The 55,800-nt window shown below is 71.4% G+C and carries 59 protein-coding genes, 1 tRNA gene and 1 riboswitch (2 of these 61 cut by a window edge); of the genes, 26 read left to right on the top strand and 34 right to left on the bottom strand.

Annotation, left to right across the window (positions count from 1 at the left end):
• Both OVA28_RS02125 and OVA28_RS02120 read right to left on the bottom strand, forming a co-directional pair.
• Positions 1-588, bottom strand: the 5' portion of a protein-coding gene (locus tag OVA28_RS02125) for a MalY/PatB family protein (protein WP_268095594.1). The gene continues 582 nt to the left of window position 1, outside the view; only the first 588 of its 1,170 coding nucleotides appear in the window; it begins with the start codon at positions 586-588; its stop codon lies off the left edge, out of view.
• Between the two features lie 5 nt (positions 589-593).
• Complete coding sequence (locus OVA28_RS02120; RefSeq protein ID WP_268095593.1) at positions 594-1,169, bottom strand: TetR/AcrR family transcriptional regulator; 576 nt, start codon at positions 1,167-1,169, stop codon at positions 594-596.
• 78 nt (positions 1,170-1,247) lie between these two features.
• Between OVA28_RS02120 and OVA28_RS02115 the strand changes: the two genes are divergently transcribed.
• Positions 1,248-2,138 carry an SDR family NAD(P)-dependent oxidoreductase gene (locus OVA28_RS02115; protein WP_268095592.1) on the top strand — a complete coding sequence of 297 codons (891 nt, stop codon included), beginning with the start codon at positions 1,248-1,250 and terminating at the stop codon, positions 2,136-2,138.
• Between the two features lie 166 nt (positions 2,139-2,304).
• Positions 2,305-4,770, top strand: a complete 2,466-nt coding sequence (locus OVA28_RS02110; RefSeq protein ID WP_268095591.1) for a GH92 family glycosyl hydrolase — start codon at positions 2,305-2,307, stop codon at positions 4,768-4,770.
• Between the two features lie 110 nt (positions 4,771-4,880).
• Here OVA28_RS02110 and OVA28_RS02105 read toward each other — a convergent pair whose 3' ends face one another.
• Entirely contained in the window at positions 4,881-5,582 is a 702-nt protein-coding gene (locus OVA28_RS02105) for an SDR family oxidoreductase (RefSeq protein WP_194661527.1), read from the bottom strand.
• A 94-nt stretch (positions 5,583-5,676) separates the two neighbouring features.
• On the opposite strand from OVA28_RS02105, the gene OVA28_RS02100 reads away from it, so the two are divergent.
• The 3 genes from OVA28_RS02100 to OVA28_RS02090 all read left to right on the top strand — a co-directional run bounded on the left by OVA28_RS02100 (position 5,677) and on the right by OVA28_RS02090 (position 7,595).
• Complete coding sequence (locus OVA28_RS02100; RefSeq protein ID WP_268095590.1) at positions 5,677-6,075, top strand: MerR family transcriptional regulator; 399 nt, start codon at positions 5,677-5,679, stop codon at positions 6,073-6,075.
• 12 nt (positions 6,076-6,087) lie between these two features.
• Complete coding sequence (locus tag OVA28_RS02095) at positions 6,088-6,597, top strand: AAA family ATPase (RefSeq protein WP_268095589.1); 510 nt, start codon at positions 6,088-6,090, stop codon at positions 6,595-6,597.
• Positions 6,598-6,710: 113 nt separating this feature from the next.
• Positions 6,711-7,595 carry a DUF3761 domain-containing protein gene (locus OVA28_RS02090; RefSeq protein WP_268095588.1) on the top strand — a complete coding sequence of 295 codons (885 nt, stop codon included), beginning with the start codon at positions 6,711-6,713 and terminating at the stop codon, positions 7,593-7,595.
• Positions 7,596-7,688: 93 nt separating this feature from the next.
• On the opposite strand, the gene OVA28_RS02085 is transcribed toward OVA28_RS02090, so the two are convergent.
• The 10 genes from OVA28_RS02085 to clpS form a co-directional block, all read right to left on the bottom strand.
• Positions 7,689-8,039 carry a hypothetical protein gene (locus tag OVA28_RS02085; protein ID WP_268095587.1) on the bottom strand — a complete coding sequence of 117 codons (351 nt, stop codon included), beginning with the start codon at positions 8,037-8,039 and terminating at the stop codon, positions 7,689-7,691.
• The gene (locus OVA28_RS02080; RefSeq protein WP_268095586.1) at positions 8,006-8,233 is read right to left on the bottom strand and encodes a hypothetical protein; all 228 of its coding nucleotides are present in this window, start codon (positions 8,231-8,233) and stop codon (positions 8,006-8,008) included. Before OVA28_RS02080 ends, OVA28_RS02085 begins: the two co-directional genes overlap by 34 nt.
• Positions 8,234-8,259: 26 nt before the next feature.
• A complete protein-coding gene (nagA, locus tag OVA28_RS02075) occupies positions 8,260-9,381 on the bottom strand; it encodes an N-acetylglucosamine-6-phosphate deacetylase (protein WP_442780818.1) in 1,122 nt (373 codons plus the stop codon).
• Between the two features lie 59 nt (positions 9,382-9,440).
• On the bottom strand, positions 9,441-9,845 hold the full coding sequence (locus tag OVA28_RS02070; RefSeq protein WP_268095584.1) for a YrdB family protein: 405 nt from the start codon (positions 9,843-9,845) through the stop codon (positions 9,441-9,443).
• A gap of 5 nt (positions 9,846-9,850) precedes the next feature.
• Positions 9,851-10,720, bottom strand: coding sequence for a formyltetrahydrofolate deformylase (purU, locus tag OVA28_RS02065; protein ID WP_267423041.1), 870 nt, complete (start codon positions 10,718-10,720; stop codon positions 9,851-9,853).
• 71 nt (positions 10,721-10,791) lie between these two features.
• Entirely contained in the window at positions 10,792-12,270 is a 1,479-nt protein-coding gene (locus OVA28_RS02060; RefSeq protein ID WP_268095583.1) for an MFS transporter, read from the bottom strand.
• A gap of 18 nt (positions 12,271-12,288) precedes the next feature.
• Entirely contained in the window at positions 12,289-12,714 is a 426-nt protein-coding gene (locus OVA28_RS02055) for a MarR family winged helix-turn-helix transcriptional regulator (RefSeq protein WP_194661517.1), read from the bottom strand.
• A 49-nt stretch (positions 12,715-12,763) separates the two neighbouring features.
• The gene (locus tag OVA28_RS02050) at positions 12,764-13,693 is read right to left on the bottom strand and encodes a GNAT family N-acetyltransferase (protein ID WP_268095582.1); all 930 of its coding nucleotides are present in this window, start codon (positions 13,691-13,693) and stop codon (positions 12,764-12,766) included.
• A complete protein-coding gene (locus tag OVA28_RS02045) occupies positions 13,690-14,154 on the bottom strand; it encodes a DUF2017 family protein (RefSeq protein ID WP_268095581.1) in 465 nt (154 codons plus the stop codon). The genes OVA28_RS02050 and OVA28_RS02045 overlap by 4 nt, the downstream gene beginning before the upstream one ends.
• A gap of 8 nt (positions 14,155-14,162) precedes the next feature.
• Positions 14,163-14,480, bottom strand: a complete 318-nt coding sequence (gene clpS, locus OVA28_RS02040) for an ATP-dependent Clp protease adapter ClpS (protein WP_268095580.1) — start codon at positions 14,478-14,480, stop codon at positions 14,163-14,165.
• A 37-nt stretch (positions 14,481-14,517) separates the two neighbouring features.
• A riboswitch (ZMP/ZTP riboswitch) is annotated at positions 14,518-14,603 on the top strand.
• 172 nt (positions 14,604-14,775) lie between these two features.
• Here clpS and glyA point away from each other — a divergent pair.
• The 3 genes from glyA to OVA28_RS02025 all read left to right on the top strand — a co-directional run bounded on the left by glyA (position 14,776) and on the right by OVA28_RS02025 (position 17,509).
• On the top strand, positions 14,776-15,990 hold the full coding sequence (glyA, locus tag OVA28_RS02035) for a serine hydroxymethyltransferase (protein ID WP_442780817.1): 1,215 nt from the start codon (positions 14,776-14,778) through the stop codon (positions 15,988-15,990).
• Between the two features lie 38 nt (positions 15,991-16,028).
• The gene (locus OVA28_RS02030) at positions 16,029-16,940 is read left to right on the top strand and encodes a tetrahydrofolate dehydrogenase/cyclohydrolase catalytic domain-containing protein (RefSeq protein ID WP_268098138.1); all 912 of its coding nucleotides are present in this window, start codon (positions 16,029-16,031) and stop codon (positions 16,938-16,940) included.
• A 65-nt stretch (positions 16,941-17,005) separates the two neighbouring features.
• Positions 17,006-17,509, top strand: a complete 504-nt coding sequence (locus OVA28_RS02025) for a hypothetical protein (RefSeq protein WP_268095579.1) — start codon at positions 17,006-17,008, stop codon at positions 17,507-17,509.
• Between the two features lie 316 nt (positions 17,510-17,825).
• Here the strand turns inward: OVA28_RS02025 and galK are convergent, their stop codons facing one another.
• Both galK and galT read right to left on the bottom strand, forming a co-directional pair.
• Entirely contained in the window at positions 17,826-18,962 is a 1,137-nt protein-coding gene (galK, locus tag OVA28_RS02020) for a galactokinase (RefSeq protein WP_268095578.1), read from the bottom strand.
• Positions 18,959-20,056: a galactose-1-phosphate uridylyltransferase gene (gene galT, locus OVA28_RS02015; RefSeq protein WP_194661511.1), complete on the bottom strand. Its 1,098-nt coding sequence runs from the start codon at positions 20,054-20,056 to the stop codon at positions 18,959-18,961. Before galT ends, galK begins: the two co-directional genes overlap by 4 nt.
• A 64-nt stretch (positions 20,057-20,120) precedes the next feature.
• Here galT and OVA28_RS02010 point away from each other — a divergent pair, with 64 nt between their 5' ends.
• Both OVA28_RS02010 and OVA28_RS02005 read left to right on the top strand, forming a co-directional pair.
• Positions 20,121-20,960 (top strand): DeoR/GlpR family DNA-binding transcription regulator, encoded by an 840-nt coding sequence (locus tag OVA28_RS02010; protein WP_268095577.1) that lies wholly within the window; start codon positions 20,121-20,123, stop codon positions 20,958-20,960.
• Positions 20,957-21,889: an aldose 1-epimerase family protein gene (locus tag OVA28_RS02005; protein ID WP_268095576.1), complete on the top strand. Its 933-nt coding sequence runs from the start codon at positions 20,957-20,959 to the stop codon at positions 21,887-21,889. Before OVA28_RS02010 ends, OVA28_RS02005 begins: the two co-directional genes overlap by 4 nt.
• A 93-nt stretch (positions 21,890-21,982) precedes the next feature.
• On the opposite strand, the gene OVA28_RS02000 is transcribed toward OVA28_RS02005, so the two are convergent.
• From OVA28_RS02000 to OVA28_RS01990, 3 genes are all read right to left on the bottom strand, one after another.
• Entirely contained in the window at positions 21,983-22,303 is a 321-nt protein-coding gene (locus tag OVA28_RS02000) for a hypothetical protein (RefSeq protein WP_194661508.1), read from the bottom strand.
• Between the two features lie 178 nt (positions 22,304-22,481).
• Entirely contained in the window at positions 22,482-23,465 is a 984-nt protein-coding gene (locus tag OVA28_RS01995; RefSeq protein ID WP_268095575.1) for a helix-turn-helix transcriptional regulator, read from the bottom strand.
• A 170-nt stretch (positions 23,466-23,635) separates the two neighbouring features.
• A tRNA-Lys gene (locus OVA28_RS01990) sits at positions 23,636-23,708 on the bottom strand.
• A gap of 62 nt (positions 23,709-23,770) precedes the next feature.
• On the opposite strand from OVA28_RS01990, the gene OVA28_RS01985 reads away from it, so the two are divergent.
• The 3 genes from OVA28_RS01985 to OVA28_RS01975 all read left to right on the top strand — a co-directional run bounded on the left by OVA28_RS01985 (position 23,771) and on the right by OVA28_RS01975 (position 26,351).
• Positions 23,771-24,400 (top strand): DNA-directed RNA polymerase subunit beta, encoded by a 630-nt coding sequence (locus OVA28_RS01985; protein WP_194630306.1) that lies wholly within the window; start codon positions 23,771-23,773, stop codon positions 24,398-24,400.
• 500 nt (positions 24,401-24,900) lie between these two features.
• Positions 24,901-25,500 carry a sigma-70 family RNA polymerase sigma factor gene (locus OVA28_RS01980; RefSeq protein ID WP_071273485.1) on the top strand — a complete coding sequence of 200 codons (600 nt, stop codon included), beginning with the start codon at positions 24,901-24,903 and terminating at the stop codon, positions 25,498-25,500.
• Positions 25,497-26,351, top strand: coding sequence for an anti-sigma factor (locus OVA28_RS01975; RefSeq protein WP_268095574.1), 855 nt, complete (start codon positions 25,497-25,499; stop codon positions 26,349-26,351). Before OVA28_RS01980 ends, OVA28_RS01975 begins: the two co-directional genes overlap by 4 nt.
• A gap of 94 nt (positions 26,352-26,445) precedes the next feature.
• On the opposite strand, the gene pstB is transcribed toward OVA28_RS01975, so the two are convergent.
• The 8 genes from pstB to OVA28_RS01935 all read right to left on the bottom strand — a co-directional run bounded on the left by pstB (position 26,446) and on the right by OVA28_RS01935 (position 35,585).
• Positions 26,446-27,225, bottom strand: a complete 780-nt coding sequence (gene pstB / locus OVA28_RS01970; RefSeq protein WP_194661504.1) for a phosphate ABC transporter ATP-binding protein PstB — start codon at positions 27,223-27,225, stop codon at positions 26,446-26,448.
• Positions 27,226-27,244: 19 nt separating this feature from the next.
• The gene (gene pstA, locus OVA28_RS01965; RefSeq protein ID WP_194661503.1) at positions 27,245-28,324 is read right to left on the bottom strand and encodes a phosphate ABC transporter permease PstA; all 1,080 of its coding nucleotides are present in this window, start codon (positions 28,322-28,324) and stop codon (positions 27,245-27,247) included.
• Positions 28,325-28,338: 14 nt separating this feature from the next.
• Positions 28,339-29,289, bottom strand: a complete 951-nt coding sequence (gene pstC, locus OVA28_RS01960) for a phosphate ABC transporter permease subunit PstC (protein WP_194661502.1) — start codon at positions 29,287-29,289, stop codon at positions 28,339-28,341.
• A gap of 88 nt (positions 29,290-29,377) precedes the next feature.
• Positions 29,378-30,487, bottom strand: a complete 1,110-nt coding sequence (locus tag OVA28_RS01955) for a phosphate ABC transporter substrate-binding protein PstS (protein ID WP_194661501.1) — start codon at positions 30,485-30,487, stop codon at positions 29,378-29,380.
• 372 nt (positions 30,488-30,859) lie between these two features.
• Positions 30,860-31,807, bottom strand: coding sequence for an NUDIX hydrolase (locus tag OVA28_RS01950; RefSeq protein ID WP_268095573.1), 948 nt, complete (start codon positions 31,805-31,807; stop codon positions 30,860-30,862).
• Positions 31,804-33,969, bottom strand: a complete 2,166-nt coding sequence (locus OVA28_RS01945) for an RNA degradosome polyphosphate kinase (RefSeq protein ID WP_268095572.1) — start codon at positions 33,967-33,969, stop codon at positions 31,804-31,806. Before OVA28_RS01945 ends, OVA28_RS01950 begins: the two co-directional genes overlap by 4 nt.
• A gap of 90 nt (positions 33,970-34,059) precedes the next feature.
• Positions 34,060-34,899: a mycothiol synthase gene (mshD, locus tag OVA28_RS01940; protein WP_268095571.1), complete on the bottom strand. Its 840-nt coding sequence runs from the start codon at positions 34,897-34,899 to the stop codon at positions 34,060-34,062.
• Between the two features lie 2 nt (positions 34,900-34,901).
• On the bottom strand, positions 34,902-35,585 hold the full coding sequence (locus OVA28_RS01935) for a response regulator transcription factor (protein ID WP_194661497.1): 684 nt from the start codon (positions 35,583-35,585) through the stop codon (positions 34,902-34,904).
• 85 nt (positions 35,586-35,670) lie between these two features.
• On the opposite strand from OVA28_RS01935, the gene OVA28_RS01930 reads away from it, so the two are divergent.
• The 3 genes from OVA28_RS01930 (at position 35,671) to ygfZ (ending at position 37,776) form a co-directional block, all read left to right on the top strand.
• Positions 35,671-35,952 (top strand): hypothetical protein, encoded by a 282-nt coding sequence (locus OVA28_RS01930; protein WP_194661496.1) that lies wholly within the window; start codon positions 35,671-35,673, stop codon positions 35,950-35,952.
• 136 nt (positions 35,953-36,088) lie between these two features.
• Positions 36,089-36,709 (top strand): FABP family protein, encoded by a 621-nt coding sequence (locus tag OVA28_RS01925; protein WP_194661495.1) that lies wholly within the window; start codon positions 36,089-36,091, stop codon positions 36,707-36,709.
• Positions 36,709-37,776, top strand: a complete 1,068-nt coding sequence (gene ygfZ / locus OVA28_RS01920) for a CAF17-like 4Fe-4S cluster assembly/insertion protein YgfZ (RefSeq protein WP_268095570.1) — start codon at positions 36,709-36,711, stop codon at positions 37,774-37,776. The genes OVA28_RS01925 and ygfZ overlap by 1 nt, the downstream gene beginning before the upstream one ends.
• 114 nt (positions 37,777-37,890) lie before the next feature.
• Here the strand turns inward: ygfZ and OVA28_RS01915 are convergent, their stop codons facing one another.
• A complete protein-coding gene (locus tag OVA28_RS01915) occupies positions 37,891-38,664 on the bottom strand; it encodes a class I SAM-dependent methyltransferase (RefSeq protein WP_268095569.1) in 774 nt (257 codons plus the stop codon).
• Positions 38,665-38,707: 43 nt separating this feature from the next.
• Between OVA28_RS01915 and OVA28_RS01910 the strand changes: the two genes are divergently transcribed.
• The gene (locus tag OVA28_RS01910) at positions 38,708-39,454 is read left to right on the top strand and encodes a phosphoglyceromutase (RefSeq protein ID WP_194661492.1); all 747 of its coding nucleotides are present in this window, start codon (positions 38,708-38,710) and stop codon (positions 39,452-39,454) included.
• Positions 39,455-39,522: 68 nt separating this feature from the next.
• Here OVA28_RS01910 and OVA28_RS01905 read toward each other — a convergent pair whose 3' ends face one another.
• Positions 39,523-40,062, bottom strand: a complete 540-nt coding sequence (locus OVA28_RS01905; protein ID WP_268095568.1) for an AAA family ATPase — start codon at positions 40,060-40,062, stop codon at positions 39,523-39,525.
• Positions 40,063-40,145: 83 nt separating this feature from the next.
• Positions 40,146-40,811, bottom strand: coding sequence for a phosphate signaling complex protein PhoU (phoU, locus tag OVA28_RS01900; RefSeq protein WP_194661490.1), 666 nt, complete (start codon positions 40,809-40,811; stop codon positions 40,146-40,148).
• A gap of 157 nt (positions 40,812-40,968) precedes the next feature.
• Here phoU and OVA28_RS01895 point away from each other — a divergent pair, with 157 nt between their 5' ends.
• Both OVA28_RS01895 and OVA28_RS01890 read left to right on the top strand, forming a co-directional pair.
• Positions 40,969-42,135: a sensor histidine kinase gene (locus OVA28_RS01895; protein ID WP_194661489.1), complete on the top strand. Its 1,167-nt coding sequence runs from the start codon at positions 40,969-40,971 to the stop codon at positions 42,133-42,135.
• Positions 42,132-42,812, top strand: coding sequence for a response regulator transcription factor (locus OVA28_RS01890; protein WP_071273435.1), 681 nt, complete (start codon positions 42,132-42,134; stop codon positions 42,810-42,812). The genes OVA28_RS01895 and OVA28_RS01890 overlap by 4 nt, the downstream gene beginning before the upstream one ends.
• Before the next feature lie 97 nt (positions 42,813-42,909).
• Here the strand turns inward: OVA28_RS01890 and OVA28_RS01885 are convergent, their stop codons facing one another.
• Positions 42,910-43,563: a hypothetical protein gene (locus OVA28_RS01885; RefSeq protein WP_268095566.1), complete on the bottom strand. Its 654-nt coding sequence runs from the start codon at positions 43,561-43,563 to the stop codon at positions 42,910-42,912.
• A 163-nt stretch (positions 43,564-43,726) separates the two neighbouring features.
• Here OVA28_RS01885 and OVA28_RS01880 point away from each other — a divergent pair, with 163 nt between their 5' ends.
• The 4 genes from OVA28_RS01880 to rlmB are packed head-to-tail and all read left to right on the top strand — an operon-like array spanning position 43,727 to position 48,029.
• Positions 43,727-44,209, top strand: coding sequence for a CarD family transcriptional regulator (locus tag OVA28_RS01880; RefSeq protein ID WP_017888066.1), 483 nt, complete (start codon positions 43,727-43,729; stop codon positions 44,207-44,209).
• Between the two features lie 23 nt (positions 44,210-44,232).
• Entirely contained in the window at positions 44,233-45,516 is a 1,284-nt protein-coding gene (gene ispD, locus OVA28_RS01875) for a 2-C-methyl-D-erythritol 4-phosphate cytidylyltransferase (RefSeq protein WP_268095563.1), read from the top strand.
• 32 nt (positions 45,517-45,548) lie between these two features.
• Positions 45,549-46,958 (top strand): cysteine--tRNA ligase, encoded by a 1,410-nt coding sequence (gene cysS / locus OVA28_RS01870; RefSeq protein WP_268095562.1) that lies wholly within the window; start codon positions 45,549-45,551, stop codon positions 46,956-46,958.
• 60 nt (positions 46,959-47,018) lie between these two features.
• Positions 47,019-48,029: a 23S rRNA (guanosine(2251)-2'-O)-methyltransferase RlmB gene (gene rlmB / locus OVA28_RS01865; protein ID WP_194661485.1), complete on the top strand. Its 1,011-nt coding sequence runs from the start codon at positions 47,019-47,021 to the stop codon at positions 48,027-48,029.
• A 216-nt stretch (positions 48,030-48,245) separates the two neighbouring features.
• Here the strand turns inward: rlmB and OVA28_RS01860 are convergent, their stop codons facing one another.
• Positions 48,246-49,556, bottom strand: coding sequence for a DUF4032 domain-containing protein (locus OVA28_RS01860; RefSeq protein WP_267422816.1), 1,311 nt, complete (start codon positions 49,554-49,556; stop codon positions 48,246-48,248).
• A 135-nt stretch (positions 49,557-49,691) separates the two neighbouring features.
• On the bottom strand, positions 49,692-50,792 hold the full coding sequence (locus OVA28_RS01855) for an ABC transporter ATP-binding protein (protein ID WP_194661483.1): 1,101 nt from the start codon (positions 50,790-50,792) through the stop codon (positions 49,692-49,694).
• 263 nt (positions 50,793-51,055) lie between these two features.
• Here OVA28_RS01855 and OVA28_RS01850 point away from each other — a divergent pair, with 263 nt between their 5' ends.
• Positions 51,056-51,997 carry a DsbA family protein gene (locus OVA28_RS01850; RefSeq protein ID WP_268095561.1) on the top strand — a complete coding sequence of 314 codons (942 nt, stop codon included), beginning with the start codon at positions 51,056-51,058 and terminating at the stop codon, positions 51,995-51,997.
• A gap of 413 nt (positions 51,998-52,410) precedes the next feature.
• On the opposite strand, the gene ypfJ is transcribed toward OVA28_RS01850, so the two are convergent.
• Positions 52,411-53,304, bottom strand: coding sequence for a KPN_02809 family neutral zinc metallopeptidase (ypfJ, locus tag OVA28_RS01845; protein WP_268095560.1), 894 nt, complete (start codon positions 53,302-53,304; stop codon positions 52,411-52,413).
• A gap of 114 nt (positions 53,305-53,418) precedes the next feature.
• Here ypfJ and OVA28_RS01840 point away from each other — a divergent pair, with 114 nt between their 5' ends.
• Positions 53,419-54,564: a glycerol dehydrogenase gene (locus OVA28_RS01840; RefSeq protein WP_268095559.1), complete on the top strand. Its 1,146-nt coding sequence runs from the start codon at positions 53,419-53,421 to the stop codon at positions 54,562-54,564.
• Positions 54,565-54,645: 81 nt separating this feature from the next.
• Positions 54,646-55,587 (top strand): 2-deoxy-5-keto-D-gluconate 6-phosphate aldolase domain-containing protein, encoded by a 942-nt coding sequence (locus tag OVA28_RS01835; protein ID WP_268095558.1) that lies wholly within the window; start codon positions 54,646-54,648, stop codon positions 55,585-55,587.
• 7 nt (positions 55,588-55,594) lie between these two features.
• On the opposite strand, the gene OVA28_RS01830 is transcribed toward OVA28_RS01835, so the two are convergent.
• A protein-coding gene (locus OVA28_RS01830; protein WP_268095557.1) for an NAD(P)H-hydrate epimerase crosses the window boundary here: on the bottom strand, positions 55,595-55,800 show its 3' portion. Its footprint extends 565 nt past the window's final position; the window shows 206 of its 771 coding nt (coding positions 566-771); its start codon lies beyond the right edge, outside the window — the gene reads right to left on this strand; its stop codon occupies positions 55,595-55,597.

Genomic DNA, 55,800 nt, shown 5'->3' with positions numbered 1-55,800 from the left:
CTCCGCGGCCAGCCGGGCCAGTGCGGCGAGCGACTCGCGGTCGTGCACGAGCCCGAGCGGGTTGTGCGGGTTGCACAGCAGGACGGTCCTGGCGCCGTCGGCGAAGGCCTGCGCGACACCGTCGAGGTCGATCCGCCACCCGGCCGTCGTGTCGAACGGGTCGGCCGGGCCGGCGGGTGCGACGAGCGGCACCTCGGTCGCGGTGCCGCCGGCCTCGGACACGTACTCCCAGAACGGCGCGTACACGGGCGGCATGACGACGACCTGGCCGCCGGGCTCGATGACCCGGCGCAGCGTCTCCACGGCGGCGACCGAGACGTCCGTGGTCGTGCGGACCAGGTCGGGGTCGACGTGCCAGCCCCACCGGTCGGACGCGAACGCGGTGAAGGCCTCGGGGAGCGCCCGACCGTGCCCGACGTACCCGGTGTCGCCCGCGCTGACGGCGGCGGCGAGGGCGTCCCGCACGGGCTCGGCGAGCATGCTGTCCATCTCCGCGACGAACATGGGCAGCACGTCCGGCGGGAAGGCCGTGTACTTCTCGCTGGTGCGGGTGCGGCGTGCATCGAAGAGGGAGACCATGACGCTCATGCGCCTCATCCTCGCAGGGGTCGAAGCCCAGCGAGCAGGATCTCGACGTACCGGTCCGGATCGTCGACCTGGACCCCGCCGGCCGTCGCCGCCTGACGCATCCCGCAGACGAGTCGACGGAGGTCGTCGGGCCGCACGTCGGACCGCACGACACCGGCTGCAGCGCCCCGCTCCAGGAGGGCGCCGATCGAGTCGACGAGGTCCCCGGCCAGCGCGGCCGTGTCGGCGCACGAGAACGTCCCGCCCGTCAGCAGGTCGCCGAGCGCCGGGTCGCCCACGAGTCCCCGGAAGGCCTCGGTGACCAAGCCGCGGACCGCCGCTTCGACATCGGGCACCGCGACCGCGTCCCGGACCCGGTCGAGCATGGCCTCGAACGCGTCGATCGCGAGTGCCTCGAGCAGGTGCTGCTGTGTGGGGAAGTGCCGGTAGGCGGTGCCCACCCCCACGCCGGCCTCCCGCGCGACCGTGTTCAGCTGGGCGGGTTCGCCCCGGTCGAGGTGCTCGCGCGCCACGGTGAGCAGTGCTGCACGGTTGCGCAGGGCGTCGGAACGGAGGGAGTCCGGGCGGGCGAGGTCGACCATGCGGACAGTGTATCCGCTTGTGCTACCGTTCCGGATGAATCATCCGATTCGCCTCGACATGCCAGAACAGGAGCACCGATGCCGTCCTTCACGTGGGAACCCGACCAGATGCCCGACCAGCACGGACGGACCGTGGTGGTCACCGGGGCCACCGGCGGCCTCGGGCTCGCCGTCGCCACCCGGCTCGCCGCAGCCGGGGCGCACGTCGTCGCCGGGGTCCGCGACCTCGACAAGGCAGCACGCGTCCTGCCCGCCGGCCTGGAGGCCCGGGTCGTCGACACCGCGTCCGTCGCCTCCGTCAGGGCCTTCGCCCGGCGCCTCGCCGAGGACGGCCTCGTGGTGCACGCCCTGGTCAACAACGCGGGGATCAGCGCGCCACGGTTCGCGCTCGGCGTGGACGGTGTCGAACGGACCTGGGCCACCAACGTCGTCGGCCCGGCAGTCCTGGCCGACGAGATGCTCCCCGTGCTCGGCGGACCGTCCCCGCGGGTCGTCCTGGTCGGCTCCAACCTCTCGCAGCGCACCGCCCGCGTGCCGGACCTCGACGCGATCGACGACCCTCGCGCCCACCGCCAGTTCGCCGCGTACACCGCCTCGAAGACCGCGGCGGCAGCCATGGCGGTCGACCTCGGCGAGCGCCTCCGTGCGTCCGGGTCGGCGGTCCGGTCGGTGATCGCGCACCCGGGCATCGCCGCGACGGGCATGAACGGCCAGGCGGAGACCCTGGTCGCGACGCTCGCGGGGTCGATCGCCCGGCTCGCCGCCCGCACGGTGGAGGACGGTGCCCGTGCCGTCCTCTGGGCAGCGACGGCAGCGGACGTCGAGGAAGGCGTCTTCGTCGGGCCCGCGCTCCGCCGCTCGGACCGTCGTCTGCACGTCGTGCAGGTCCGTGGGGCCGCTGCCGACCCGGTGTTCCGAGCCCGGGTCCGCGCCTTCGTGGACCGGACGGCCGAGTACGCCGGTCGCTGACGACGACCGCGTCGCCGACGACGACCGCGCCGCTGACGACGACCGCGCTGCTGACGACGACCGGCATCGCCGACGACGACCGCGGACGGGAACCCGACGTGAACTCCGCGCGACCGATCGGTGACCCGGTGCACGGCCCCCGACCGAGGGGGCTAGCGTCGCGGACGTGACTCGTTCTCGCGTGCAACGCCGCCCGCTCCTCCGTCCGGTCCCGCTCGCCGCGGCGGCCACGATCGCCGCACTGCTCGGCACGGGGGTGGTCGCGGCCCCGGCCACGGCGGCCACCGCGACCGGCACATCGGCGGCGACCACGGCCTCCCGGCCGGTCACCGACCCCGCCGCGTCCGTCGACCCGTTCATCGGGACCAGCCACGACGGCAACACCTGGCCGGGCGCGACCGCGCCGTTCGGGATGATGCAGTGGAGCCCGACCGGCACCGCCGGCGACCAGACCTCGACCCCCGTCGCGAACGGCTACTCGTACGACGTCAACCGGCTCCGTGGCCTGAGCCTGACGCACCTCAACGGCGCCGGCTGTGCCCCCGGCGCCGCCGGCGACGTGCCGATCATGCCGGTCACGACGGCCGTGACGACCTCGCCGTCCGCCGACACCACCGACGTGGTCTACGCCGCGGGCTACTCCCACGACCAGGAGTCCGCCAGCCCTGGCCGCTACGGCGTCCAGCTCGACAACGGCGTCCGGACGGACCTCGCGGTCACGACCCGCGCCGGCATCGGCGAGTTCGCCTTCCCCGCCGGGAAGGCCGCCAACCTGCTCTTCCGCACCTCGAACTCGATCAACGGCAGCGAGGACGCCACCACCAGCGTCGACCCCCGCACCCGCACCGTCAGCGGCAGCGTCCTCACCGGCGGCTTCTGCAGCCGCCGCGCCAACGGCGGCGGCGCGACGAACCCCGACCGCCGCAGCTACTACCGTCTGTTCTTCACCGCCACCTTCGACCGGGCCTTCTCGAGCACCGGCACCTGGAAGGACGACACGGTCCAGCCGGGAGGCACGCGCGTCTCCGGTGGGGAGGGCTACCTGACCGGGGCCGACCGTGCCGGACGCGGCTCCGGTGCCTGGGTCGGCTTCGACGCGCGTCGCGGTGCGACGGTGCACGCCCGCATCGGCATCTCCTACGTCAGTGCCGCTGGTGCCGTCGCGAACCGCGACGGCGAGGTGCGGGAGCACGCGACGGTGGCCAGCGTGGCGGCGGCGACCCGAGCCTCCTGGAACCGTGAACTGTCGCGCATCCGCGTCGGAGGCGGCACCGCCGACCGGACCACGCAGCTGTACACGTCCGTGTACCACGCGCTCATGCAGCCGAACACGCTGAACGACCGCGACGGCCGGTACCTCGGGCCGGACATGCGAGTGCACCGCATCGACCGCGGGCACCGCGCCGTCTACGGCACCTACTCCGGGTGGGACCAGTACCGGGCGCAGATCCAGCTGCTGGCGCTGCTGCGGCCGGACGTCGCCGGGGACATGGCCCAGTCGATGCTGCGGTTCGCCCAGCAGAACGGTGGCGTCTGGGACCGGTGGCTGCACCTCGGAGCGCCGACCCACGTGATGACCGGTGACCCCTCCGCGGCGACGCTCGCCACCTGGTACGCCATGGGGGTCCGGAACTTCGACGTCCGTGCGGCGTACCAGTCGCTGCGGCACCAGGCGACGGTGCAGAACGCCGACGCGCTCAGCGACATCGGGTGCCCGGGGCAGTGCCTCGCGCAGCGACCTGGGCTCGACCAGTACCTGCAGCGCCAGTACGCGGCGAACGACGACTGCCACTGCTGGGGCGGGGCCGCCGAGACCCTCGAGGACTCGATCTCCGACAGCGCCCTCGGGTACTGGGCCTCCTCGCTGGGGCTGCGGTCCGACGCGCGGATGTTCTCCGCTCGCGGCGACTACTGGGAGAACACGTTCAACCCGGCCGTCGGGTACCAGGCCGCGCGCCAGGCAGATGGGTCGTGGACGCCGGACTGGTCGCCCGCGACCGGTGTCGGCTTCGCCCAGGGCACCAGCGCGCAGTACACGTGGCTCGTGCCCCAGGACGTGCAGGGGCTGTCGTCCGCCCTGGGCGGTGACGCCGCGGCCGTCGCCCGACTCGACACGTTCTTCCACGACGCGTCCGGTGCGTTCGCGGTGACCGGTGGCGACGCGACGAAGTTCGACCCGACCAACGAGCCCGACATCCACACGCCGTGGATGTACAACGCGCTCGGACAGCCGTGGAAGACGCAGGAGACCGTCCGCCAGGTCGTCGACGACGCGTACGGCACCGGCGCCGGCGGTCTGCCCGGCAACGACGACCTCGGCACGATGAGCGCCTGGTACGTCTTCGCCTCGATCGGCCTGTACCCGCAGACGCCGGGACGGGCCGAGATGCTCATCGGGAGCCCGACGTTCAGCACGGTCGACATCCGGCGGGCGAGCGGGCAGCGGATCGTCATCCGGTCTTCGGGCACGGACCCCTACGTGCAGGGCGCACGGCTGGGCGGACGGACGCTGACGCAGTCGTGGGTGCCGTCCTCGTTCGTCAACCGCGGCGGGCTGCTCTCGCTCCGGGTCGGCGCGACGCCGGACACGACCTGGGCCACGGCTCCGGAGGACCGGCCGCAGGACCGCTGAGACGCGGGCACGACGACGGCGGGGGGCCCCATCGGGCTGCCCGCCGTCGTCGTCGGCGCTGTGGCCGGTCGCGGTCGCGGTCGCGGTTGCGTCCGCGTCCGCGGGGACGCTCAGCCGAGCTGGGCGTAGAGCCGCTCGGGCTCCGCTGCGAGCGAGGCCTTCACCATCGCGCTCCACTCGTCGGCGACCACCTCGGCCGCACCGCGCGCGACGCCGTCGAGCGACGCCCGGGCGATGTCCGCCGGGTCCGCCTTCGGGCCGTCGTAGTCGGCCATCATCTCGGTGTCGGCCGCGCCGAGGTGCAGCCCCTGCACGCTGATGCCCCGGCCGGCCAGCTCCAGTCGGACCGCGTTCGTCATGTTCCACGCGGCGGCCTTCGCGGCGGCGTACCCGCCGTGGCCGGGCGCTGCGAACCACGACAGCGCCGACAGGACGTTCACGATCGCCCCGCCGCCGTTGCCCTCGATGACCGGGGCGAACGCGCGGATCATCGACAGCGTCCCCCAGTGGTTGGTGTCCATCACCCGGTGGGCCTCCTCCAGCGACCCACTGACCAGCGAGCCCTCCGCCGTGATGCCCGCGTTGTTGACCAGGAGCGTGACGTCCGGCGCGGCGAGGGCCACCGCGTCGACCGAGGACTGGTCCGTGATGTCGAGCGGGAGCACCTCCACGCCGTCGATCTGCACGCTCTCCGGGCGCCGCGCGGTGGCGTAGACCTTCGTGGCGCCGCGTGCCAGCAGCTCCTCGGCGAAGCGGCGGCCGATGCCCCGGTTCGAGCCGGTGACGAGTGCGACGGATCCTGCGATCTCCATGGTGTTCCCTTCCGTGCCCGGGCGACTCCCGACGGCAGCGGACGTACGCTAAGACCTCACGTCGGTGTCAGGGGCAACCCGGATCGGAGAAGTCGTGCGCATCGGGGACCTGGCCGCGCGAGCCAAGGTGAGCGTCCGCTCGCTCCGCTACTACGAAGAGCAGGGGCTGCTCACGGCCGACCGCTCCGTGAACGGGCAGCGTCTCTACCGCGAGGCCGCCGTGGAGCGGGTGCAGCTCGTGCAGCAGCTCTACGCCGCCGGCCTGGCGAGTCGAACCATCGCGCAGCTGCTGCCGAGCGTCGACGCCGGTCACGCCACCCCGGAGGACTTCGCGATCCTCGCGTCCGAGCGGGAGCGGATCACCGCGCAGGTGGCGGAGCTCGAAGCCGCACGGGAACGACTCGACGAGGTCATCCGCATCTCCGAGCACCCGACGCCCGAGTTCTGTCCGGGCCTGCGCCACGCCGACTTCCCGGTCGCCCGGGCCAGCTAGGCGGTGGACCCCGTGCTCGTCCAGGTCTGCGGGTTGCCCGGCTCCGGCAAGTCGACGCTGTCCTCGGCGCTCGCCGACGCGCTCTCCGCGCCGAGCCTGCGGGTGGACGCCATCGAGGCCGCGATGTGGAAGTACGGCATCCCCCGGTCACAGTCGGGGATCGCGGCCTACTCGGTCATGCACGCGCTCGCCGTCCCCGACCTCCGCCGCGGGTTGACGGTCGTCGCCGACGCGGTGTCGGGCGTCGAGGCTGCCCGGGCCGGGTGGGTGTCGACGGCCGCGTCGGCCGGTGTGGCGCTCCGCGTGGTCGAGGTCGTGTGCCCGGACCTCGTGGAGCACCGACGACGGGTGGAGGAGCGGGAGAACGACCTGCCCGGGTTCGTCTTGCCGACGTGGGACGAGGTCGAGCGGGTCCGCGCGGAGTACGAGCCGCGGACGGACGACCGGCTCGTGGTCGACAGCACCCGGCCGCTCGAGGAGACGGTCCGGCAGGCGCTGGACTTCGTGCGCGGCGGCGCCTGAGCGAACAGGCGTGCCCAGCTCGGGGACAGCGTCCCGTCCTCCGTATCTGGACAGACTCCGGAGTCGACCTGAGCATGAGTCATACTCGGGTCGTTCGTACCCGAAGGAGCATCATGTCCGTCCACCGACAGCAGGGCCAGCAGCCCACCCCGAACCGCGCACGGAGGGTGCCGGTCACGAGTTGGGTCGGCATCGTCGGGACGGCCCTGATGGCGCTGCTCGGGCTCGCCTCTGGCGGTGTGTGGTTGATGGTCGGGATGGCTTCGCTGGTGGTGCTCCTGACCGCGGTCTACGGCGTCCTCTTCCGTCGGACGACCTGGATGCGGCTTCCCCGGAAGCGGGCCGCCGCAGCAATCGGCGCGGGCATCGCGCTCGTCGTGATGGTCGGTACCACGTCAGCGTTCGGTGCGACACACCCCGTGGCACCGCAGCCGGTCCAGCCGGTGGCGGCGGTCGCCGCAGCTCCCGCGCACGTCAAGGCGAGCGCGACGAGCACACCGATCCCGTCCCGCACGCCGACTCCGACTCCGACTCCGACTCCGACACCGACCCCGGTGGTCACGACGAAGGTCGTCAGCGAGTCGGTGGCGATCCCCTTCGCCACGACGAGCGTCGAGAGCGCGACGGTCGCCAACGGCACGACGTCGGTGACGACCGCGGGCGCGAACGGCGTCGAGACGAAGACCTACACGGTGACGCTCACCGACGGTGTGGAGACCGCTCGCACGCTCACCAGCCAGGCCGTGACGACTCCGCCGGTCACGCAGGTCACGACCGTCGGGACCTACGTCGCACCGCCGGCACCGGTCGCGCCTGCCGCTCCCGCGTGCACGAACGGCAGCTACGTCAACTCCGCCGGCAACACGGTCTGCAGCCCGGAGGTCTCATCGAGTGCTCCGAGCGGTGCGACCGCGAAGTGCGGGGACGGGACCTACAGCTTCAGCCAGTCCCGACGTGGAACGTGCTCGTCGCACGGCGGCGTGGCCACGTGGCTCTGAGCTGAGCTGAGCTGAGCTGAGCTGAGCTGAGCTGAAGCACGAGCACGAGCACGAGCACGCGCTGCACGGTCCTGACGATCCCGGCAGCGCGGTTCAGACCAGGTCTCGCGGACCCCGCAGCTGCCCCCACCCGAAGTCGCTCTCGGAGATGAAGTCCTGCAGGTCGCTCTGGACGCCGCGGACGAGCGTGACCGGATCGTCGTCGGCGTCAAGGCCGCGCGACCATCCGCGCTCCCCGAGGATCCGCCACCGCACGACGGCGCCGTTGAACCGGACGGGATCGTCATCCCTGAGGTCGGGGCCGTCCGGCTCTCCCAACGGCACGATGCCGAACCGGAGCGACGCGAGTTCGTCGTCGTGCAGCATCTCGCGGAACATCGGCGTCAGCAGCGCGACGACCTCGGCGACGTTCATCGACGCCGGCCCGACCTCGTGTCCTGCCACCGTGACCGGATCCGTCGGCGCACACGCAGCACGGTGACCAGTTCCGCCAGCAGACCGACCAGGATCGCGAGGACGGCGAGCTTCGTCGAGGCCGAGTCCGACGCGGGCCAGATCAGCGCGGCCGCGCCACCGATCGCCAACGCGAACCCGCCCCACACCTGGAGGTGGTCGGTCCAGAGCAGGTTCCGCGGCATGTCGAGCACGCTACGCGCACCGCCCGTCAGTCGAGCGGCCGTCCGGCTCCCCACACCCGCTGGACCTCGAGCGCCGGCGACAGCGCCACCAGGTCGGCTGCGAACCCTGGCGCGAGCCGACCGAGCCGGTCGCCGAGCCCGAGCGCACGAGCAGGCACGCTCGTCAGCGCCGCCAAGGCCTCGGGCAGGGACCGTCCGGCGAGCGCGACGGCGTTCCGCAGCGCCGCGTCCTGGGTGAGCGTCGACCCCGCGATCGTGTCCGTCCCGGCGACGTGCGCGACACCGTCGGTCACGGTGACGTCGAGCGACCCGAGGCGGTACTCGCCGTCGGCGGCTCCGGCAGCACCCATGGCGTCGGTGATCAGCGCCACGCGCCCGGGGGCGGCGCGGAACAGGGTGTCCGCGACGACCGGGTGCACGTGGACGGCGTCGAGGATGAGCTCGAGCGTCACGCGGTCGTCGGCCACGGCGGCTCCGATCGGCCCGGGCGCACGGTGGTGGAGCCCCGGCATGGCGTTGAACGCGTGCGTGAGCATGGTCGCGCCGGCGTCGAACGCGGCACGGGCCTGGTCGTACGTGCCGACGGTGTGACCGACCGCGACGACGACCCCGGCGTCGACGAACCGACGGACGGCGTCGAGCGCTCCGGGCAGCTCGGGCGCGATGGTGACCTGCCGGATGACGCCCTCGCCGGCCGACAGCAGGGCGTTGACGTCGGCGGGGGTCGGGGTGATCAGGAACTGCTCGTTGTGGGCGCCCTTGTTGTGCGGGGAGAGGAAGGGCCCCTCGAGGTGGACGCCGAGCACGAGCGGGTCGGCGTCCATCACCTGGCGGATGCGCCCGAGCGACGCCGCGAGGACGTCGACCGGGTTCGCCACGAGCGACAGGACCGACCGGGTGGTGCCGTGCGCGCGGTGCATCGCGAGTGCGGGGCCGACGGAGGCGTCCTCGTACGCGACGGCCGCCCCGCCGTGCCCGTGCAGGTCGACGAACCCGGGCGTCAGGACCGCGTCGCCGAGGTCGACCACGTCGTCGGTGGAGGGGACGTCGGGGCCGGAGCCGACCGCGCGGATCGTGTCACCGACGACGAGGACCCACCCGTCGGTCGTCGACCCGGCCACGTCGACGACGTGCGCCGCACGCACCAGCGTGCTCCGAGCCTCCGGCCCGACGGAGCCGGAACCGGCCCCGGACCCCGCCCCGCCGCTCACCGGGCCTCCCGCCGCGACGCGACCACGCCGGACACCGCGGCCACCACGACGAAGACCAGCCCGACGACCGGGTGCCCGATCGAGATCCAGGCGCCCCCGGCGGCCACGATCAACGCGACCTCGACGATGGTCTTGCCGACGACGTCGGTCTCGATCGGGGAGCGCGGCGACCGGAAGAAGTACCAGACCACCGCGGCGAACAGCGGCGCACCGACGATGAACAGCACGGCCGGCATCGGGAACGGCCACGCGATGTAGCCCCAGTACGCCAGCGACAGCAGCCCGAACGCGCAGACCAGCCCGCGCAGCACGCTCCAGCCGTCGACACGGCGAGGACTGCGCGGCGCCGACGGTTCGGGCGTCGCGTCCCAGTCCATCGGGGATCGCGGGACGTTGCTCATGCTGCCTACTTGAAGATGATGGTGCGGGCGCCGTCGAGGAGGACCCGGTCCTCCGCGATCCAGCGCACGGCCTGGGTGAGGGTGCGGGACTCTTCGTCCTGGCCGATCGAGACGAGCTCGGCCGGTTCCTTCGTGTGGTCGACCCGCACGACGTTCTGCTCGATGATCGGGCCTTCGTCGAGGTCGCTCGTGACGAAGTGCGCGGTCGCCCCGATGAGCTTCACGCCCCGGGCGTGCGCCTGCCGGTAGGGGTTGGCGCCCTTGAAGCCGGGCAGGAACGAGTGGTGGATGTTGACCGCCCGACCGCGCAGTGCTGCGCAGAGCTCGGGGGAGAGGATCTGCATGTACCGCGCCAGGACGACGAGTTCGATGTCGTGTTCCTGCACCGCGTCGAGGATGCGCTGCTCCATCGCCGCCTTGCTGTCGGCGTCGGTGACGGGACGGTGCTCGAACGGCACGGAGTAGAACGCGGCCAGCTCGGACAGGTCGGTGTGGTTCGACAGCACGAGGGGCACGTCGATCGCGAGCTGCCCGCCGCGCTGCCGGTAGAGCAGGTCGTTGAGGCAGTGCCCGGCCTTGGAGACGAGCACGAGCGTGCGCATCGGTCGGCCGACGACGTCGAGCTGGACGCGCATGGCGTAGCGCTCGACCACGGGGGCGATGGCCTGCTCGAACGTGGCACGGTCGACCGGCGCCATCACCTGCAGGCGCATGAAGAACGTGTTGGTGTCGTGGCTCGAGAACTGCTGCGACTCGGTGATGTTGCCGTGGGCCTGCACGACGGCCCCGGACACGGCGTGCACGATCCCGGGCTGGTCGTCGCAGACCAGGGTCAGGGTCCAGTGCGTGGGGGTCGCGTCGCTCGGGTCGGTCACCGGTTCAGGCTACCGGCCAGGAGGCTCGCCCCGGCCCCGTCACGCAGCCCCTGTGGACAACTGGTCCGGCCCTACGCCTCCGCCCCGCGCCGCAGCGCCCGGTCGCCGATCGTCAGCGCGCTCAGCACCACCGCGATGCCGACGATCACCCACCCGAGCACGTGCAGGTCCGGCGTCGTCGGAGCCTGCCCGAACACCCCGCCGATGAGCGAGGACGCCGCGATCGCCCCGATGTACACGCTCGTGCGGGACAGCCCAGCGGCCGTGCCGATCGACTCCGGCGGCACGATCCGGTACAGCGCCGCCTGGTTCGACACGGACGCCAGTGCCTGCGGGATCCCGAACAGCGCCGGCGCGAGGGCCAGCAGCACGATCGACGACCCGGTGTGCAGGCCGAGCAGCAGCAGTCCGCCGAGGACGGGCACCGTCGCCGCGATGACGAGCGGCCCGCGCACGGTGGTCCGGCGGGCGACGAGGACCGAGGCGAGCCCGGCGACCACCGCCGCCGGCAACTGGAGGTAGCCGGCCTGGTCGCTGGAGTACCCAGCGACGTCCTGCACCCACTGCGAGAACCCGTACGTCATCGTGTACGCGAGCATGTAGACGAGGAACAGTCGCAGGTAGGTGCGGGTCAGGGCCCCGTTCCGCGCGAGCATCCGCACGTCGACGAACGGCCGGGTGGCGCGCAGCTCCCAGAGCACCAGGGCGACGAGCAGCACGACCGCGACGCCGAGCAGCCACCACAGGCGCGCCTGGATGTCGAGCAGGAACACGAGCAGCGCCGACACCGTGCCCGTCATGAGCACCATGCCGAACGGGTCGAGCGCCGTCAGGACCGGCACGTCGGCGTCGTACCGCGGACGCAGTCGGTCCGACGGCAGCCAGAGCCCGGCGACCACGAGCCCGAAGACCGCGAGCGGCACGTTCACCAGGAAGATCGCGTGCCAGCCGAACCCGGCGATGAGCGCGCCGCCGAGCGGAGGGCCGGCCGCCGCGGACACGAGCGACGTGATCGAGAGCGCACCGAGGACCAGCGGCGGCGTGGGTTTCCCGATGCGGGCGGAGTGGTGCCGCAGGGTCGTCAGCGCCGCCGGGTACGCGGACGAGGTCCCGATGCCGATCAAAACCCGGGCGAAGACCGCTCCGCCGAAGCCGGTCAGCACCTCGGGCACGAGTCCCGCGATCCCCACCACGACGAGCCCCGCCATGAACACCTTCTTCGGGCCGAACCGGTCCGCCAGCTTCCCCATCGTCGGCTGCGCCACGGCACTCGCCAGGTACAGCGCCGCGACGAGCCAGATCGCCTGCGACGCTCCGATCCCCAGGTCACGGGAGATCGGCGCGAGGGCGACCGACACCATCGTCGTGTTGATCGGGTTCAACAGCGGCCCGACCAGGACCGGGATCAGCAGCTTCGGGCCGAAGCCGCTGCCGGATCCGTGGTCAGCGGACGTCGGGACGGGAGCGGTGGAGGTGGACGTGGTGGCCTGCCTCGGTGCGGTGGCCGGGACGCGACCAGCCAGGAGGCCCGGCGTGCGTCCGCGACGCACCACGGGCCTCCTGGCTGGTCACGACTCGACGAGGGGTCGGAGGATGGCGAACGACCGCGCGAGGACCGCGCGGTCGTCCGGGTCGAGCGCCGCGAGGCGCTCGGCGAGTGTGCGGGTGCGGGCACGGAGGGAGTCCTCGCGCGCGGCGCGGCCGGCATCGGTGGCGGTGACGATCGTGCGCCGGCCGTCGGTGGGGTCCTGCTCGCGGTCGACGAAGCCGAGGTCGACGAGCACCTGGATCGTGGCGCCCATGGACTGTGGGCGCACGCCCTCGGCCCGGGCGAGGTCAGCGGTGGTCGTGGCACCGTCGCGGACCAGGCGACCGAGGGCGGCGGACTGGGAGGCGGTGACCTCGTCGGCCTTGCCCACCAGGGTCGTCCTGCGGATGCGGCCGTGGAGCGCCAGCAGATCGCTGGCGAGGTCGGACGGGTCCGTGGAGGTCATACCGCGACGGTACTACTCCGACAGGTGAACTTGCAAGGCATCCTGTCGATCAGTGGTCGAAGACGATCCGCCGCTTCGCCACGCCGAACCCGGCCCGCTCGAACGCCCGCCACATCGGGGTGTTCGCCGCGTCCGTCGTCCCCACCACCCGGGGTTCGCCTGCCGCGTGGTGCACGCGCAGCGCCTCGGCGAGCAGTGCGTCGACGACCCCGTTCCCGCGGTGCTGCGGGAGGACGCCGATGTAGCTGACGGCGGCGTCGTAGGCCGTCCGGGTGGCCAGGACGAACCCGCGCGTGACACCGTCGGCACCGACCGCGATCCGCCAGTCCTCGCGGCGTCCGGGCAACGAGGCGTAGAACTCGAGGTCGTCCGCCGCGGTGCCCCTGGCGCCGAGCCGGGCGACGGTCGCGCGGGTGTGGTCGTCGAGGCTCCCGACGGTGACCCGGGCGAACAGGTCGAGGAACTCGTCGTCGTCACCGGTCCGGAAGGTCAGGTCCCGGCGGGGCGCTGGCACGCCGGCGTCCGGTGTCCACGCGACGCTGATCCGCTCGGTCGTCCGCGGGAGTCCGGCAGCGCTCGCCGCCGCTGCCCGCCAGGCCACCGACGCCACGGCTGCCGGGTCGTCGCGCCAGTCGACCGCGACGTCGACGATCCACTCGGGGGTCGCACCGAAGGACGCTGCCCCGGCACGGAGGAGCCCCGCGGCGATCGTGACGCGTTCCCGCTCGTCGCGCGCCCCGGGCACGAGCACGTCGTCGAGGGTGGCGGGGACGTCGGCGTCGGCGCCGCCCCACCAGATCGCCCGTCCGACGGGGACGCCGTCGCGCAGCGCGAGCCACGACCACGCCGGGCGGAGGTTGTGCGCCGCCGCCTCGTCCCGGTACCGGTCCGGACCGGTCCACGCGACGGGTTCCGACGTCGTGAAGGCGAGCAGGGCCTCCAGGTCGGCGGTGGTGGACGCGCGGAAGGTGAGCGTCACCGCGGGGCGGTCATCGTCGTGACGAGGTGCTCCTGCAGGTAGCCGAGCCAGTCGTAGACGTCCCGCAGCCCGACACCGTCGACGGCGGTGCTGCTGGCGGCCTCGGTGTCGGCGTCCACGATGCCGAGCCGGTCCGCGATCGTGAGCCGCAGGTCGGTCAGGCAGCGGAGCCAGGACTGCTCGTCCTCGGCGGTGAGGGCGCCGTTGCGGCCTCCGGTGAGCCACGCGTGCACGGTGTCGGCGTTCGTCGCCTTGCCGGTGCGGAGGTCGTCGCGGGTGTAGCGCCGGAACTCGGAACTCGCCTGGCGGTCACCGGGGTAGGCGTCCGGGAACATCCGCAGGGTCACGGGGTCGGAGTCGAGGTCCCCGTCGAGGATCTGCTGCAGCTGCTCGACCAGGCTCGTGAGCACCGAACGCTCGCCGGACGCCAGGCCGAGGTGGATGCCGTCGGAGCGGCGCACGAAGGGGATCACTCGCCGGCTGCCCGGTCGACGGTGGCCTGCAGGCCGTAGCCGTGCATCGCCTCGACGTGGAGCTCCATCTGCTCCCGGTTGCCCGTGGCGACGATGGCGCGTCCCTCGGCGTCCACCTGGTGCATGAGCTGCTCCGCCGTCGTCCGCGGGAACCCGAAGTAGGTCTGGAAGACGTAGGTGACGTAGGACATCAGGTTGACCGGGTCGTCCCAGACCACGGTCACCCACGGCACGTCGGGCCGCACGCTGGCACGGGTGTCGAGGTCGGCATCGGTGTCGGCGCGCTCGTCGACGGACGGGAACGACAGGGGCATGCAACCAGGGTGACACAGGCCGGGCGGCTCGGTACGATCGTGGTGTCGCGACTGGCGTCGGATGGGTCACCATCAGGGAGCGACACTCGACACGGTGCGTGGCCGTCCGCCTGGGCCACGCCGACCGATCCTCGCCGCCGGCTCGTTCGGCTCGTCACCAAGGAGACCCGTGTCCATCACCGATCTGCCCCCGTTCGTGTCCGAGACGTCCGGCGCCGCGGCGGAACCCGCTGCCTCCGACGCCGCCGCTGCTCGCGCCGCGTTCAACGCCCCGCTCAGCGAGGTCGACCCCGAGATCGCCGCCGTCCTGCAGCAGGAACTCGGCCGCCAGCGCGACACCCTCGAGATGATCGCGTCCGAGAACTTCGTGCCCCGCGCCGTGCTCGAGTCCGTCGGGTCCGTGCTCACGAACAAGTACGCCGAGGGCTACCCGGGCAAGCGCTACTACGGCGGCTGCGAGTACGTCGACATCGCCGAGTCCCTCGCCATCGAGCGCGCCAAGTCTCTGTTCGGCGCCGCCTACGCCAACGTCCAGCCGCACTCCGGCGCCACGGCGAACGCCGCGGTCCTGCACGCCATCGCCTCCGCCGGCGACACCATCCTGGGGCTCGAGCTCGCTCACGGCGGCCACCTGACCCACGGCATGAAGCTCAACTTCTCCGGGCGCATCTACAACGCCGTCTCGTACGGCGTCGACCCCACCACGTTCGAGGTCGACTACGACGACATCCACGCCAAGGCCGTCGAGCACCAGCCGAAGGTCATCATCGCCGGCTGGTCGGCGTACCCGCGGCAGCTCGACTTCGCGAAGTTCCGGGAGATCGCGGACGAGGTCGGCGCCAAGCTCTGGGTCGACATGGCGCACTTCGCCGGCCTCGTCGCCGCCGGTCTGCACCCGTCGCCCGTCCCACACGCCCACGTCGTGTCCACGACCGTGCACAAGACCCTCGCCGGTCCGCGCTCGGGCCTGATCCTGTCGAACGACGAGACGCTGTTCAAGAAGCTGAACTCCGCCGTGTTCCCGGGCCAGCAGGGTGGTCCGCTGATGCACGTCATCGCGGCGAAGGCCACCGCGTTCCTGCTCGCCGGCACGCCGGAGTTCAAGGACCGCCAGGAGCGCACCATCCGCGGCGCCCAGGCCCTGGCGTCCCGCCTGACCGCTGACGACGCCAAGGCCGCCGGGGTCGACGTCCTCACCGGTGGCACCGACGTGCACCTGGTGCTCGTCGACCTGCGCGAGTCCGAGGTCGACGGCAAGCAGGCCGAGGACCTCCTGCACGAGGTCGGCATCACCGTGAACCGCAACTCCGTGCCGTTCGACCCGCGCCCGCCGATGGTCACCTCGGGTGTCCGCATCGGCACCTCGGCCCTGGCCACGCGTGGGTTCGGCGACGCCGAGTTCACCGAGGTCGCGGACATCATCGCGCTGACGCTCATGCCGAACCCGGACGTGGCGGCGCTCTCGGCGCGGGTCAAGGCCCTGACCGACGCGTTCCCGCTCTACGCGTGAGCGGCACCGTGGCTCCCCAGCCCACCGCGGTGGCTCCCCTGCCCACCGCTCGGTGGGCAGGGGAGGACTCGGCCGTGCGCATCGACGGCACCGCCCTCGCTGCCCGCACGCTCGAGGAGCTCCGCGTCCGCGTCGGCCGTCTGCACGAGCGCGGCATCCACCCGGGCCTCGGCACGATCCTGGTCGGGGAGAACGCCGGCTCGCTGTCGTACGTCGCCGGCAAGCACCGTGACTCGGCGCAGATCGGCATCGAGTCGATCCGCCTCGACCTGCCCGCGACCGCCTCGGCCGCCGACATCCGCGCCGCGATCCTGCAGATGAACGACGACCCTCGCGTCACGGCGTTCATCGTGCAGCTCCCGCTGCCGGAGGGCATCGACCCGACGCCCATGCTCGAGCTGATGGACCCGTCGAAGGACGCCGACGGCCTGCACCCGACGAACCTCGGGGAGCTCGTGCTCGCTGTCCCCGGTGGTGCCGGCACGATCGACGCACCCCTGCCGTGCACGCCTCGGGGGATCGTCGAGATGCTCCGCGCGTACGACATCCCGATCCGCGGCAAGCACGTCACGATCATCGGCCAGGGTCTGACGGTCGGGCGCCCGCTCGGCCTGCTGCTCACCCGGCTCGAGGCCACCGCCACCCTCACCCACTCCCTGACCGCCGACGTCGCCGCCGAGTGCCGCCGTGCGGACATCGTCGTCGCCGCCGCCGGGGTCGCCGGACTGGTCAAGCCCGACTGGGTCCAGCCGGGCGCCGCGGTCATCGACGTGGGCATCACCCGCGTCGTGGACGACGAGACGGGGAAGGCCAAGCTGCACGGCGACGTCGACCCCGCGGTCGCGTCCGTCGCCGGCTTCATGTCGCCGGTCCCCGGTGGCGTCGGACCGATGACCCGGGCGATGCTCATGAAGAACGTCGTCGAGGCCGCGGAGCGCCGGCTGAAGTAGTAACCGACGCGTTGGCGTCGCGCCGAGGCGTTGCCGTCGCGTCGGCTCGGCGCTACGTTCACCCCATGGGGGAGAACGTGGTGACCGTGCCGGTGATGGCCGTCGAGGGGCGGCGCTCCACGTTGCGCGGGTGGATGGTCGTCGTCGCCACGATCGTCAGCCTGTTCGTGCTCGGGGTGCTCGGCACGTGGAGCGCGAGCGCCGGCTACGGCGGGGTCGACGCGGACGGCCATTGGACCGACGCGTCCGGGGTCGTCGTCGCCGCCGCACCAGCGACGGTCGAGGCCCTCGGCCACCCGTCACCCCTCGCTGTCACGCTCATCGTGCTCGTCGGCGTGCTCGGCGTCGTCGTGCCGCCCACGCTCGCGCGGTGGGGTCGCGAGCGCCTCGGTCGCACGTTCCGGGTCGCCGCCGTCGTCGCGCTCCCGGTGCTCGTCGTCGCCGCGGTCCTGGTCTACGGGGTGTGGGAGAGCCACGTCGTGATGGACCAGATCCAGCACCAGGTGCTGCCGGTCCACGCCTTCCCCCTCAGCGGCACGACGATCACGATCGGCCACATGACGCGCTGAGCGCGGCGCTGCGTGGCGCTGCCGCTCGGCCGAGTCTCACCTCTGCGGACATCGCGCGGCGTCGGCAAGCCGCAGGACGTCCGCCCACCCGAGGCTCGGCCTGAAGGCTCGTGCCGACCCCGGCAGGCGGGCCGCGGCGAGGGAGCCGCGGCGCGGACCGGCGCCGAACAACCGAAACCGGCTCGCGCCACGGAAGTTCGTGGCGCGAGCCGGTTTCGGCTGTGCGACGCCAGGCGACGCCGCGTGACGGCAGCGCCGGCTGCAGCGCCGGCTGCAGCGCCGCTGCAGCGCCGCGGCGCCGGCCGACGCGCCCGCGTCAGCTGTCGCGCCGCGCGCCCTGCGCCGCGTGCACCGTGAACACGGTCGGCTCGCGGAACCCAGCGTCCGAGAAGGCGGCGGTGACGGCCGTCGCGATCGTCTCACGGGCCTCCCGGTCGACCACCGCGATCGCCGACCCGCCGAACCCGCCACCGGTCATCCGCGCCCCGACGGCCCCGTTCGCCATCGCGGTCGCGACGGCCAGGTCGAGCTCCGGCACGGAGATCTCGAAGTCGTCGCGCATGGACTCGTGCGACGCGACGAGCAGGTCGCCGATCGCTCGGGCGCCCTGCTCGCGGAGGGTGCGGACGGTGTCGAGGACGCGCTGGTCCTCGGTCACGATGTGCCGCACACGGCGGAAGGTCTCGTCGTCCAGCAGTTCCTGCGCCCGCGGCAGGTCGTCCACCGCGACGTCGCGCAGGGCCTCGACCCCGAGGACCTGCGCCCCCTTCTCGCATGATGCCCGACGTGCGGCGTAGCCACCGGTGGCGTGTGCGTGCTCGACGCGGGTGTCGACCACCAGGACCTCGAGCCCCTCGGCCTGCAGCGCCATGTCGACCACCGCGGTGTCGAGCGTGCGGCAGTCGAGGAACACGACGGCGTCCTGCTCGCCGAGCAGCGACGCGGACTGGTCCATGATCCCCGTCGGCGCACCGACCGCGTGGTTCTCGGAGTACTGCCCCACGCGGGCGAGCTGCTTGCGGTCGAGGCCGAGCTCCCACAGGTCGTTGAATGCCAGCGCGACGCCGCACTCGATCGCGGCGCTCGACGACAGGCCGGCGCCGACGGGGACGTCTGACTCGATGTAGATGTCGAGGCCGGTTGCCCGGGACAGGTCGGCACCCTGCTCCTGCAGTGCCCAGGCGATGCCGAACACGTACGCCGACCAGCCGTCCATCGCGTCGGGCGACAGCTCGTCGAGCGACAGCGACACGACGGTCTCCGGGTCGAACGCCGAGGCGACCCGCAGCAGGCGGTCCGCACGCGGTGCGATCGACGCCGTGGTGCGGCGGTCGATGGCGAAGGGGAGGACGTAGCCCTCGTTGTAGTCGGTGTGCTCACCGATCAGGTTCACGCGGCCGGGGGCGGAGTACCGCACCGTCGGCTCGTGCCCGAACACCTGCTGGAACGTCATGCTCGTTCGATCCCTCCTCGGATGAACTCGGCCGCCTTCTCGGGGACGAGGTCCCCGATCCATGCGCCCATGGCGGCTTCACTGCCGGCCAGGAACTTCAACTTGTCCGCCGACCGACGCGGTGACGTGATCTGCAGCATCAGCCGGACGGTGTCACGTCCGGTGTGCACCGGCGCCTGGTGCCACGCGGCGATGTACGGGGTCGGGTCGCCGTAGAGCGCGTCGAGCCCACGGGTGAGTCGCAGGTGCATGTGCGCGAGCTCGTCCTTCTCGGCGTCGGTCAGCCCGGCGAAGTCCGGCACGTGGCGGTGCGGCAGCAGGTGGATCTCGATGGGCCAGCGCGCGGCGAACGGCACGAAGGCGGTGAAGTGCTCCCCGGCGAGGACGACCCGCTCGGACGCGCGCTCGTTCGCCAGGTGCTGCTCGAACAGGTCCGGACCGAACCGCTCGATCGATGCCAGCAGCCGTTGCGTGCGCGGGGTGACGTAGGGGTAGGCGTAGATCTGCCCGTGCGGGTGGTGCAGCGTGACGCCGATCGCCTCGCCGCGGTTCTCGAACGGGAACACCTGCTGGATGCCGGGCATCGCGGAGAGTGCGGCGGTGCGGTCCGCCCAGGCCTCGACCACGGTGCGGGCGCGGGACTCGGAGATGGACGCGAACGAGCCGGCGGTCTCGGGGGAGAAGCAGACGACCTCGCACCGGCCGACCGAGCGCAGCTGGCGGTTCAGTCCGACGTCCGACAGGGACGCGAGCGACTCGGGGGCGTCGTCGGCGTCGAGGGCGGGTCCGAACGACGGGGACCGGTTCTCGAACACGGCGACGTCGTACCGACTCGGGACCTCCGACGGGTTCGCCGCGGTCTGCGGAGCGAGCGGGTCCTGGTCGGCCGGGGGCAGGAACACGCGGTTCTGCCGGGCGCTGGCGATCGAGACCCACTCGCCGGTGAGGACGTCCTGGCGCATCCGTGCCGTCTCCGGCCGCGGGTCGAGCGTCCGCTCGTCGATGTGCCGTTCGGCGGGCAGCTGCGTGTCCGCATCGTCGAAGTAGATGAGGTCGCGGCCGTCCGCGAGCTTCGTCGCGCGCTTGGTGATCACCCGGACAGCCTAGCGAACGAACGAAGGATTGCGAAAGTGATCGGAAGCAGACGAAACTGTCCCCGTGAGCGACGACGACCTCTTCCTCGCCGGCACGATGCCGGCGCCCCTGCGGCAGGACCGCATCGTCGCCATCGTCGACGGCGCCCCCGGCCTGGTCCGGACCGCGGCGCTCGCCGCAGCGCTCGGCACCAGCGAGGTGACGGTCCGGCAGGACCTCGCCGTCCTCGACCGGGAGGCCCGGGTCAGGCGGGTGCACGGCGGTGCGGTCCGCCCCGGGGTCGGGTCACCGGAGCGGCCGTTCGAGGAGACCGCCGTCGAGCACCGGGCGGCCAAGGCCGCGATCGGCCGCGCTGCCGCGGCGCTCGTGCGGTCCGGGGAGTGCGTGGTGCTCGACGTCGGCACGACACCGGCAGCCGTCGCCGAGGCACTCGTCGCCCGCGAGGACCTGGTCGACGTCACCGTCGTCACGAACTCCCTCACCACGGCCCTGGCCCTCGAGCGCGCGGTGCCGCGGTTCACGGTGGTCGTCACGGGTGGCACGCTCCGTCCCCTGCAGCACTCGCTCGTGGCGCCGTTCAACGGCACGGTCCTGCCGATGATCATCGCCGACGTGGTGTTCCTCGGGGGCACGGGTGTCGACGTCGAGCACGGCCTGACGAACGTGAACCTGCCCGAGACCGAAGCGAAGCGGATGCTCGCCGCGACGGCCCGGCGTACGGTCGTGGTGGTGGACGGCTCGAAGTTCGGCCGTGCGCACATCGGGGTCGTCCGCGGCCTCGACGACATCGACGTCATCGTGACGGCGGAGGCCCCGTCGGAGCTCGTCGAGCACGTACGAGCCGCCGGGGTCCAGGTCGTCGTCGCCGACGACACCGCACCGGGAAGGAACCACAGCGCATGACCGCAGCACCCACCGGAGGCCAGTACCACCTCCGTCACACCGGCCCGGACGGGGTCGTCGAGGCCGTCGTGACCGAGGTCGCCGCCGGCATCCGCCAGCTCACCGTCGCCGGGTTCGACCTCACCGAGCCGTTCCCTGCGTCCCAGGCGCCCGCCGGCGCGAACGGCATCGTCCTGGTCCCGTGGCCGAACCGCGTCGCGGGTGGCGTCTGGCACCTCGACGGTGCAGCGCAGCAGCTGGACGTCTCCGAGCCGAAGTACGGCAACGCCTCGCACGGGCTGCTCCGGTTCTCGCCGTACCGCGTGGTGGACCAGACCGAGTCGTCCGTCCTGCAGCAGGCCACGATCCACCCGCAGCACGGATGGCCCTTCACCCTCGAGACCCGCGTGCACCACGAGCTCGTCGACGACGGCATCCGCATCACGCACGTGATCACGAACCGCTCCGACGTGCGGGCACCGTTCGCCGTCGGCGCCCACCCGTACCTCCGCGCCGGCGACACCCCGGCAGAGGACCTCGTCGTCACGCTCGACGCCGCCACCGCCTTCACCGTCGACGACCGCAAGATCCCGAACGGCACGCAGCCCGTCGAGGGCACCGACCAGGACCTCCGCGCCGGCCGTCGTGCCGGGGACTCGGACCTCGACACCGCCTACACCGACGTCACCCCCGGCAGCGACGGCATCCGTCGGACGACGATCCACGGGCCGGAGGGCGACGGCGTCGAGCTGTGGCAGGACGCGTCCTTCCCGTACGTGCAGGTCTTCACCTCCCGCGAGTTCCCCCGGGGCGACGGCAAAGGCCTCGCGGTCGCGGTCGAGCCGATGACCGCGCCTGCCGACGCCCTGAACTCGGGCGAGGGCCTGCGTTGGCTCGAGCCCGACGAGACCTGGACCGGCTCGTGGGGGATCCACCGCGTCTGGTCCTGAGCCCGCCGGTCGGCGCTCTGCTGGACGAACGAAGGCCCCGCCGGTCAGCCGGCGGGGCCTTCGTTCGTGGTCAGTGGCGTCGAGTGTGGCGCGTCAGGCGCGACGCATGCGGAGGGCCTCGACCGCGAGCGACTCAGTGGCGTACCGGCCGATCTCCTGGGCCCACGCGGGGTCGTCCCCGCGCAGGGCGAGGAACTGCTTGCGCTGCCGGCACACGTACCCGAGGACGCTCGAGCCCGTGGCGACCTCGACGAAGTCCGTGCGGATGTGCCGGGTGGTGACCTGTGCCCTGCGGCGGAGGGTGTCCAGCAGGAGCCGGTCGCTCATGGTGGTGTTCGTCGCTGCGGCGAGCTCGACGATGCGGCGCGCTTCCCCGGTGGTGCTGGTGTGCGTGGCGTCGATGTGCTCGATCACGGTGTACCCCGTTCGTTTCGTTCCTGGTGGTGCGGTCGACCCACGAGCAGTGGATCCGGGAACGACACTAACGGCGTGGACCCACCTGCCTGCTGTGGATCGGCCGGTGTGCGCAGTGGGTTCACCATGAGAACGCTGGGGACGGGTTGTACCCCGCGACGATGGCAGGGTCAGTGCGTCACTGTCGCAGCGTCTGGCGAGGGTACTCCCCGAACCGGGTGGCGTAGGTCGAGGAGAACCGACCCATGTGCGCGAACCCCCAGCGCCGGGCGACCTCGGCCACGGACGACGACCGCGGGTCGAGCGACTGCAGCTCCTCGTGCGCGCGGCTCAGTCGGACGTCCCGCACGTAGGCCATCGGCGTCGTGTCGAGCGTCCGTTGGAAGGCGTCCTGGGTGCCGCGGACGCTCAGCCCTGCGGCCCGGGCGATGTCGGCGACGGTGAGTGGCTCGTGCACGTGCTCGTGGATGTACTCGACCGCACCGCGGAGTCGTCGGTGGGCGGGGTCGCCGGAGTCGGCGCCGAGGAGATCGGCCTGCAGCGGGTACAGGGCCAGCAGTGCGCGGGCGACGTCGCGTCGGGCTTCGTGCCAGGCGAGCGAGGCCTGGCCGTCCTCGCGGAGCGTGTGCACGGCACCGGACACCGCGGTCCGCCAGCGGGCGACCGCTGCGGGGTCCTGCGGCGCGGCACGGTCGAACGACAGCGTGCCGTCGACGAGCCAGTGTTCGGCGGCGACGTCGAGGAGCAGGCTGCGGTCCACGTGCACCAGGCGCTGGTCCCAGTCCTCGTACTCCATCTCGAAGCGTCGCTCGACGGGGAACATCGTGGGGACGCCGGGCTGCATCCGGACCTCGTCGCGCCCGACGTCGACCCGCGCCCGCCCACGTTCGAGCCACTGCACGACGACCTCGCCCTCGACGGCCACGTCACCGCGGAGGTACCCGTGCATCTGCGAGCGTCGGATGCTGAGCTGGTCGTCGCCGACACCGACGTAGCGGTACCAGAAGCTCTCGTCGACCGGGCGGGAGTACCAGGCCTTGCCGGCGTACATGCCGGCGAGGGACGTGATCGCCGAGTCGGTGTCCTGCCCGGCGACCGACACCAGGGGCCGCTGTGGCGCGGGGGTGGTCGCTGCGCGGGGTGCGTGCGGCTCGGTGGTCATCGCGGCCTCCTCTCAGAGGACTCGATCCACGCTATGTCGCGTCGAGGCCGAGTTCAACCGTGCCGCGGTCTGCGACCTTTCCGGCACCCCTGGGACACATTGCGCCGACCGGACTCACACGCCCGCCGCGTGCGATCTCACCGAGCGGGAGAGTGAGGACGGGATCGGAGTGGGCCCCGTGGGGCTCGAACCCACGACCCTCGGATTAAAAGTCCGGTGCTCTACCAACTGAGCTAGAGGCCCTCGTCCACCAGGGTATCGGGCGACGGGATGCCCGTGTCACCGGCGCCGCCTACACTTCCCGGGTGCCTCGCGATCACCACCGTCCAGTCCACTTCACCGACGCCGAGTTCGCTGCCATCAAGGGCGGCGAGGACCCCGCGCTGGTGAACCGCGTCGCGCACGAGACCGCCAACGCGCTGCTCCACCGCGTGCGGCAGGACCCGGACCCCGCCGTGGTCGAGCGCCTCGTGACGTACACCGACGTGCACGGGATCGAAGCCGTCGCCGAACTCTGGGCACGCGTGGGGCCGCACACCCTGCCGGGCACCCTGTGGCGGATCTACCTCATGCGCACGGTGATCCGGCAGAACCCGGACGAGGTCGCCTACCTCTTCACCCGCGGCACGGAACGCATCCGGACGATCGACCAGGCCGTCGCCGGCGCCGAGGCACCGACGGGTCCCGCCGAGATCCTCGCGCTCGCGGACAGCATCCTGCACGGGCTCTACACGGGCGACTTCGCGGTGGCACTCGACCGCGGTGCCGCCTTCTGCCGTCTCGCCGCAGCGGGAGCCACGAGCGTCGCGGACGACTCCGACATCACGGCTGAGGAGCGCGCGAGCGTGTTGACCGTCCGTGCCTTCCGCCTGGCCGAGCTCGCCGAGGACCTGTCGGCGGCAGCGGCACTCTGGCGCCGCGACGCCCTGGACTGAGCACGCGGCAGACCGGACCGGCCCGCCGGGCAGCAGCCGAGCCTCCAGGCAGGAACGGCAGTTCCGGCGTGCAAGCACGACGAACGCGACCCGCGAGAGGGCAGAGAAAGACCGGGCCGCAGAAGCGCCTCTCGGCGCGAGGCCGCTCGAAGCGGCGAATTTTGGAGCCCGGGGCTTGCTGCGGCCCGGCGATGTCAATTGTAGGAGACGCAGCCTGTGCGCGCTGCCCTGTTCACTCACGGTGGACAGACCGGTTCCCGGGCGCGCCACGGACGGCTTGCGGGAAACCGCAGCCACCCGGGCCAATCCGACAGGGCGAGGGTGCCGAATCATCAGCGTGACCGACTTCACGGAACGTCACACGGCGAGGTCCTGTGCGACCCGGTCCGGCTCCACCGGCTGGTCAATTCCCTGCGGGTCGTGCAGGCCCTCGTCACAACCTGAACGAAGCAACCTGAACGCCGCACGAACGCACGACACCGGAAGGAGGAAAACCTGCAATGCTTGCCCTCGTGGAACGCGACACCGACAGTTGGAGCTCGGATGAGCCAGCACCCGCGTCGCCGGATCTCCTCCTCCTCCGTGTCGCCCAAGGCGACCAGCAGGCCTTCTCCGAGCTCTACGACGAACTCTCGGGTCGCGTCCTCGGCCTGATCACGCGGCTCCTCAAGGACCGCGCCCAGTCCGAGGAAGTGGCACAGGAGGTCTTCCTCGAGGTCTGGCAGCAGGCCGCCAAGTTCGACACCAAGCGCGGCAGTGCCGCCAGCTGGGTGCTGACCATGGCGCACCGCCGGGCCGTCGACCGGGTCCGGGCCGCACAGTCCTCCCGCGACCGCGACACCAAGATCGGCATCCGCGACTTCGAGTCCGGGTTCGACCAGGTGTCGGAATCGGTCGAGATCCGCATCGAACACGAACGCGTCAGCCGTGCCCTCGGCCGCCTGACGGAGTTCCAGCGCCAGGCAGTCCAGCTGGCCTACTACGGCGGCTACTCGCACAGCGAGATGGCCGAACAACTCGGAGTGCCGATCGGCACCGTGAAGACCCGTCTCCGCGACGGGATGATCCGTCTACGCGACGAGATGGGGGTGACGTCATGACCCAACGACACGACGACCCCGCGCTCCTGACCGGCTCCTATGCGCTCGACGCCCTCAGTGACGCGGAGCGCCACGACATCGAAGAGGCCCTCGCGGCCTTCCCCGAACTCCGCGCCGAAGCCGACTCCCTCTCCGAGACCGCCAGGGCACTGGCCTACGCGGTCGAGCCGATCGAGCCGCCGGCCTCCCTCAAGGCATCGCTGATGGCCGCGATCCAGACCACGCCCCAGGCGTCGGCCGGACCAGCTCACGCCCGTGCCGAGGAGCAGGAACCCGTCCAGGAGGCCCCGATCGCCCCCGTCACGGACCTCGCCTCCGCCGGTGGGTCGGCCAGTGCTGCCGCACACCGTCGCTGGTTCCAGCGTCCCGCTGGGTTCCTCACCGCCGCAGCTGCGGTGGGTGTCGTCTTCCTCGGCGTCGGTCTCGGCGCTGGTGGTGTGCTCTTCGACGGAGGCTCGAACCCCGGGCCGACGAGCTCGCAGGCAGCCTCCGGCCTCGACCAGATCTACGCGTCCCCGGACTTCGCTCGGAGCACGTCGTCGGTCAAGGGCGGCGGGACGGCCACGGTCGTCTGGTCCGACCAGCTCGGCAAGTCGGCCGTCATCCTCGACGGCGTGAAGGCCGCGCCCAAGGACAAGACCTACGAGCTCTGGTACATCGGTTCCGCGGAGTCCGGCGGCACCATCGAGTCCGCTGGCCTGATGAACGACGTCGACGGCGGAGTCCGCTCGGCGGTGCTGAGCGGCTCGAAGTCGCAGGGCGCCACCGTGGGCATCACCGTCGAGCCGGCCGGTGGGTCGAAGCAGCCGACGACGACGCCGATCGTCGCGGTCCCGACCACGTCCGCGTAGCCGGCGGAGCAACGCGAAGAGGCCCGGTGCCGTCCTGTGGGACGTGCACTGGGCCTCTTCTGCGTCGCGTCTCAGGCGACGGACGCGCCGCCGATCAACCGAAGCGGCCGGAGACGTAGTCCTCGGTCGACTTGACGGACGGGTTCGAGAAGATCGTCGCGGTGTCGTCGTACTCGATGAGGTGACCGGGCTTGCCGGTGCCCGCGATGTTGAAGAACGCGGTCTTGTCGCTGACGCGCGAGGCCTGCTGCATGTTGTGGGTCACGATCACGATCGTGAAGTCCTTCTTGAGCTCACCGATCAGGTCCTCGATGGCGAGGGTCGAGATCGGGTCGAGCGCGGAGCACGGCTCGTCCATGAGCAGGACGTCCGGCTGCACGGCGATGGCACGGGCGATGCAGAGACGCTGCTGCTGACCACCGGACAGGCCCATGCCGGGCTTGTCGAGGCGGTCCTTGACCTCGTTCCACAGGTTCGCGCCCTGCAGGGACCGCTCGACGATGTCGTCGGCCTCCGAGCGGCTGACCCGCTTGTTGTTGAGCTTCACGCCGGCCAGCACGTTGTCCTTGATGGACATCGTCGGGAACGGGTTCGGGCGCTGGAACACCATGCCGACCTGGCGACGGACGATGACCGGGTCCACGCCGGGGGCGTACAGGTCGTCGCCGTCCACCTTGACCGAGCCCTCGACGTAGGCGCCGGGGATGACCTCGTGCATGCGGTTGAGCGTGCGGAGGAACGTGGACTTGCCGCAGCCGGACGGGCCGATGAAGGCGGTGACGGTGCGGGGCTCGATCGTCATGTCGACGCCCTCGACCGCCTTGAACTTCGAGTAGTAGACGTTGAGGCCGTCGACCTCGATGCGCTTGGACACAGTGTGACCTTCCGGGGGGCTAGCGGGAGAGCTTGGGGGCGAAGAGACGCGTGATGAACCGGGCGAGCAGGTTCAGCAGCATCACGATGAGGATCAGGACCAGTGCTGCGGTCCAGGCCCGGTCGACGAACGGCACCGGGTTGGCGCCCTGCTGCGAGTACTGCGTGTACGCGAACACCGGCAGGGTCATCATCGGGTTGCCGAACAGGTCGTAGTTCATGCTCGACGTGTAGCCGGCCGTCACCAGCAGGGGAGCGGTCTCACCGATGACGCGGGCGATGGCGAGCATGACGCCCGTCGTGATGCCGGCGAGCGAGGTGGGGAGCACGACCTTGACGATCGTCAGCCACTTCGGGACACCGAGGGCGTACGAGGCCTCGCGGAGCTCCATCGGCACGATCTTCAGGACCTCTTCGGTCGAGCGCACGATGATCGGGATCATCAGGACCGCGAGGGCGATGGAGCCGACCAGGCCGAACCGTGCGCCCGGGCCGAGGAACAGCGCGAACAGCGAGTAGGCGAACAGGCCGGCGACGATCGAGGGGATGCCCGTCATGACGTCGACGAAGAACGTGATGCCGCGGGCCAGGGCCCCACGGCCGTACTCGACGAGGTAGATCGAGGTGAGCAGGCCGATCGGGACACTGATGACGGCCGCGAACAGGGTGATCTCGAGCGTGCCGATCAGGGCGTGCAGGGCACCGCCACCGACGGAGATGACCCCGCGCATCGAGTACGAGAAGAACGCGACGTCGAACCGGGCCAGGCCGTCCGCGAGGACCGTCCAGAGCAGCGACACCAGCGGGAGCACGGCGATGACGAACGCCGTGATGACGAGCGACGTGACCAGGCGGTCGACGGCCTTGCGGCCCCCCTCGACGATCCGGGAGACGACCACGATGAGGACGTCGAACAGGACCGTGCCGAGGAAGACCGCGGCGACGACGTTGAAGTCCTTGACGGCGCCGCCGGCGTTGAGCAGGGCGAAGACGAGGGCCAGGGCGACCCAGCTGCCGGCGAGGAGCAGCCACGGGACGGAGGTGTGCAGCTTGCCGTTGGCGAAGACGTTGCCGCCGGTCGGACGGATTGCGAGGGACATCGGGGTGCGACCTCTCAGCTGACGCGTCGGCGCACGATGTAGCGCGCGAGCATGTTGATGACCAGGGTGATGACGAACAGGATCAGACCGGACGCGATGAGCGCGTTCAGGGCCGTTCCGGACGCCTCGGCGAACTGCAGGGCGATGTTCGCAGCGATGGTCGACGGGTTGAGGGACGTGAGCAGCTTGAACGAGATGTTCGTCGACACCGACAGCACGAGGGCGATCGCCATCGTCTCGCCGAGCGCACGGCCGAGGCCGAGCATGATCGCGGACACGATCCCGGACTTGGCGAACGGCAGGACCGACAGGCGGATCATCTCCCAGCGCGTGGCGCCGAGGGCGAGCGCGGCCTCTTCGTTGAGGGTCGGCGCCTGCAGGAAGATCTCGCGCATGATCGCCGTCATGATCGGGATCGTCATGACGGCGAGGACGATCGCCGCCGTGAGGATCGTGCGACCGGTGCCGGACACCTGCCCGGAGAACAGCGGGATCCAGCCGAAGTACTCGTTGAGGAACGCGTAGAAGGGCTTGACGAACTGCGACAGCACCACGATGCCCCACAGGCCGTAGACGACCGACGGGACCGCGGCGAGCAGGTCGATGACGTAGCCGAGCAGCGGTGCGATGCGCCGCGGTGCGAAGTGCGAGATGAAGAGCGCGATCCCGAGCGCGAGCGGGACCGCCATGACGAGCGCCAGGAGCGCCGACCAGATGGTGCCGAAGACGAGCGGTCCGACGTAGTCCCAGAAGTTCGCCGCCTGGTTGGGCAGCTCGCCGACCTTGGCGGAGAAGGCGGGGATGCTCTGCCAGACGAGGAAGGCGGCGACCAGCGCGAGCACGACCAGGATGAGGCCGCCGGAGATGACGGAGGCGGCGGAGAAGACACGGTCGCCGACACGGACGACGGACTTGGCCTTCGCCGGGGCGAGGGAAGCGCCTTGCTGGACGGGTGCGGAGGTCATGGGGCGTGGGACTCCTGTCGGGAGACGGGGAAGTGCCCGGGTGCCGGTCCGTGGGAGGACCGGCACCCGGGCTCTCGGTGAGGAGTTGTTACTTGATCGAGGCGACCGCGTCAGCGGCCTTCTTGCCGAGGTCCGACGAGAGGGCGGCCGACTTGGCCTCCGTCGCGGCGGCCTTCTGGGCGTCGTCCGACACGACGTAGGTCAGGTACGACTTGACCAGGTCGGCCTTGTCGGCGTCCTTGTACTCCTGGCACGCGATGGCGTAGGAGACGAGCACGAGCGGCCAGGCGCCCTCGGCGGTGTCCTTGCGGTTGATGTCGATCGCGAGGTCGTTCGTCTCGCGGCCGGAGACCGTCTCGGAGTCCGCGACGACCTTGGCAGCGCCGTCAGCGGAGAGCTCGGTGGCCTTGTCGCCGACCATGAGCTTGGCCTTGTCGAGGTCGCCCGCACCGGAGTCGTCGATGTAGGTGATCGCGTTGGTCGCGCCCTGCATGGCCGAGGCCACACCGGAGCCCTTCGCAGCGCCGTCGCCGACCTGGTACGGGAAGGTCTGGCTGGGCGCCTCGGTCCAGACGTCACCGGCGTTCGCCGACAGGTACTCGGAGAAGTTCTGCGTGGTGCCCGAGTCGTCCGAGCGGTGCACGACGGTGATGTTCGCGCTCGGCAGCTTCGCGTCCTTGTTCAGGTCGGCGATCTGGGAGTCGTCCCACTTCGTGATCTTGCCGGAGAAGATGCCCGCGATGGTCTTGGCGTCGAGCGTCAGGTCCTTGACGCCGTCGACCTTGAAGGCGATGGCGATCGGGGAGATGTAGACCGGGATGTCGATGGCCTTGGAGTCCGCCGCGCAGTTCGCGAAGGTGCCAGCGAGCTCCTCGTCGGAGAGCGCTGCGTCCGAGCCGGCGAAGTCCGCCGCGCCGGAGATGAAGTTCTTGCGGCCGGCGCCGGAGCCGTCCGGCGAGTAGTTGACCGTGACGCCGGAGGCCTGGTCCTGGAAGCCGGTGCCCCAGACGGTCTCGGCGGTCTGCTGCGCGGAGGAGCCCGACGCGGTGAGGGTGCCGGAGAGCTTCGAGTAGTCGACACCCGAGGCGGAAGCCGACGAGGTGCTGCCCGCGCCGCCTTCGTTCGCCGCGCACGAGGAGAGCACGACTGCGCCGGCGATCGCGATTGCTGCGATCGAACCGATTCGCTTGATGTTCACAGGGGTCCCTTCGGGAATGTGGAGTGCAGGTGGGACCGCTGTTCAGTCCCGTGGGCCGGTGCCGACCCGCGAGCGACTGTAGGGACGCGAAGTGACCGGGATGACGCCCGCCGGTGAACGGGAGGTGAACGAGGGGGTGACGCGGCGCGGAACGCGGGCACGGGGGCGGTTCCGGGGGCAGGATCGGGAACAGCGTGCCCGGCGGCGGACGGGAGGCTCGCCCCGGCTCGGGCGCGCGGCGACACCGGGCAACGGGGTCGGTTCCGGGGCCGGGTCCGGGTCCGGGACCGGTTTCGTGTCTGGGTCTGGGTCTGGGTCTGGGCCCTGGTCGTGACGCGGGCGCTGCAGCGCAGGTGCGCCCGGGGCGTCGCGCTACGCCGTGACGGTGTTGCGGTGCGTCTCGACGGCGACGAGCGTGTCGTCGGCGATGTGCAGCACGGCGAAGTCGCCGACCGACAGCATCGCCGCACGGCGCAGGTCGAAGCGGTCGGTGTCGTCGGTGGTGTCCGTGGCGATCCGCGCGACGATGTCGGGCAGCACCGGGCCGTGCGAGCAGAACACGGCGGACTTGCCCTTCGCGAGGCGCTTGCGCACGACGCCCTTGACGTCGGCGGAGCCCTGCTCGTGGGCGTCCTGGCTGATGTCGGGCGTGCTGGAGACGCCGAGCTTGACCCGGTCGGAGAGGGGCTCGACGGTCGCCAGACACCGTGCGGCCGTGCTGCTGATGATCTTCTTCGGGCCGAACGCGGCGATCGGTGCCGCAGCGGCCTTCGCCTGCGCACGGCCGACGGCCAGGAGCGGCCGGGTGGCGTCGGGGCCGTGCCAGTCGGAGCCCGGCGTGGTCTTGGCGTGCCGCAGGGCGATGAGCGCGAAGGTGCGGTGCTGGCCGGTGTCGGCGCGCTCGGCGAAGCGCTCGAGGATCTCGACGTCGCGGGCGTAGGTGAGCCGGGCGCGGGCGTCGTCGATCGTCACCCACTCGATCGCGGCGACCTCGTGGTTCGGACGGAACGTGCCGGCGCGCTCGAGTTCCTTCGAGGACACCCGGGCCGCCCAGTACTGCACGACCTTGTCGCGGCCGTTCGGCAGGACGTACTCCGCGGTGCCGAGCGGGGCGCCGAGGTGGACGCGGTGGCCGGTCTCCTCGAGGACTTCGCGGACGGCGGCCGTGGGGACCGCTTCGCCCGGGTCGACCTTGCCCTTGGGGAAGGAGACGTCCTTGTGGTGCTCACGGTGGACCAGGAGCACGAGCGGCTCCCCGTCCTGCTCGCGCCACACCACTGCCCCCGCCGCGAGGACGGGGCCTGCGGAGGTGCCGCTCACCGCGTGGAGCGCTTCCGCGCCGAGATCTTCCGCATGATCACATTCTGCACGTCGTCGAACGGGCGGCCGTCCTGGTCCGTGGAGTGGCGGGTCCACTCGCCGTCGGACTCGAGGTGCCACGAGCTGGTGGTCTCGGCCATCGCCAGGTCGAAGACCTCGGTGACCTCGTTCACGTGGGCCGGGTCGGACAGGCGCACCAGGGCCTCGACGCGGCGGTCGAGGTTGCGGTGCATCATGTCGGCGCTGCCGATGAACACGAACGGGTCGCCGTCGTTGTGGAAGGCGAACGCGCGGGAGTGCTCGAGGTACCGCCCGACGACGCTGCGCACGCGGATGGTCTCGCTGACGCCCTCGAGCCCGGGCTTGAGCGAGCAGATGCCGCGCACCAGGACGTCGATCGGCACCCCGGCCTGGCTGGCCAGGTAGAGGGCGTCGATGATCTGCTCGTCGACCATCGAGTTGACCTTGATCCGGATGCCGGAGGGCAGTCCGGCGCGGGCGTTGTCGGCCTCGACCTGGATGCGCTTGAGCAGGCCCTTCCGCAGGTGCAGCGGAGCGACCAGGAGCCGCTTGAACTTCTTCTCGATCGCGTACCCGGAGAGCTCGTTGAACAGGCGGGTGAGGTCCTTGCCCACGACGTCGTCCGCCGTGAACAGCCCCATGTCCTCGTAGATGCGCGAGGTCTTCGGGTTGTAGTTGCCGGTGCCGATGTGGCTGTAGTGCTTGAGCGTGCCGCCCTCTTGTCGGATGACGAGCACGAGCTTGGAGTGCGTCTTCAGCCCGACCAGGCCGTAGACCACGTGCACGCCGGCCTTCTCGAGCTTGCGCGCCCAGGTGATGTTGTTCTGCTCGTCGAAGCGCGCCTTGATCTCGACCAGTGCCAGCACCTGCTTGCCCGCGGCGGCGGCGTCGATGAGGGCTTCCACGATGGGGGAGTCGCCCGACGTGCGGTACAGCGTCTGCTTGATCGCGAGCACGTTCGGGTCGGCGGCCGCCTGCTCGAGGAAGGCCTGCACGCTCGTGGCGAAGGACTCGTACGGGTGGTGCACGAGGACGTCCCTGGCCGCGATGGCACGGAACAGGTCGGGCTTGGTGTTCGGTTCGCCCGGCTGGAACTGCACGGGGGTGGTCGGCACGTGCTTCGGGTAGTGCAGGTCGGGCCGGTTGATCTTCGAGATCTCGAACAGGCAGCCGAGGTCCAGCGGGGACGGCAGCCGGTAGACCTCTTGTTCCGTGATGTCGAGCTCCCGGACGAGCAGGTCGAGCGTCACCGGGTCCATGTCCTCGGTGATCTCGAGGCGGATGGGCGGACCGAAGCGTCGACGCAGCAGCTCGCGCTCGAGGGCCTGGATGAGGTTCTCGGCCTCGTCCTCCTCGATCTCGACGTCCTCGTTCCTGGTGACGCGGAACACGTGGTGTTCGAGGACCTCCATCCCCGGGAACAGGTCGCCGAGGTGGTTCGCGATGAGGTCCTCGAGCGGGATGAAGCGCATGCGCCCGGAGTTGTCGTCCGGCAGCTTGATCAGTCGCGAGAAGTTCTGCGGGACCTTGAGCCGCGCGAACTCCTGCCGCTGCGACTTCGGGTTGCGCACGCGCACCGCGAGGTTCAGCGACAGGCCGGAGATGTACGGGAACGGGTGTGCCGGGTCCACCGCGAGGGGCATCAGGACGGGGAAGATCTGCTCGGCGAAGTACTCGCGCATCCGGGCGCGGTCGTCCTCCCCCAGGTCGGACCAGTGCTCGATGTGCAGGCCGGCGGCGTCGAGGTCGGGCTTCAGCGAGCCGATGAAGGCCTGCGCGTGGCGGTCCTGCAGCTCGTGGGCCTTCTTGGCGATGTCCCGGAGGACGTCGCTCGGTGCGCGGCCGACGTTCGTCGGCACGGCGATGCCGGTGTCGATCCGGCGCTTGAGACCGGCGACGCGGACCATGAAGAACTCGTCGAGGTTCGACGCGAAGATCGCCAGGAAGTTGGCGCGCTCGAGCAGCGGGACCGTGCGGTCCTCACCCAGTTCGAGGACCCGCTGGTTGAACCGGAGCCAGCTGATCTCGCGGTCGAAGTAGCGGTCCGACGGCAGGGACTCGTGCTCGACCTCGACGACCTCGTCGAAGTCGTCGAGGTCGTTCGAGACGGAGTCGCCGTCGAGCTGCGGTTCGGTGTCCATGCCCACATCCTGCCACCCGCGTGCTGCGGTCGGAGGGCCGGAGGGTGTGCCTGTGGGAACGTGCGGTGAACGAGGCTGCTGTGGAGGAGATCAGGCCGGCGCGGCGTACTGCACGTCGATCGCGTGCTGCGTGAACCCGGACCGCCGGTACAGCGCCAGCGCGGGCTCGTTGTCGCCCTCGACGTAGAGCGCCTGGGCGGCGAGTCCCCGTCCGACCAACCGGGCGGTCCCGGCGCGCATGAGCACGCCACCGAGGCCCTGTCCCTGCAGGTCCGGGCGCACGGCGACGGCGTAGAACTCGCCGATGCCGTCCTCGACCTTGAGCCAGCACGACCCCGCGAGCGCGCCGGAGGCATCCCGCAGCAGCACCAGGTCAGCGGCGTCGAACCACGGCTCGGCCTCACGCGCGAGCAGGTCGTCCATCGTCATCGACCCCTGCTCCGGGTGGGACGCGAAGGCCGCGGCGTTCAGCGCGAGCCAGTCCGCCTCGTCGGTGCCGGGCCGGAAGGCGGCCAGGGTGGACCCGGTCGGGAGGCCGAGTTCTGCCCCGGTGGTCGGCACCGGCGCGCGGAGCTGCAGCAGGGTCCTCGTGGGGGCCCAGCCGTACCGGGTGGCGATGGCCCGCGCCGCCGGGCTGTCGCCGTGCGCCCAGGCCAGCCGCGGTGCGGCCCCGCCGCCCAGCGCGAGCGCCCGCTCGACGAGACGAGTCCCGGTGCCGTGGCCACGGGCCTCCCGGCGGACGACGAGTTCGAGCTCGCCGTCGCGCACCACCGCGACCCCGTCGAGTCCGGCTGCGACCCCGTCGGGTCCGGCTGGGACCCCGTCGGGCTCCTCGAGCACGACGGCACGGCCGGCGCGTACGTCGACCAAGGTCTGGTCGGAGAAGGGCGGCGGCTCGCCGGGGACGACGAAGGCGCCGAGGTCGGGCACGACTACTGCCCCATCAGGCGGTCGGCTTCGTCCTCGTACACGTTGAAGCGGTACCCGACGTTGCGGACGGTGCCGATGAGCGACTCGAGGTCACCGAGCTTGGCGCGCAGGCGACGGACGTGCACGTCGACCGTGCGGGTGCCGCCGAAGTAGTCGTAGCCCCAGACCTCGCTGAGGAGCTGTTCGCGCGTGAACACCCGCGACGGGTGCGTGGCGAAGAACCGCAGGAGCTCGAACTCCTTGAAGGTCAGGTCGAGCGGCTTGCCGCGGACCTTCGCCGAGTAGCTGGCCTCGTCGATGACGACCCCGGAGGCCTGGATCTTCGAGCCCGTCTGGTTCTTGGCGGCCCGGCCGGAGCTCAGGCGGATGCGGGCGTCGACCTCGGCGGGGCCGGCGGTCTCGAGCACGACGTCGTCGACGTTCCACTCGCTCGTGACCGCGGTCAGGCCGCCCTCGGTCACGACGAGCACGATGGGCGTCGTCGAGCCGGACGTGGCGAGGATCTTGCACAGGGCCTTCGCACTGACCAGGTCGGTGCGGGCGTCCACGAACATCAGGTCGCTCTGCGGGGCGTTGACCAGGTGCGAGGCCTCCGCCGGCACGTGGCGGATCCGGTGGCTCAGGAGGCCGAGGGCCGGCAGGACGTCGCCGGGCGCAGCCGAAGTGAGTACCAGGAGCTGTGCCACAGGACCTCCAGAGCGGGAAGACGTCGTGGAGACATCCTAGTGATGCTCGACACGCCGCCCTGACCGCGCCTGTCATGATGGGGACGTGACCGAGCCCGTCCCGCCCGCCGACCAGCGCCGCCTGCAGCTGACGTCGGTGCTGCCCGTGTGGCTGCTGACGATCGTCGGCGCCGTGCTCGTCCTGACGCTGAGCGAGCGGGACTCCTTCGCGTGGCTGCTGCTCGTGTTCGTGGCGTCGGTGATGGTCAGCTTCGTGCTGCAGCTCATCACCGCGACCAAGGACGGCCTGGTCGAGCGGATCAGCATCGCGTCCTCGGGTTCGTTCGTCGTCGTGCTCGTGACCGCCGTGGTGCTCCTGGCACGTTGAGCCTGGCCGCGTAGACTCCTGGCATGGATTCGCTGCTTGCGCTCGAGCTCTTCTACGTGGGCCTCCTCGGCCTGGCGTCGCTCGCGATCGCGTTCATCTCGGTGACCGTCGTCGTGAAGCTGTTCAAGGGTCAGCGTTGATCGAACTGCCGGAGGGCCTGGCCGCTGAACTCGTCCCGCTCTCCTGGCTCGTCGGCGTCTGGGAGGGCACCGGCGTGGTCGAGTACCCGATCGGCGAACCGTCCGGCGACGACGAGGAACCCGAGGTCCGCTCGTACGAGTTCGGCCAGCGCGTGAGCTTCAGCCACGACGGCCTGCCGTACCTCAACTACACGTCCACCACGTGGCTCCTCGACGAGCAGCACACGCCGCTGGCCGCCGAGATGGGCTACTGGCGCCTGGACCGGCCGTCCGAGCCGGGTGACCGCGGCCCGGCGATGCTCATGGGCGAGGGGAACGCGCCGTTCACGACCACGCAGAGCGTCGAGGCGCTCCGCAACGCGAACGACGGCTTCGACGTCGAGGCCATGATCATCCACCCCACCGGCGTCAACGAGCTCTACGTCGGGCAGGTCCGCAAGGGCCGCATCGACCTCGCCACCGACGCCGTGATGCGCTCGGCCAACGCCAAGGAGTACTCCGCGGCCACCCGCCTGTACGGGCTGGTCGAGGGCAAGCTCTTCTGGGCGTGGGACATCGCCGCGCTCGGCCAGGGACTCACCTCGCACGCCTCGGGGCAGCTCGCGAAGGTCGACTGATGGCCGTCTTCGCCGCGCGTGACGGCTTCGTCGCGTCCGCGGAGGGCCCGGCCGCCCACTTCGGCAACCCCCTGGGCGAGCAGCGGTTGCTGGAGCGTGGCACCGCGGTCGTCGAGCTCGGCCTCGGTGTCGTCACCGTCACCGGTCCCGACCGCCTGTCCTGGCTCAACTCGATCACGTCGCAGCTGCTCCTCGGCCTGGCGCCGGGTGTCAGCACCGAGACGCTCGTGCTGGACGCCTCGGGTCGGGTCGAGCACGCCGCCCGCGTCGTGGACGACGGCGAGACCACCTGGCTCCTCACCGAGCCCCTCGACGCCGCCCCGCTCGCTGCGTGGCTGACGTCGATGCGGTTCATGCTCCGGATCGAGGTCGCCGACCGCAGCGCCGAGTTCGTCACCGTCGGGTCCTTCACCGACACGGGCGCGGTCACCGACGCAGTCGTCGAGTGGGTCGACCCGTGGAGCGTCGTCGCGCCCGGCGGATGGGGCTACGCCAGCCTGGAGGCCCACCCCGGCTCCGACTGGACGCTGCGGATCGCGGTGCTCACCTCGGACGCCGCTGCCGCCCTGGCCGCGTCCGACCGGCCCGCCGCGGGGCTCCTCGCGGTGGAGGCCCTGCGCATCGCCGCCTGGCGCCCCTCGCTCCGCGACGTCGACGAGCGGACGATCCCGCACGAGCTCGACTGGCTCCGCTCCGCCGTGCACCTGAGCAAGGGCTGCTACCGCGGGCAGGAGACCGTCGCCAAGGTCCACAACCTCGGGCACCCGCCGCGTCGGGTCGTGATGCTGCACCTCGACGGCTCGGACGCCGTGCTGCCCGCTCCCGGCACCCCGGTCACGCTCGACGGCACCGAGGTCGGTCGGCTCGCCGCGTCGGCCGTGCACCACGAGCTCGGCCCCGTCGGGCTCGCCATCGTCAAGCGCTCGCTCGACCCGGCCGCCGTCCTCACCCTCATCGCGGACGACGTCGTCGTGACGGCAGCGCAGGAGACCATCGTCCCGCCGGGCGCGGGTGCGACGGCGAACGTGCCGCGGCTGCCCCGGCTCGGCGCAGTCAAGCGCTCCTAGCCCCCGCCGCCGCCCCCGAAACACCGGTGTTCAGCAGTGGCGCCGCGGACGTCCGCGGCGCGGCGCACGAACACCGGTGTCCTGCGGGCCCCGTCGGGCCCGTCGGGCCTGCCCTCAGGCGGGCGCGACCGCTGACCACGGCACGCTGAGCTCCCCGAGCCGCCACCGCGTCGTGCCGTGCAGCACCGGCCACCCGCGGTCCCGCATGCCGGCGACCGCGGCGAGCCAGCGCTGCCTGGGCCCATACGTGCCGAGCGGTGCGGCGACCGCCCACGCCAGGTCCAGGTCGCGCAGGAACGCGTGCACGCGCTCCCCGGGGACGTTGCGGTGGATGAGGGCCTTCGGCAGGCGTTCCGCGACGATGCTCGGCACGTCGAGGCCGGCCAGCCGCAGGGACACCGTGAAGGTCCGCGGCTCGTGCTCGTCGAGCGTCACCCAGGACGCCACCCGGCCGACCTCGTTGCAGGTGCCCTCCACGAGCGCCCCGCCCGGCTGCAGACGGTCCTGCATGACCCGCCACGAGGCCACGACCTCGGACTCGTCGTACTGCCGCAGCACGTTGAACGCCCGGATCACCGCGGGCCGCCGACCGTCGGGCGTCGGGGTCTCGAAGCCACCGAGCCGGAACGTCACGCCGTCGCGGGTGCCCGCGTTCGCCAGGGCCACGCGGGACGGCTCGATCTCGATGCCGGTGACCTCGACGTCCGGCCGGACGGACACCAGACGGTCGCGGAGCTCCAGGGTGGTCGTCGGGCTCGCGCCGTAGCCGACGTCCGCGACCAGGGGGTCGCTGCTCCGCCGGAGCGCCGGGAGCGTCGCGATCCACCGGTCGACGCGACGGAGCCGGTTGTACCCGGTCGTGCCGCGCGTGACGTTCCCGATGGGCATGCGACCAGGGTACGGGGACGGCGACGCTCGGTAGGATCGGAGCATGACCTCCACGCTCGTCCTGCTCCGTCACGGCAACAGTGACTGGAACCAGAAGAACCTGTTCACCGGTTGGGTCGACGTCCGGCTCTCCGAGCTGGGCGAGAAGGAGGCGAAGCGCGCCGGCGAGCTCATCGCCGAGTCCGGCATCGTCCCCGACGTCCTCTACACCTCGCTCCTCACCCGGGCGATCCAGACCGCGGACATCGCCCTGCTCGAGGCCGACCTCGCCTGGCTCCCCGTGAAGCGCGACTGGCGTCTCAACGAGCGCCACTACGGCGACCTGCAGGGCAAGGACAAGGCCCAGACGCTCGAGGAGTACGGCGAGGTCAAGTTCATGGAGTGGCGCCGCTCGTTCGACGTCCCGCCGCCCCCCATCGCCGACGACGCCGAGTGGTCCCAGCACGGTGACCGCCGCTACGCCGACCTCGGCGCGGACCTGCCCCGCACCGAGTCGCTGAAGCTCGTGATCGACCGCCTGCTGCCGTACTGGGAGTCGGACATCACGAAGGACCTCGCCGCGGGCAAGACCGTCCTGGTGACCGCGCACGGCAACTCGCTGCGGGCGCTCGTGAAGCACCTCGACGGCATCTCCGACGACGACATCGCCGGGCTGAACATCCCGACGGGCATCCCGCTCGTGTACGAGCTCGACGACGAGCACCGTCCGACCGGGCCCTCGCGCTACCTCGACCCCGAGGCCGCCGCTGCCGGTGCCGCCGCGGTCGCTGCCCAGGGCGCGAAGAAGTAGGCACACGCCGACACGACGACGAACGCCCCGCCTGGGTCAGGCGGGGCGTTCGTTCGTCCAGTGGTGCGTCAGCCGAAGTGCGCGGCGATCTCCTGCACGAGCTGGCCGACGTCGTACGGCTTCGTGGTGTCGACCGTGACGACGGGGAGCAGCCCGGTCGGACCGGCGTCGGCGCCGTGCTCGTCCCAGAACGCCAGGACGTCCGCCAGGTCGCCGTGCACCTCGTGCCGCATCGGCGAACCGGGTTCGTACCGGTCCGCCAGCCGCTCCCTGGCGGTCTCCGCGTCGACGTGGCACCAGACCTCGACGGCGCGCGGCGACCCTGCGGAGGCGAGCCCGGCCTCCAGGAAGGCGCGGTCACGCGACCGCAGCCAGACGGCGTCGACGACGACCCCGTTCTCGACCGCCCCGGCCATCGCCCAGACGGTGTCCATCGCGATGCCGCCGAGCGGGCGCGACGCGATCATCGGGCCGACGATGTCCGCCAGCGGTTCCTTGACCCGGTCCTTCGACAGGAACGGGCACCCGAGGACCTCGGCGAGTGCCGTGCCGATGGTGCTCTTGCCCGAGGCGGGCATGCCGTTGACGATGATCGCGACCTGGGCCATGTCGTCGATCCTCCCAGACGGGCACGACTCCGTCGGACGCAGGAACGGCCGACCCCGCGGGGCCGGCCGTTCCTCGAGGTGCCTCAGACGGTGGTGCTGGAGCTCGCGCCGGCCCAGTCGCCCGTCGCCAGGTACTGCACCTTCTTCGCGATCGAGACGGCGTGGTCGGCGAAGCGCTCGTGGTAGCGGGACGCGAGGGTGGCGTCGACGGTGTCGACCGGGCCGCCCTTCCAGGCCTCGCCGAGCACGAAGTCGAAGACGCTGGCGTGCAGCTCGTCGACGGCGTCGTCCTCGTCGCGGATCTCCTCGGCGAGCTGGATGTCCTCGGTCGCGAGCAGGCGCGTCAGCTTCTGCGCCATCGCGACGTCGTGCTGGCCCATCTTCTTGAAGGTGCCGCGCAGGCCCTTCGGGACGACCTTCTCGGGGAAGCGCTGGCGGGCGAGCTGGGCGATGTGCTCGGCCATGTCGCCCATGCGCTCGAGCGACGAGCTGACCCGGAGGGCGGTCACCACGACGCGGAGGTCGCGGGCGACGGGAGCCTGGCGCGCCAGGATGTCGATGGCGACCTCGTCGAGGTTCTGTGCTGCCTCGTCGATCTTCGCGTCGTCGGCGATCACCTCTTCGGCGAGGGCGACGTCCGACTCGGTGAACGCCTCCGTGGCTCGGGTGATGGCGGACTCGACGAGCCCCGCGATCTCGGTCAGACGCTCTTGGACGTCCTGGAGCTCCTGCTGGAACACTTCGCGCATGGGGGAAGACCTCTCTGATGCGTACCGGTGGAGTGTCGTCAGCCCAGGTGAACGAACGGTGACCTGGGACTGAACGCTTCGCGATCCTGCGCGTGAAGGCCAGCGAACGGCGGTGAACGGTGTCGGAACCGCGCATGACCACTCCTACACTGACGGCATGGACAACGCGTGGCTCGTGCCACTGTCGATGCTCCTCGGCGGGGTGTTCGGCGCGGGAGTCGTCGGACTGATCATCACCGCCGAGCGCACGGCACGGGCAGCCGACGTCGCCGAGCGCACCCTGCCGGACGGCGTCGCGGCGGTCATCGCCACCATGCACAACCCGGCCGTGGTGGTCGACCCGTCGAACACGGTGGTCGCCGCCTCACCGCAGGCACTCACCGTCGGTCTGGTCGTCCGCCGACGACTCGTGCACCGGGAACTCCTCGACCTGGTCGACCGCGTCCGTGCGAGCGGCGAGATGGGCTCGGAGGACATGGAGCTCCCGCGCGGCCGTCGTGGCGAACTGGTCGGCTACCTCAGCTTCCGGGCCGCCCAGCTCGGGAACCGCTACGTGCTCGTGACCGCGGACGACCTCACCGAGTCCCGGCGCATCGACGAGGTCCGTCGTGACTTCGTCGCGAACATCTCGCACGAGCTGAAGACCCCGATCGGCGCGATCGGCCTGCTCTCGGAGACGCTCCTCGCCGCCTCCGACGACCCGGTGCACGTGCGGAAGTTCGCGGGACAGCTCCTCACCGAGGCCGAGCGGCTCGGTGCCCTGACGAAGGACATCATCGAGCTGTCCCGACTGCAGTCCGTGGACACGCTCGAGGCCAGCGAGGAGACCTCCATCGACAAGGTCGTGCAGGCGGCGATCGACGGCAACGAGGTCGTCGCACGGGCCAGGGGCATCGAGCTGGTCCGCGCGAAGAAGTCGAAGCTCCGGGTGATGGGCAGCCCGGCGCTCCTGCAGGTGGCGGTGTCGAACCTCATCGCCAACGCCGTCAAGTACTCCCCGGACAACACCCGCGTGGGCGTCGGTGTCCGGAGCAGCAAGGGGTTCGTCGAGATAGCGGTGACCGACCAGGGCGTCGGCATCCCCGAGGCGGACCTCGACCGGGTGTTCGAACGCTTCTACCGCGTCGACCCCGCACGATCGCGCGCCACGGGAGGCACCGGCCTCGGGCTCGCGATCGTCAAGCACGTCATCGGCAACCACGGTGGTGACGTGCGCGTGTGGTCGCAGCCCGGCAAGGGCTCGACCTTCACGATCCGCCTGCCCGAGGCGGACACCGAACTGACCTCAGCACTCGAAGAGCAACTGGAAGAGCAGCCATCGTGACCAAGATCCTCATCGTCGACGACGAGCCGGCCCTGAGCGAACCCCTGGAGTTCCTGCTCCAGCGCGAGGGGTACGAGACCGCCGTCGCCGCGGACGGCGTGACCGCGCTGTCGAAGTTCGACGCGGAGAACCCCGACCTCGTGCTCCTGGACCTCATGCTGCCGGGCCTGTCCGGCACCGAGGTCTGCCGGCAGATCCGCACCAGGTCGAACGCGCCCATCATCATGCTCACCGCGAAGGACTCGGAGGTGGACATCGTCGTCGGGCTGGAGCTCGGCGCCGACGACTACGTCACGAAGCCGTACTCGACGCGGGAGCTCCTCGCGCGGATGCGGGCGGTCCTCCGTCGTCGCACCGAGGACGACCCGGCGGAGAGCGGCATCCTGCAGGTCGGTGGCATCCGGATGGACGTCGAACGCCACACGGTGTCGGTCGACGGCTCCGAGACCCCGATGCCCCTCAAGGAGTTCGAGCTCCTCGAGCTGCTGCTCCGCAACGCCGGCCGCGTGCTGACCCGCGGGCAGCTCATCGACCGCGTGTGGGGCTCCGACTACTTCGGCGACACGAAGACCCTCGACGTGCACATCAAGCGCATCCGCTCGAAGATCGAGCGGGTGCCGTCGGCCCCCGAGGTCCTGGTGACCGTCCGCGGTCTCGGGTACCGGATCGAGGCCTGAGAGCAACGCGACGGAGGCCCGGTGCCGGTCCCAGGGACCGGCACCGGGCCTCCAGTGCGTTGCGGTGCGAGCGCGGCGTGAGCCGGACCCGTCAGCGTCAGTTGGTGCCGTTGTCGCCCTTGGACGAGTCGGTCTGCGAGTCGGTCGGCTGCGTGCCGGGGACGGCGGCTTCACCGTCGGAGGTGGCGCCGCTGTCGGACGGGGACGTCGACGTGGCCGACGGGGTCGAGCTGGGGCTGGGGCTCGGCGCGAGGGTCTGGTACTCCTCCTGCGCACTGGTGAGCACGGGGACGCTCGCCGAGACGCCCTCGGTGCCGGGGGAGGAGAAGTAGACCTTCACGAGCGAGCCGGGCGTCGCCTTCGCGTCGGAGAACACGACTTCCCTGGAGTCGACGACCTGCGTGCCCTGGGTGTCCTCGCCCGTCTGGACGCTCGACTCGGACTCGTCCGTGCCGGTCGACGACTGGGCGAGGTCGACGCGGCTGTTGGCCGGGACCTCGACGGTCTGGGTGTCGCCAGCGAGCTCCATCGAGACGGTGATGTCGTCCGAGTCGCTGTTGTTGACGAGCGTGCCGACGAAGCGGGCGTCGTCACCGCTGTCCGAGATGAGCAGCGCGTTGCGGACATCGATCTTGCCGGCGGTGACGTTCACCCCGTCGGTGATCTGCTTGATCGTCTTGGTGTCCTGCGGCGTGAAGAACGCGCAGCCGGTGGCCCCGATCGCGATGGTTGCCGCAACGGCGACGGACACGAGTACCCGAGCTCGCAAGAGATTCCTCCGAAGATCACGATGCGTCGGCCGATCGGCCCGACGCCCGTCCATCCTACCGGGGACCCGCAGTGCTCGCCGTTCGGGGCCTCTTACCCGAGAACCCCTTGTGGTAAACTGTGCGTTGCGGAACGGAGCTTGATACATGCAATTCGAGGTCGGCGAGACCGTCGTCTATCCCCATCACGGGGCGGCAACCATCTCTGAAGTCAAGACGCGAGTCATCAAGGGCGAGGAAAAGGTCTACCTGAAACTGCGTGTCACGCAGGGTGACCTCACGATCGAGGTGCCGGCAGACAATGTCGACCTGGTCGGCGTCCGCGATGTGATCGGCAAGGAAGGCCTCGACAAGGTCTTCGAAGTGCTGCGTGCACCGTTCACGGAAGAGCCCACCAACTGGTCTCGCCGCTACAAGGCGAACCTCGAGAAGCTCGCTTCCGGTGACGTCATCAAGGTGTCGGAGGTCGTTCGCGACCTGTGGCGCCGCGACCAGGACCGCGGTCTCTCGGCGGGTGAGAAGCGGATGCTCGCCAAGGCCCGTCAGATCCTGATCTCCGAGCTCGCGCTCGCTGAGAAGACGGACGAGGACAAGGCATCGACCGTCCTCGACGAGGTCCTCGCGTCCTGACGACGCGGTGACCTGACGTCGCAGTGACACAGCACTCCACGACGACCGCCCGGACTGATCCAGTCCGGGCGGTCGTCGTCGTTGCGGCAGGGTCCGGCACACGACTCGGTCTCGGCACGGCGAAGGCGTTCGTGCCCGTCGCCGGACGGGTGATGCTGGCGCGGGCGCTCGCCCCGCTGTTCACGCTCGCCGAGCCCGTGTTCGTGGTGGTCGTCGCGCCCGCCGCCCTGCTCGAGCGGTGCCGCGAGGTCGTCCACGACGTCGCCGGGGTCGCCGCCGGGTACACGGCGGTCGTCACCGGCGGGGTCGACCGGCACGCGTCCGTGCAGGCCGGGCTCGCCGCGCTGCCGTCGTCGGTGCAGTCGGTGCTCGTGCACGACGCCGCCCGTTGCCTGACGCCCGCGTCGCAGTTCCAGGCCGTGTTCGACGCGGTGGCGCAGCACGGGTGCGGGATCATCCCGGCGCTGCCGGTCACGGACACCGTCAAGCGCGTGTCGGGCGACGTCGTGGTCGAGACCGTCGACCGCGCGTCGCTGGTCGGGGTGCAGACCCCGCAGGGCTTCCCCGTGTCCGAGCTGCGGGCGGCCTACGCGGCGTCGAGGCAGTCCGAGACCGACGACGCCGGGGTGTTCCAGGCCGCCGGCGGCACCGTGCGGTTCGTGCCCGGGGACGCGGACGCGTTCAAGATCACGACGGCGTGGGACCTGCGGCGGGCCGAGGCGGTCGTCGCCGCTGGTGCTGGTGCTGGTGCTGGTGCTGGTGCTGGTGCTGGTTCTGGTCCTGGTCCTGGTCCTGGTCCTGGTCCCGGTTCTGGTCCTGGTGCTTCGTCCGACGGGTCTGCGTTCCGGGTCGGGCTCGGCATGGACGTGCACGCGTTCGACGCCGCTGCGCCGTGCCGGGTCGGCCTGCTCGACTTCCCCGGTGAACCCGGCCTGGCCGGTCACAGCGACGGTGACGCGGTCGCGCACGCGGTGTGTGACGCGCTGCTGTCCGCCGGCGGGCTCGGTGACATCGGCAGCCGGTTCGGCACGTCCGACCCCGCCTACGCCGGCGCCACCGGGGACGTCTTCGTCCGTGGCGCGGTCGAGGCACTGGCGTCCGTGGGCCTGCGCCCCGAGCGCGTCACCGTGCAGGTCATCGGCAACCGCCCGCGGATCGGTGCCCGGCGCGACGAGATGCAGGACGCGCTGGCATCCGTCGTCGGTGCCCCCGTCGCGGTCTCCGGCACGACGACGGACGGCCTCGGGTTCACCGGTCGTGGCGAGGGGCTGGCCGCGATCGCGACGGCAGTCGTCCACCGGGCCTGAAACCCCAGCGCCCCGCCGATTAGGGTTGTGCCGTGACCGTTCGCCTCTACGACTCCCCTGCCGCAGACGTCGTCGACCTCGTCCCCCTGGTCGACGGACAGGTCAGCATGTACGTCTGCGGTCCGACGGTGCAGTCGTCGCCGCACGTCGGACACCTGCGTTCCGCCCTGGTGTACGACATCTGGCGTCGCTGGCTGACGCACCGTGGCTACCGCGTGACGCTCGTCCGCAACGTCACGGACATCGACGACAAGGTGCTCGACCTGGCCGCCGGCACCGACGAGCCCTGGTGGGCGCGGGCGTACCGCGTCGAGCTCGAGTTCAGCGCCGGGTACGCCGCGCTCGGCATCCTCCCGCCGACCTACGAACCCCGTGCCACCGCGAGCATCCCGGAGATGCAGGACATCATCGCGCGGCTCGTCGAACGGGGCCACGCCTACCCCGCGGCCGACGACTCCGGTGACGTCTACTTCGACACCGGCAGCTGGGCGTCGTACGGCGAGCTGACCCGGCAGCGCCGCGAGGACATGGTCGACGCCACCGACGCCGACCCCCGCGGCAAGCGCGACGCCCGCGACTTCGCCCTCTGGAAGGGTGCCAAGGCCGGCGAACCCGCCACCGCGTCGTGGGACTCCCCGTGGGGTGCCGGTCGCCCCGGGTGGCACATCGAGTGCTCCGCGATGTCCCGGCGCTACCTCGGCCCGGCGTTCGACATCCACGGCGGTGGCCTCGACCTGCGCTTCCCGCACCACGAGAACGAACTGGCGCAGTCAACGGCAGCCGGCGACCCGTTCGCGTCGTACTGGCTGCACAACGGCCTGGTGTCGGTCGGCGGGCAGAAGATGTCGAAGTCGCTCGGCAACTCCGTGTTCGCAGCCGACCTGCTCGCCTCCGCGCCCGCCGTCGTCGTGCGCTACGCCCTCGGTGCGGCCCACTACCGCTCGACGATCGACCACAGCGACGGCTCCCTGGCCGAGGCCGAGGCCGCGCTCGACCGCATCGCCGGGTTCCTCGACCGGGCAGCCACGCGACTCGAAGGCGTCTCGCTGCGGGACGCCCCCGGGGTGCCCGAGGCCTTCGCCGACGCGATGGACGACGACCTCGCGGTGCCCCAGGCCCTGGCCGTCCTGCACGAGACCGTCCGCGCCGGGAACGCCGCGCTCGACACGGACGATGCGGATGCGCTCGGGACCGCGTACCATCAGGTGGCTGCGATGGTGGAGGTGCTCGGCATCGACCCGCGAGCGTCTCACTGGTCCGGCGCCGGTCAGGACACCTCTGCCGCACCGCTCGCCGCCCTCGTCGAACGCCTCGTGCAGGAGCGTTCGGACGCCAGGGCCGCGCGGGACTTCGCCACAGCCGACCGCGTGCGCGACGACCTCGCCGCTGCGGGCATCACGATCGAGGACACCTCGTCCGGACCACGTTGGAGCATCGCCTAGCGACGCACCGCCGCCACGAGCGGCACCGAAGTCGCTCACGCGGCGCTGAAGGAGCAGACCATGAAGAACGTCTCGGGGAACAAGAAGGGCCGACCCGGTGCCGTGCGCTCCGGGCGCAAGGGCAACAAGCAGGTCGGCTCCGGCGGCCAGGGAGCCCAGGCGCTCGAAGGCCGCAAGCCCACGCCCAAGGCTGAGGACCGCCCGTACCACCCCGCCGGCAAGCGGAAGGCCGCGAAGGACCGCTTCGAGGCCGCCCGCGGTCGGCACGGCGCGTCCAGCACGCCCCAGGGCCGCACCGGTCGTCCGCCGCAGCGCAAGACCGACGACTCCGAGCTGGTCACCGGCCGCAACTCGGTGCTCGAGGCCCTGCGCACCAAGACCCCGTCGACGACGCTCTACGTCGCCACCCGCATCGAGGTCGACGACCGCGTCAAGGAGATCCTGACGCTGGCGAACCACCGCGGTGTGCCGATCATCGAGATGATGCGCCCCGAGCTCGACCGCATCACCGGGCACGACAGCGTGCACCAGGGCGTCGCGCTCAAGGTCCCCGCGTACGAGTACTCCGTGGCCGAGGACATCGTCGAGCGTGCGTTCTCCCGCGACCAGGTCCCGCTGCTGGTCGCCCTCGACGGCATCACCGACCCGCGCAACCTCGGCGCGATCATCCGCTCCACCGCGGCGTTCGGCGGTCACGGCGTCATCGTGCCGCAGCGTCGGTCGGTCGGGGTGACGGCGTCGGCGTGGAAGACCTCCGCCGGTGCCGCTGCCCGCACCCCCGTCGCGATGGCCCCGAACCTGACGCAGACGCTGAAGTCGCTGAAGTCGATGGGCCTCTTCGTGCTCGGGCTCGACGGTGACGGGGACGTGGAGCTCGACGCCCTGCAGCTTGCCGACCGCCCGATCGTGATCGTGGTCGGTTCCGAGGGCAAGGGCCTGTCCCGCCTGGTCACCGAGACCTGCGACGCGATCGTCTCCATCCCGATCTCGTCCGCCACGGAGTCCCTCAACGCCGGCATCGCCGCGAGCGTCACCCTGTGGGAGGTCGCCCGCCGCCGTCGCAACGGCTAGGCGCGGCGCACCAGCTCCCTGAGATCGCACTTCGTGTCGTCACCCCGTCGGGTGAGGCGACACGGAGTGCGATCTCACGTTGGGGGTGGAGGGGTGGGCCGAGCGGTCAGGACGCCCCGCGCGCGCACCGCCGAGTGGTCGCAGACCGTCGCTGCGCGACGCTCCGGACGGCGACGTGTGACCGGTCGGCGGACGTGAGCGGGGCGTCGTGACCGGTCAGACGGTGGCGCGCCAGTCCTCGGCCTCGTCGTCCTCGTCCACGTCACCGTCGGCGTCGACGAGCGGGATCGGCACGGTGATGGAGGACGTCGGCGGGTTGATCAGCAGACGCTCGTCACGGCGGTGGCGGAGCACGTCGTTGATGTACGCGGTCGTGGCCTCGGGCAGGGAGACGGAGCGCTCCTCCTGCTGCGACATGAACCAGCGGTGTTCGAGCAGCTCGTGGAAGACCTCGGCGGGTTCGAGTCGACCGCGGAGGTCACGCGGGATCGCCCGGACGACGGGCTCGAAGACGCGGGAGACCCACTCGTGCGCGACCATCTCCTCGTCGAGCTCCCCGCGACCGTTCCGCGCGCGGTAGGCGTCGAGGTCGTTGAGCAGGCGTCGGGCCTGGTTCTCGCCGGCGTCGAGCCCGGTGAGGCGGAGCAGGCGTCGCTGGTGGTGCCCGGCGTCGACGACCTTCGGCTGGATGCGCACCTGGTCACCGCCGGCGGCCGTGTTGATCGAGAGCTCCTCGATGTCGAAGCCCAGCGCGTTGAGGCGTTCGACGCGGTCGTTGATGCGCCAGCGTTCCTTGGCGTCGAACTGCTCGGTGCCGGTGAGCTCCTTCCAGAGCGTCCGGTACTGGGCGACGATCCGGTTCGAGACGTCCACGGCGTCGGCGTTCTCGTCGAGCCGGCCGCCGGCTTCGAGGTCGAGGAGCTCGCCGGCGATGTTCACGCGCGCGACCTCGAGGTCGTTCTCGCGCTGCCCGTTCGACAGGCCGCCCGGGTAGAGCTTGCCGGTCTCCGCGTCGACGAGGTAGGCGGCGAACGAGCCGGCGTCGCGGCGGAACAACGTGTTCGACAGGGAGACGTCGCCCCAGTAGAAGCCGATGATGTGCAGCCGGACCAGCAGCAGCGCGAGGGCGTCGACGAGTCGCGTGGCGGTCTCCGGCCGGAGCGTCTGCGAGTACAGCGCCCGGTAGGGGAGCGAGAAACGGAGGTGTCGGGTGACGAGCGCGGGGTGCAGGGGCTCGCCGTCCGCGCTGACGCGGTTCGTGATGACGGCGACCGGGTCCACGCACGGGACGTCCATGCGCTGCAGGGTGCGGAGCATCTCGTACTCGGAGCGGGCGATCTCCTCGCCGGTCTCCTTCACCGCGACGACGTACCCGCTGAGGTGCACGAAGCGGACCAGGTGCCGCGAGATGCCCTTCGGCAGCGCGACGATCGTGTCGTCGGGCCAGGTGTCGAGCGGCAGGTCCCACGGGAGGTCGAGCAGTCCGGGGTCGACGGTGGCTGCGGTGATGGACAACGAGTCGGGCACGGTGGTTCCTTCGGGTGCTCGGACGGGAGGCACGGTGCGCGTCATCGGGTCTGCGTGCGTCCCGGGGACGGAACGACGGGAGCCCGCCACCCGCCCTTGTGAGGCGGGCGCGGGCTCCCGGGGTGGTGCTGTGGATCAGGCGCTGATGACGGCCTTGTCGTCGAGGCGGTCGCCCGACTCGGAGTCGAACATGTGGACATGGCCCTGCTTCGGGCTGATGACGATCGTGTCGCCGATCGACGGGTGGTTGCGGCCGTCGACGCGGGTGACGATGTCGGTGCGCGTGCCGTTGACGTCGGCGTGACCGTAGAGGTAGCCGTCGGCGCCGAGCTCTTCGATGACGTCGACCGTGACCGGGAGGCCTTCGCCACCGTGCGAGACGACGACGTCTTCGGGACGGACACCCACGGTGATCTGCTTCGAGCGCGCGTTGCCGAGCGTGTCGCGGTCGACCGGGTGGTTGAGCGAACCGAAGCTGATGCCGCCTTCGAGCACGTTGGCGGGGAGCAGGTTCATCGCGGGCGAACCGATGAAGCCGGCGACGAAGACGTTGTTCGGCTTCTCGTAGAGGTCACGCGGGGTGCCGACCTGCTGCAGGATGCCGTCCTTGAGCACCGCGATGCGGTCGCCCATGGTCAGCGCCTCGGTCTGGTCGTGCGTGACGTAGACGGTCGTGACGCCGAGACGACGCTGCAGCGACGCGATCTGGGTGCGCGTCTGGACGCGGAGCTTGGCGTCGAGGTTCGACAGCGGCTCGTCCATGAGGAACACCTGCGGCTGACGGACGATCGCACGGCCCATCGCGACGCGCTGACGCTGACCACCGGAGAGCGCCTTCGGCTTGCGGCCGAGGTACTGCTCGAGGTCGAGGAGCTTGGCGGCTTCCTGCACGCGGGTGGCGCGCTCTTCCTTGCCGACGCCGGCGATCTTGAGCGCGAAGCCCATGTTCTCGGCGACGGTCATGTGCGGGTACAGCGCGTAGTTCTGGAAGACCATCGCGATGTCGCGGTCCTTCGGCGGGACGTCGGTGACGTCGCGGTCGCCGATGCGGATCGCGCCGGAGTTCACTTCCTCGAGCCCCGCGAGCATGCGGAGCGAGGTCGACTTGCCACAGCCCGACGGGCCGACGAGGACGAGGAACTCGCCGTCAGCGACGTCCAGGTCGAGGGAGTCCACCGCGGGGCGGTTGCCTCCGGGGTACAGACGGGTTGCCTTGTCATAGGTGACGGACGCCATGAGCGTTCGGTCCTTTCTCCACCGGCAGGTACGTGCCGGACGATCCGAGTGAAGCGGTACGCCCGTGAGGGCCCCGGATGGTCGTCGTCGACCATCGGGCTCATACAAGCACGAGTACAGACCCCCGCGCCACCCTTTCGGGGCTCATCGGCACACTCCCAGGGCTGATTGGGCGGTTCCCAGAGCGCCCCACTACGATCGACGGGTCTGTCCGCCTGCGGGGGTGAGCGCGAGCGGGCCCTGATCAGGAGGAACCCTTCGTCATGACGAACCGCCCCGAGGGTGCTGCCCGCGCCGAGCGGAACCAGCGCCGAGCAGCCGCCCGGGAACGCGCCGCCAAGGCCCGTCTCCAGCAGAAGCGACGCCAGCGCGGAGTCCGCCTCGGGTTGCAGGTCGGCCTCGGTGTCGTCCTGCTCGCCGCGGCGACGGTCGTGACGCTCGTCCTCCTCGACTCCACCAAGCCGGCGGGCCCCGGCCCGTCGTCGATGCCCCAGGGCGGGATCACGATCGCCCAGGGCATGACGCCCGTGTCCGAGACCGGTTCGAGCGCGTCCTCGTCGCCGAGCGCGTCGACCAGCGCCTCGGCCGGTGCGGAGCCGGTCCGGATCACCATGTACGTCGACTACCTCTGCCCGTTCTGCGGTCAGTTCGAGAAGGCGAACAGCGACTACATCGAGGGCCTGGTCGAGTCCGGCGTCGCGACGGTGGACATCCACCCGATCGCCATCCTCGCCAACCGCTCGCAGGGCACGAAGTACTCGCTCCGCGCGGCCAACGCCGCCGCCTGCGTCGCGCAGTCCTCGCCGGACCAGTTCTTCGCCGTCAACCGAGCGCTCTTCGCCGCCCAGCCCGAGGAGAACACCCCCGGGCTCACCGACGCGCAGCTGAAGAAGGTCGTCGGCGGGGTCCGCGGCGTCGAGGCGAAGTCGACGATCGCGAAGTGCATCGACGACCAGCGCTACGGCAAGTGGGTCGACGAGCGCACCACGGCGGTGTCGGGCGGGGACATCCCCGGGTCATCCCTGAAGGACTTCCCGGGAACGCCGCTCGTCCTCGTGAACGGGCAGCAGTACGAGTACTCGCAGCCGTTCACGAACGAGGAGTTCCGCACGTTCGTCATCACCGTGGCCGGGTCCGGCGAACAGACGCCGACCCCCACGCCCACCCCGTCGGCGTCGGCTTCCGCCTCAGCCTCCGCTTCCTGACCGGTCACGACACCCCGCGTGGTGCATGCCGAGCGGCCACTGACCGTCGCTCCGCGCCGATCCGACCGACGATCGGTGACCCGTCGGCGGACGTGAGCGGGGAGCCCTGACCGCTCGGCGGACCGTGTGCCGCGGCGGACGCGACCGCCTGGAGGCCCGGTGGCGGTCCGGCGGACCGGTGACGGGCCTCCAGGCGGTCCCGCCCGGTGAGCGGGGCTCGCCGAGCGGTCACGACACCCCGTCGGATGCGCGCCGAGCGGCCAGAGGCCGTCGCCGCGCGCCGCCCCGGCTGACGGTCTACGACCGGTCGGCGGATGCGAGCGGGGAGTTGCGACCGGTCGGCCCACGACGGTCTGCGACCGGTCCCGCGGACGGGTGACGGGCCTCCAGGCGGTCCCGCCCGGTGAGCGGGGTTAGAGGGACGAGCCGGGGATGCTGAGCGTGTCGCAGGTCAGCGCGCCCTGCTCGTAGCCGCGCTCGAACCAGCGCTGCCGCTGCTCGCTCGACCCGTGCGTGAAGGAGTCCGGGTCGACGTGTCCGCTCGAGCGCTCCTGGATGCTGTCGTCGCCCACGGCGCTGGCGGCCGAGAGGGCGTCCGAGATCTGCGCGCGGGTGAACGGCTCGAAGAAGGTCTGGCCGTTGGCGGACTCCGTCGACGCGGCGTTCCCCACCCAGGCGCCGGCGTAGCAGTCGGCCTGCAGCTCGACGCGGACGCTGCCCGAGGACGCCCCGGTGCCGCTGCGGTCGGTGTCGGCGAAGGTGCCCTGGAGCTGCTGCACGTGGTGGCCCCACTCGTGGGCGACGACGTACATCTGCGCGAGCGGACCGCCCGAGGAGCCGTACTTCGACTGCAGGTCGTCGTAGAACGCGGTGTCGAGGTAGAGCGCGCGGTCCGGCGGGCAGTAGAACGGGCCCGTCGACGCCGAGGCCGTGCCGCACGCGGTGTCCGTCGAGCCGTCGAACAGGTAGAAGTCCGGGGTCGTGTAGGAGACGCCGAGCTGCCGGCTCTCCGCCGTCCAGTAGGCGTCGAGGGACTCGGCGGCGCCCTCCATGCGGCAGTCGACGTCGGCGTTCGCGTCGCGGCCGGTGCGGCACTCGGTCACCGGTTCGGCCGTCGCTCCGCCGCCCTGGATCTGCGTCAGCCCGCCGTCGCCACCGACGACGCCGCTGAGGTCGAAGCCGGTGAACTGCGCGATGAGGAACACCAGGACCGCGACCCCGACCCCGCCACCGGCCACAGCGGTCGTCGTCCGTCCGCGGCGCTTGACCTTGCCGCCCTGCAGTCGGGAGTCGTCGTTGAACGTCATGCTGACGAATGTACGGATCACCGGGCGTTGTGGTGCGCGGCGTACCGTCGGCCGTGTCGGGACCAGCCGACACCTGTCGCACAACGACGGGCACCCACGACGGAAGGAACAGCCATGGCCGCCCCCATCACCACCGTGATGAGCCCCGCCCGCTACGTGCAGGGACGCGGAGCGATCACCCGCGTCGGCGAGTTCGTCGCGCCCATCGGCTCCCGTCCGCTCATCGTCGCCGACGACGTCGTGTGGGGCATCGTCGAGTCCGCCGTCACCGAGAGCTTCGAGGCCGCCGGGCTCCCCGTCGAGCGTGTCGGCTTCGGTCGGTTCGCGACGCCGGCAGCCGTGGACGCGCTGGTCGAGCGCATCCGTGCCACCGGGTCCGACGTCGTCGTGGGCCTCGGCGGCGGGTCGGCGATCGACGCCGCCAAGGCCTCCGGGCACCTCGCCGACGTCCGGTGGGCGAGCGTGCCGACCGCGGCCTCGACCGACGCCCCGACCTCGGCGCTCGCGGTGATCTACTCCGAGGAGGGCGAGTTCATCGAGTACCGCTTCTTCCCGCACAACCCGGACCTCGTGCTCATCGACACGCAGCTCGTCGCGAACGCCCCGGTCCAGTTCCTCGTCGCCGGCATCGGTGACGCCCTGGCCACCTGGGTCGAGGCCCGGGCCGCCAAGCGCGCGAACGCCGACACGATGGCGGGCGGACGTCAGACCGAGACGGGCGTCGCCCTGGCGCAGCTGTCCTGGGACCTGCTGCACGACAACGCCCTGCAGGCGATCGAGGCCGTGAAGGCGAAGGTCGTCACCCCCGCGCTGGAGAAGGTCGTCGAGGCGAACACCCTGCTGTCCGGCCTCGGGTTCGAGTCCGGTGGGCTGGCGGCCGCGCACGCGATCCACAACGGCCTGACCGCGGCCCCGCAGGCGCACGGCCTGGCGCACGGGCAGAAGGTCAACATCGGCACGCTCGCGCAGCTCGTGATGGAAGGGGCGCCTGCAGCGGAGATCGAGGACTTCGTCGTCTTCACCACCCGGGTCGGTCTGCCGAACACGCTCACCGAGATCGGGCTCACGGTCGAGGACACCGACGTGCTCCGCGCGGTCGCCGACGCCGCCACGGTGGAGAGCGAGACCATCCACAACATGCCGTTCCCGGTGACCCCGGACCTGGTCGTCGACGCGCTGATCGCGATCGAGGGCCTCAGCCGGAGCATCCGCGCCGCGCACGGGCTGCCCGAGCCCGAGCGGTACGTCGCGGAGCACTGACGGAACGAGTCAGTACTGACGGAACGAGTCAGCACGGACGGACCGAGGCAGCGCTGACGGAACGGGGAGTAGGACGGGACCATGCCGAAGCTCGATGAACGTCACCCCCTGTTCCTGCTCGCGATGGACCAGCGCTCGTCGCTGCTCGAGCACACCTACGACGAGTCCGGCGGTGAACCGGCCGACGAGGCCGAGGCCGCACGGGTGCGCGCCGGCAAGCAGCTCGTCTACCGCGGGGTCCTGACGGCGCTCGCCGCCGGGGCGTCCCGCGAGCGGACGGGCGTGCTCGTGGACGAGCTCTACGGTGCCGACGTCGCCCGTCTGGTCAAGGAAGCCGGCCTGCAGCTCGCGATGCCGATCGAGCGGTCGGGGCGCGAGTGGTTCGAGCTCGAGTACGGCGACGACTGGATGGCGCACGTCGACTCCTTCGACCCGGACTGGGTGAAGGTGCTCGTCCGCGACAACCCCGCGTACGACGCCGAGCACCGGGCGCAGCAGGCGTCGGACCTCGCCGAGGTCGCCACGGCCCTGCGCGACGCCGGCCGACCGTTCCTCGTCGAACTGCTCGTCCCCGGCACCGACGAGCAGAAGGCATCGGTCGAGGACTACGACCGCGACCTCCGCCCGGACCTCGTCGTGCAGGTGCTCGAGTACCTGCAGGACCACGGGGTCGAGGCCGACGTGTGGAAGCTCGAGGGCCTCGACCGCTCCGAGGACGCCGAGCGCGTCGTCGCGACCGCCCGCCGTGACGGCCGCGACTCGGTGCAGTGCATCGTCCTCGGCCGCGACGCCCCCGAGGAGCAGCTCGACCACTGGCTGCGCACCGCTGCACCGGTCGACGGCTTCGTCGGGTTCGCGATCGGCCGGAGCAACTGGGAGGAGCCGCTCGAGGACGTGGTGCACGAGGGCCTCGACACCGGGGCGGCAGAGGGCCTCATCGCGGCGAACTACCGCCACTTCGTCGACACCTGGCTCGAGGCCCGCGGTGACGTCGAGGACGGTGTGGACGCCGGCGGCATCTGACCCGCGGTCAGGTCCGGATGAGCGGCTCCACCGCCGCGAGGTCGGCCGCGATCCCGACGTCGACGAGCTCGATCCGTCCGGCGAGGGTCGCGGCCGGCCCGCGCAGCAGCCCGGCCTTCACCCCACCGAACGTCACGGTGACGTCGGCGTGCAGGACGTGGTCGTCCGCGATCCCGCCGGTGTCGACGTCGATGCCGCTCGGCACGTCCACCG

Origin of the sequence: Curtobacterium sp. SL109 (assembly GCF_026672405.1) — a bacterium.
In the GTDB taxonomy this organism is placed as follows: domain Bacteria; phylum Actinomycetota; class Actinomycetes; order Actinomycetales; family Microbacteriaceae; genus Curtobacterium.
Note: the sequence above shows the minus strand (reverse complement) of the source record. Positions and strands in the feature narration are given on the sequence as shown.

Excerpts from the sequence above, each read along its gene's own strand:
- galK (WP_268095578.1), bottom strand. The coding sequence starts at position 18,962 with ATGACGTTCCAGCAGGTGTTCGGGCACGAGCCGACGGTGCGGTACTCC.
- OVA28_RS01840 (WP_268095559.1), top strand. The coding sequence starts at position 53,419 with ATGGCCGCCCCCATCACCACCGTGATGAGCCCCGCCCGCTACGTGCAG.
- OVA28_RS01850 (WP_268095561.1), top strand. The coding sequence starts at position 51,056 with ATGACGAACCGCCCCGAGGGTGCTGCCCGCGCCGAGCGGAACCAGCGC.
- ypfJ (WP_268095560.1), bottom strand. The coding sequence starts at position 53,304 with ATGACGTTCAACGACGACTCCCGACTGCAGGGCGGCAAGGTCAAGCGC.
- OVA28_RS01980 (WP_071273485.1), top strand. The coding sequence starts at position 24,901 with ATGCTTGCCCTCGTGGAACGCGACACCGACAGTTGGAGCTCGGATGAG.
- OVA28_RS01835 (WP_268095558.1), top strand. The coding sequence starts at position 54,646 with ATGCCGAAGCTCGATGAACGTCACCCCCTGTTCCTGCTCGCGATGGAC.
- OVA28_RS01975 (WP_268095574.1), top strand. The coding sequence starts at position 25,497 with ATGACCCAACGACACGACGACCCCGCGCTCCTGACCGGCTCCTATGCG.
- rlmB (WP_194661485.1), top strand. The coding sequence starts at position 47,019 with ATGAAGAACGTCTCGGGGAACAAGAAGGGCCGACCCGGTGCCGTGCGC.
- OVA28_RS02090 (WP_268095588.1), top strand. The coding sequence starts at position 6,711 with ATGTCCGTCCACCGACAGCAGGGCCAGCAGCCCACCCCGAACCGCGCA.
- OVA28_RS02080 (WP_268095586.1), bottom strand. The coding sequence starts at position 8,233 with ATGCCGCGGAACCTGCTCTGGACCGACCACCTCCAGGTGTGGGGCGGG.
- OVA28_RS01880 (WP_017888066.1), top strand. The coding sequence starts at position 43,727 with ATGCAATTCGAGGTCGGCGAGACCGTCGTCTATCCCCATCACGGGGCG.
- OVA28_RS01905 (WP_268095568.1), bottom strand. The coding sequence starts at position 40,062 with ATGGCCCAGGTCGCGATCATCGTCAACGGCATGCCCGCCTCGGGCAAG.
- OVA28_RS02105 (WP_194661527.1), bottom strand. The coding sequence starts at position 5,582 with ATGGAGATCGCAGGATCCGTCGCACTCGTCACCGGCTCGAACCGGGGC.
- OVA28_RS01995 (WP_268095575.1), bottom strand. The coding sequence starts at position 23,465 with ATGACCACCGAGCCGCACGCACCCCGCGCAGCGACCACCCCCGCGCCA.
- OVA28_RS02025 (WP_268095579.1), top strand. The coding sequence starts at position 17,006 with ATGGGGGAGAACGTGGTGACCGTGCCGGTGATGGCCGTCGAGGGGCGG.
- OVA28_RS01915 (WP_268095569.1), bottom strand. The coding sequence starts at position 38,664 with ATGCCCATCGGGAACGTCACGCGCGGCACGACCGGGTACAACCGGCTC.
- phoU (WP_194661490.1), bottom strand. The coding sequence starts at position 40,811 with ATGCGCGAAGTGTTCCAGCAGGAGCTCCAGGACGTCCAAGAGCGTCTG.
- ygfZ (WP_268095570.1), top strand. The coding sequence starts at position 36,709 with ATGGCCGTCTTCGCCGCGCGTGACGGCTTCGTCGCGTCCGCGGAGGGC.
- OVA28_RS01895 (WP_194661489.1), top strand. The coding sequence starts at position 40,969 with ATGGACAACGCGTGGCTCGTGCCACTGTCGATGCTCCTCGGCGGGGTG.
- clpS (WP_268095580.1), bottom strand. The coding sequence starts at position 14,480 with ATGCCCCTGTCGTTCCCGTCCGTCGACGAGCGCGCCGACACCGATGCC.
- OVA28_RS02055 (WP_194661517.1), bottom strand. The coding sequence starts at position 12,714 with ATGACCTCCACGGACCCGTCCGACCTCGCCAGCGATCTGCTGGCGCTC.
- OVA28_RS02115 (WP_268095592.1), top strand. The coding sequence starts at position 1,248 with ATGCCGTCCTTCACGTGGGAACCCGACCAGATGCCCGACCAGCACGGA.
- OVA28_RS01945 (WP_268095572.1), bottom strand. The coding sequence starts at position 33,969 with ATGGACACCGAACCGCAGCTCGACGGCGACTCCGTCTCGAACGACCTC.
- OVA28_RS01855 (WP_194661483.1), bottom strand. The coding sequence starts at position 50,792 with ATGGCGTCCGTCACCTATGACAAGGCAACCCGTCTGTACCCCGGAGGC.
- OVA28_RS02070 (WP_268095584.1), bottom strand. The coding sequence starts at position 9,845 with ATGAGCAACGTCCCGCGATCCCCGATGGACTGGGACGCGACGCCCGAA.
- OVA28_RS02005 (WP_268095576.1), top strand. The coding sequence starts at position 20,957 with ATGACCGCAGCACCCACCGGAGGCCAGTACCACCTCCGTCACACCGGC.
- OVA28_RS02120 (WP_268095593.1), bottom strand. The coding sequence starts at position 1,169 with ATGGTCGACCTCGCCCGCCCGGACTCCCTCCGTTCCGACGCCCTGCGC.
- pstA (WP_194661503.1), bottom strand. The coding sequence starts at position 28,324 with ATGTCCCTCGCAATCCGTCCGACCGGCGGCAACGTCTTCGCCAACGGC.
- pstC (WP_194661502.1), bottom strand. The coding sequence starts at position 29,289 with ATGACCTCCGCACCCGTCCAGCAAGGCGCTTCCCTCGCCCCGGCGAAG.
- OVA28_RS01910 (WP_194661492.1), top strand. The coding sequence starts at position 38,708 with ATGACCTCCACGCTCGTCCTGCTCCGTCACGGCAACAGTGACTGGAAC.